Annotated in this window: 48 protein-coding genes and 1 pseudogene (2 of these 49 cut by a window edge); 26 read left to right on the forward strand and 23 right to left on the reverse strand. The window is 50.6% G+C overall.

Translation table 11 applies throughout. The features are described from left to right. The 6 genes from LX98_RS12390 to LX98_RS12415 all read right to left on the reverse strand — a co-directional run. On the reverse strand, positions 1–108 hold the start of the coding sequence (locus tag LX98_RS12390; protein ID WP_496429196.1) for a sigma 54-interacting transcriptional regulator. Its footprint begins 1,311 nt before the window's first position; the window shows 108 of its 1,419 coding nt (coding positions 1–108); the start codon lies at positions 106–108; the stop codon falls past the left edge of the window. Between the two features lie 39 nt (positions 109–147). Beyond that, positions 148–570 (reverse strand): response regulator, encoded by a 423-nt coding sequence (locus LX98_RS12395; protein ID WP_496429197.1) that lies wholly within the window; start codon positions 568–570, stop codon positions 148–150. A gap of 269 nt (positions 571–839) precedes the next feature. Then, complete coding sequence (locus LX98_RS12400; protein WP_496429198.1) at positions 840–1,427, reverse strand: hypothetical protein; 588 nt, start codon at positions 1,425–1,427, stop codon at positions 840–842. 3 nt (positions 1,428–1,430) lie between these two features. Next, positions 1,431–2,018, reverse strand: a complete 588-nt coding sequence (locus LX98_RS12405) for a hypothetical protein (RefSeq protein ID WP_496429199.1) — start codon at positions 2,016–2,018, stop codon at positions 1,431–1,433. Between the two features lie 44 nt (positions 2,019–2,062). Next, positions 2,063–2,533 carry a PH domain-containing protein gene (locus LX98_RS12410; RefSeq protein ID WP_496429200.1) on the reverse strand — a complete coding sequence of 157 codons (471 nt, stop codon included), beginning with the start codon at positions 2,531–2,533 and terminating at the stop codon, positions 2,063–2,065. A 539-nt stretch (positions 2,534–3,072) separates the two neighbouring features. Beyond that, positions 3,073–4,074 (reverse strand): sugar phosphate nucleotidyltransferase, encoded by a 1,002-nt coding sequence (locus tag LX98_RS12415; protein ID WP_496429201.1) that lies wholly within the window; start codon positions 4,072–4,074, stop codon positions 3,073–3,075. A 692-nt stretch (positions 4,075–4,766) separates the two neighbouring features. Here LX98_RS12415 and LX98_RS12420 point away from each other — a divergent pair. Next, a complete protein-coding gene (locus tag LX98_RS12420) occupies positions 4,767–5,735 on the forward strand; it encodes a carboxypeptidase-like regulatory domain-containing protein (RefSeq protein ID WP_496429202.1) in 969 nt (322 codons plus the stop codon). A gap of 344 nt (positions 5,736–6,079) precedes the next feature. Next, positions 6,080–7,246: a DUF3410 domain-containing protein gene (locus tag LX98_RS12425; protein ID WP_496429203.1), complete on the forward strand. Its 1,167-nt coding sequence runs from the start codon at positions 6,080–6,082 to the stop codon at positions 7,244–7,246. 142 nt (positions 7,247–7,388) lie between these two features. On the opposite strand, the gene LX98_RS12430 is transcribed toward LX98_RS12425, so the two are convergent. Then, entirely contained in the window at positions 7,389–8,315 is a 927-nt protein-coding gene (locus LX98_RS12430; protein ID WP_496429204.1) for a hypothetical protein, read from the reverse strand. 753 nt (positions 8,316–9,068) lie between these two features. Between LX98_RS12430 and LX98_RS12435 the strand changes: the two genes are divergently transcribed. Next, a complete protein-coding gene (locus LX98_RS12435; RefSeq protein ID WP_496429205.1) occupies positions 9,069–11,531 on the forward strand; it encodes an ATP-binding protein in 2,463 nt (820 codons plus the stop codon). A gap of 956 nt (positions 11,532–12,487) precedes the next feature. On the opposite strand, the gene LX98_RS12440 is transcribed toward LX98_RS12435, so the two are convergent. The 3 genes from LX98_RS12440 to LX98_RS12450 form a co-directional block, all read right to left on the reverse strand. Next, the gene (locus tag LX98_RS12440; protein WP_496429206.1) at positions 12,488–14,041 is read right to left on the reverse strand and encodes a phospholipase C/P1 nuclease family protein; all 1,554 of its coding nucleotides are present in this window, start codon (positions 14,039–14,041) and stop codon (positions 12,488–12,490) included. A gap of 393 nt (positions 14,042–14,434) precedes the next feature. After that, the gene (locus LX98_RS12445) at positions 14,435–17,701 is read right to left on the reverse strand and encodes a PKD domain-containing protein (protein WP_496429207.1); all 3,267 of its coding nucleotides are present in this window, start codon (positions 17,699–17,701) and stop codon (positions 14,435–14,437) included. Positions 17,702–18,478: 777 nt separating this feature from the next. Continuing rightward, a complete protein-coding gene (locus LX98_RS12450) occupies positions 18,479–19,153 on the reverse strand; it encodes a hypothetical protein (protein ID WP_496429208.1) in 675 nt (224 codons plus the stop codon). 228 nt (positions 19,154–19,381) lie between these two features. On the opposite strand from LX98_RS12450, the gene LX98_RS12455 reads away from it, so the two are divergent. From LX98_RS12455 to LX98_RS12465, 3 genes are all read left to right on the forward strand, one after another. After that, positions 19,382–20,875 (forward strand): glutamate-cysteine ligase family protein, encoded by a 1,494-nt coding sequence (locus tag LX98_RS12455; protein ID WP_496429209.1) that lies wholly within the window; start codon positions 19,382–19,384, stop codon positions 20,873–20,875. Next, entirely contained in the window at positions 20,872–21,888 is a 1,017-nt protein-coding gene (locus LX98_RS12460) for a M14 family metallopeptidase (protein ID WP_496429210.1), read from the forward strand. Before LX98_RS12455 ends, LX98_RS12460 begins: the two co-directional genes overlap by 4 nt. Positions 21,889–22,195: 307 nt before the next feature. Further along, positions 22,196–22,423, forward strand: coding sequence for a hypothetical protein (locus tag LX98_RS12465; protein ID WP_496429211.1), 228 nt, complete (start codon positions 22,196–22,198; stop codon positions 22,421–22,423). Positions 22,424–22,504: 81 nt separating this feature from the next. On the opposite strand, the gene LX98_RS12470 is transcribed toward LX98_RS12465, so the two are convergent. Both LX98_RS12470 and ftsH read right to left on the reverse strand, forming a co-directional pair. Next, positions 22,505–23,884, reverse strand: a complete 1,380-nt coding sequence (locus tag LX98_RS12470; protein ID WP_496429212.1) for a tryptophanase — start codon at positions 23,882–23,884, stop codon at positions 22,505–22,507. 341 nt (positions 23,885–24,225) lie between these two features. Beyond that, positions 24,226–26,052, reverse strand: coding sequence for an ATP-dependent zinc metalloprotease FtsH (gene ftsH / locus LX98_RS12475; RefSeq protein WP_312640099.1), 1,827 nt, complete (start codon positions 26,050–26,052; stop codon positions 24,226–24,228). A 259-nt stretch (positions 26,053–26,311) separates the two neighbouring features. On the opposite strand from ftsH, the gene LX98_RS12480 reads away from it, so the two are divergent. From LX98_RS12480 to LX98_RS12500, 5 genes are all read left to right on the forward strand, one after another. Next, positions 26,312–27,736 carry a DNA recombination protein RmuC gene (locus LX98_RS12480; protein WP_496429213.1) on the forward strand — a complete coding sequence of 475 codons (1,425 nt, stop codon included), beginning with the start codon at positions 26,312–26,314 and terminating at the stop codon, positions 27,734–27,736. A gap of 238 nt (positions 27,737–27,974) precedes the next feature. After that, positions 27,975–28,535 (forward strand): carboxypeptidase-like regulatory domain-containing protein, encoded by a 561-nt coding sequence (locus LX98_RS12485; protein ID WP_496429214.1) that lies wholly within the window; start codon positions 27,975–27,977, stop codon positions 28,533–28,535. A gap of 344 nt (positions 28,536–28,879) precedes the next feature. Then, positions 28,880–29,245: a hypothetical protein gene (locus LX98_RS12490; protein ID WP_496429215.1), complete on the forward strand. Its 366-nt coding sequence runs from the start codon at positions 28,880–28,882 to the stop codon at positions 29,243–29,245. Positions 29,246–29,592: 347 nt separating this feature from the next. Continuing rightward, positions 29,593–30,237 (forward strand): DUF4197 family protein, encoded by a 645-nt coding sequence (locus tag LX98_RS12495; protein WP_496429216.1) that lies wholly within the window; start codon positions 29,593–29,595, stop codon positions 30,235–30,237. A gap of 46 nt (positions 30,238–30,283) precedes the next feature. Next, positions 30,284–30,499 (forward strand): DUF3565 domain-containing protein, encoded by a 216-nt coding sequence (locus LX98_RS12500; protein ID WP_496429217.1) that lies wholly within the window; start codon positions 30,284–30,286, stop codon positions 30,497–30,499. Positions 30,500–30,568: 69 nt separating this feature from the next. On the opposite strand, the gene LX98_RS12505 is transcribed toward LX98_RS12500, so the two are convergent. From LX98_RS12505 to LX98_RS12535, 7 genes are all read right to left on the reverse strand, one after another. Continuing rightward, a complete protein-coding gene (locus LX98_RS12505; RefSeq protein WP_312640085.1) occupies positions 30,569–30,850 on the reverse strand; it encodes a MoaD/ThiS family protein in 282 nt (93 codons plus the stop codon). Positions 30,851–30,935: 85 nt separating this feature from the next. Next, positions 30,936–33,743 carry an FAD-linked oxidase C-terminal domain-containing protein gene (locus LX98_RS12510; protein ID WP_496429218.1) on the reverse strand — a complete coding sequence of 936 codons (2,808 nt, stop codon included), beginning with the start codon at positions 33,741–33,743 and terminating at the stop codon, positions 30,936–30,938. Positions 33,744–33,850: 107 nt separating this feature from the next. Next, entirely contained in the window at positions 33,851–34,615 is a 765-nt protein-coding gene (scpB, locus tag LX98_RS12515) for an SMC-Scp complex subunit ScpB (RefSeq protein ID WP_496429219.1), read from the reverse strand. Between the two features lie 121 nt (positions 34,616–34,736). Continuing rightward, complete coding sequence (locus LX98_RS12520) at positions 34,737–35,555, reverse strand: segregation/condensation protein A (RefSeq protein WP_496429220.1); 819 nt, start codon at positions 35,553–35,555, stop codon at positions 34,737–34,739. A gap of 104 nt (positions 35,556–35,659) precedes the next feature. Next, positions 35,660–36,748, reverse strand: a complete 1,089-nt coding sequence (locus LX98_RS12525) for a pentapeptide repeat-containing protein (protein WP_496429221.1) — start codon at positions 36,746–36,748, stop codon at positions 35,660–35,662. Between the two features lie 227 nt (positions 36,749–36,975). Next, complete coding sequence (locus tag LX98_RS12530) at positions 36,976–37,785, reverse strand: peroxiredoxin (protein WP_496429222.1); 810 nt, start codon at positions 37,783–37,785, stop codon at positions 36,976–36,978. 155 nt (positions 37,786–37,940) lie between these two features. Further along, positions 37,941–38,804 carry a hypothetical protein gene (locus LX98_RS12535; protein ID WP_496429223.1) on the reverse strand — a complete coding sequence of 288 codons (864 nt, stop codon included), beginning with the start codon at positions 38,802–38,804 and terminating at the stop codon, positions 37,941–37,943. Positions 38,805–38,983: 179 nt separating this feature from the next. Here LX98_RS12535 and LX98_RS12540 point away from each other — a divergent pair, with 179 nt between their 5' ends. From LX98_RS12540 to LX98_RS12570, 7 genes are all read left to right on the forward strand, one after another. Further along, on the forward strand, positions 38,984–41,722 hold the full coding sequence (locus tag LX98_RS12540) for a CBS domain-containing protein (RefSeq protein ID WP_496429224.1): 2,739 nt from the start codon (positions 38,984–38,986) through the stop codon (positions 41,720–41,722). Between the two features lie 42 nt (positions 41,723–41,764). Next, entirely contained in the window at positions 41,765–43,279 is a 1,515-nt protein-coding gene (locus tag LX98_RS12545; RefSeq protein WP_496429225.1) for an MFS transporter, read from the forward strand. A 137-nt stretch (positions 43,280–43,416) separates the two neighbouring features. Further along, positions 43,417–44,883 carry an SUMF1/EgtB/PvdO family nonheme iron enzyme gene (locus LX98_RS12550; protein WP_496429226.1) on the forward strand — a complete coding sequence of 489 codons (1,467 nt, stop codon included), beginning with the start codon at positions 43,417–43,419 and terminating at the stop codon, positions 44,881–44,883. A gap of 513 nt (positions 44,884–45,396) precedes the next feature. Beyond that, on the forward strand, positions 45,397–45,855 hold the full coding sequence (locus tag LX98_RS12555; RefSeq protein WP_496429227.1) for a hypothetical protein: 459 nt from the start codon (positions 45,397–45,399) through the stop codon (positions 45,853–45,855). A gap of 83 nt (positions 45,856–45,938) precedes the next feature. Beyond that, positions 45,939–46,793, forward strand: coding sequence for a transglutaminase N-terminal domain-containing protein (locus LX98_RS12560; protein ID WP_496429228.1), 855 nt, complete (start codon positions 45,939–45,941; stop codon positions 46,791–46,793). Between the two features lie 119 nt (positions 46,794–46,912). Next, a complete protein-coding gene (locus LX98_RS12565; protein ID WP_496429229.1) occupies positions 46,913–47,380 on the forward strand; it encodes a YaiI/YqxD family protein in 468 nt (155 codons plus the stop codon). A 239-nt stretch (positions 47,381–47,619) separates the two neighbouring features. After that, positions 47,620–48,918, forward strand: coding sequence for a carbohydrate porin (locus LX98_RS12570; RefSeq protein WP_496429230.1), 1,299 nt, complete (start codon positions 47,620–47,622; stop codon positions 48,916–48,918). A 217-nt stretch (positions 48,919–49,135) separates the two neighbouring features. Here the strand turns inward: LX98_RS12570 and LX98_RS12575 are convergent, their stop codons facing one another. Both LX98_RS12575 and LX98_RS12580 read right to left on the reverse strand, forming a co-directional pair. Next, entirely contained in the window at positions 49,136–49,612 is a 477-nt protein-coding gene (locus LX98_RS12575) for a DUF4112 domain-containing protein (RefSeq protein ID WP_496429231.1), read from the reverse strand. 457 nt (positions 49,613–50,069) lie between these two features. Beyond that, positions 50,070–52,247, reverse strand: a complete 2,178-nt coding sequence (locus tag LX98_RS12580; RefSeq protein ID WP_496429232.1) for an FG-GAP-like repeat-containing protein — start codon at positions 52,245–52,247, stop codon at positions 50,070–50,072. Positions 52,248–52,871: 624 nt separating this feature from the next. Here LX98_RS12580 and LX98_RS12585 point away from each other — a divergent pair. Continuing rightward, positions 52,872–53,114: pseudogene (locus LX98_RS12585) on the forward strand (YchJ family protein); the annotation flags it as partial. A 22-nt stretch (positions 53,115–53,136) separates the two neighbouring features. Here the strand turns inward: LX98_RS12585 and LX98_RS12590 are convergent. Together LX98_RS12590 and LX98_RS12595 are read right to left on the reverse strand one after the other, a co-directional pair. Next, complete coding sequence (locus tag LX98_RS12590; protein WP_496430642.1) at positions 53,137–53,295, reverse strand: hypothetical protein; 159 nt, start codon at positions 53,293–53,295, stop codon at positions 53,137–53,139. Positions 53,296–53,358: 63 nt separating this feature from the next. Then, the gene (locus LX98_RS12595; RefSeq protein WP_496429233.1) at positions 53,359–53,745 is read right to left on the reverse strand and encodes a nuclear transport factor 2 family protein; all 387 of its coding nucleotides are present in this window, start codon (positions 53,743–53,745) and stop codon (positions 53,359–53,361) included. Between the two features lie 262 nt (positions 53,746–54,007). Here LX98_RS12595 and LX98_RS12600 point away from each other — a divergent pair, with 262 nt between their 5' ends. From LX98_RS12600 to LX98_RS12630, 7 genes are all read left to right on the forward strand, one after another. Then, positions 54,008–54,310, forward strand: coding sequence for a hypothetical protein (locus LX98_RS12600; protein ID WP_496429234.1), 303 nt, complete (start codon positions 54,008–54,010; stop codon positions 54,308–54,310). Then, complete coding sequence (locus tag LX98_RS12605; RefSeq protein ID WP_496429235.1) at positions 54,300–54,491, forward strand: hypothetical protein; 192 nt, start codon at positions 54,300–54,302, stop codon at positions 54,489–54,491. Before LX98_RS12600 ends, LX98_RS12605 begins: the two co-directional genes overlap by 11 nt. An 11-nt stretch (positions 54,492–54,502) precedes the next feature. Next, a complete protein-coding gene (locus tag LX98_RS12610) occupies positions 54,503–54,925 on the forward strand; it encodes a VOC family protein (protein ID WP_496429236.1) in 423 nt (140 codons plus the stop codon). 395 nt (positions 54,926–55,320) lie between these two features. After that, positions 55,321–55,809: a YchJ family protein gene (locus tag LX98_RS12615; RefSeq protein WP_496429237.1), complete on the forward strand. Its 489-nt coding sequence runs from the start codon at positions 55,321–55,323 to the stop codon at positions 55,807–55,809. A 296-nt stretch (positions 55,810–56,105) separates the two neighbouring features. Continuing rightward, positions 56,106–56,759: a hypothetical protein gene (locus tag LX98_RS12620; RefSeq protein ID WP_496429238.1), complete on the forward strand. Its 654-nt coding sequence runs from the start codon at positions 56,106–56,108 to the stop codon at positions 56,757–56,759. A gap of 104 nt (positions 56,760–56,863) precedes the next feature. Further along, entirely contained in the window at positions 56,864–57,340 is a 477-nt protein-coding gene (locus LX98_RS12625; RefSeq protein WP_496429239.1) for a metallophosphoesterase, read from the forward strand. A gap of 27 nt (positions 57,341–57,367) precedes the next feature. Beyond that, on the forward strand, positions 57,368–57,671 hold the 5' portion of the coding sequence (locus LX98_RS12630) for a hypothetical protein (RefSeq protein WP_496429240.1). Its footprint extends 26 nt past the window's final position; 304 of the gene's 330 nt are visible here — the first part of the coding sequence; the start codon lies at positions 57,368–57,370; the stop codon falls past the right edge of the window.

A 57,671-nucleotide genomic window follows, 5' to 3' on the forward strand; every position in this document is an offset into this window, starting at 1 on the left:
AATCACAACCGGCTCATCCACATGCTGCGCCAGAAACTTCAATCCTTCAATCCGCGCATTTAAAGACCTGTCGGAATCAGAATCCTGATGCACGAACGATCCGGCCATCGTTTATCCTTTCTTTATCTCGTTATCTCGTTTACTGCCTCAATAAAACGGAAGGTTCCCGCAGGGATTCACCAAACACATTTGACAAATCCACGCCTTTAAATCAGAAATACGAAGAGGTTTCTCAAAATATCCCTTGACACCACAATCTAACGCTTTCGCTTGGGACTGACTGTCTCCATAGGCCGTCATGACGACAATCGGACATTCCGGCGCTTTTTCCTGGAGGCGCCGCAAATAGGGAAATCCACCATCCGGCATTTTCAAGTCCGTCACAATCACATTCGGCACCACAGCCTTTAGAACATTCAAGGCATCTGTTCCGTTCTCGGACTCGATCACGCGACACCCTTGTTCTTGAAGGGCGTCCACAAGCAGTGTCCGCATCGCTTCATCATCATCCACGACCAGGATGGTACATGATTGCCCGCTAGGTTTTACCGGTGTGGTACCTGAGGACATTACCCCACCCTCCTCCAAAACATGACACACCCAATTAGGGAACTGAAAATGCTCCTAATACACAAATACTGAGCAAGTTCTGGGCCCCTGACGTATGGATGATACGTGCATAAGTTGGCCCATTTTGGTCTTAACCACGCATATCAGGGAGGTCATCCTGTGGATTTTTTCTACAATTTGATTGAAGAGTTTTTTTGCAACCTGAGGGAAACCTGATTTTTCATGAATATGAGTGAGAGAATCAATGGAAAGTTGATTCCATCTTCAGACTAATGGTTCTCACCATCCTTGTCCTCATCGTCAACCTCCAACTGTCCCCCACGATGGCACTTCAAACATTTAGCAAAATGCCCGAGTCGATGAGCACCCTCTCCTTTCCGAATCAATCGCTCAACATACGAATTGTGTAGTAATGTGCCATTCTGTTTTTCGGCCTCGGCGTTTATCACGTGGCAATCCGAGCAGGACGTCGCGCCTGTTGCCCGAAAAATTAATTCCCCATGAGGATTTTCGACCCTACCGATGGTAATGGCCGTTAACACACCGCGATGCTCCGTGTGGCAGGCCAGACAACCTTGACGGGTTTGAATCACATCCCGATGCAATTGGCGAACATCGGGTTCGGATCGAGATTGAAAGGCTTCCAACGTATGACAGGCCAGGCACTTTTGCGGTGTGGCCCCTCTAAACGGTTCATGACAGGACAGACATCCCGCAATGTCAGTGTGATACCGGCTGAGATCTCCAGGAGCCCACAAGGCTTCAGTGTATAAGGGAGAAGCCCAGGCCAGAGCCCCGATGATCAGACCCGTCAGAACCCAGATAAGGGGCGCAACCCATGGTCGACGACATCCCATGATTTAGAAGCCGCCAAAAAAGAGGGCTCCTCCGATGTGCAGCAGCGTGAAGGAAACAAATGACCACGTTAGGGGGCCGTGAAGACATTTCCACCATCGGAGTGTCTCCTCTTGTAACGCCAGACCATGCAGATGCGCCTCAATCGCGTCCTCGGTCATCCCATCAAACGACAGCTCATGCCGTCGTTCGTATAATGTTCGAAACGCCAGATAATGCAAGGCCTGCCCGGTGATCCCACTCATCACCACCAGGACCATGGTGATAAGGGCGATGATCGGCACCAGGGCATGAAAATGCACACCGGCATGGACAAAAATAATTAAGGGCCCAACAATGCCAAAGACGATATGTACCTGAAACCAGGCATGTGACCAGACCTGATTAGGATACAACCACCGTTTCATTGGATACACAAAGGTCAGACCAATGAAGACTAGGCCGGTCCACCCAACCAGGTGAGCCATTTGCGTGTGACCGAAGGGCCTGTCTGCTCTGACACTCAAGAGGAATTCAAGAAAAAGGGCAGCGGCAACGGTGAGAAAAGTCAACCCGAGTACCAGAGATGTACGACGGGAAAGAGACGGGATCATAAAGAACTTTTCCCATTTCTCATCGCAACTGGTGTATTCATCGTTCAGGCGGGCTTGTGAGTCAACACAGGAGAAGAAGGAGGGAGGAGCGCCCGTAATTTTGTTTCAATGACCTCAGGGGCCTTGATTCCACGGAACCGAACACTCCGGCCTGAACTCTGGGAGTGAATAACAAGAGTACCGATTCCCAACATTCTGGCTATTGGTCCCTGCATAACTTCGACAGATTGGAACATCCCGAATTCCACGCTGGCCATGTCCTTGCCCGTATACCCATTCCTAAGCACAACTCGCTTGGACGTGAGGAGATATTTGGCCCAATAACGAAGAACCACCACGAGCCACAACAACAGGCCCGCCCCGACAAGCCACATTTCCCAGCCAGGAAAGCCTAACTGCGCAAGGAAGAGACCTCGCATTCCTGTCCACAGACTAAAAAAATACAGCCACGTAAATTGTCCCCACGAGGGATAGCCCTCCCAGATAATCCGTTCGGGATCTCCTGCCTCACTCATATCTTCACATCCTTTGTGTTTAACCCCTGGAATATTGTTTCACCTTCTTAAAAATTCTTAAAAACACAGATCTCATTCCCCGGAACACGACAATGCGCCGTATCATGAACTTTGACACAGACGAGATCTCTCTTGCGACCTTTGTGCCAATAGACCCCATACGGCTGCGAAGCGATTTAAAGGAGAAGAGGGAAATGGATCCCGTCTCAGAATAAGCCATTGACGACAAACGCATCACCCCCAGACAGTCAATCTGTTGATTTTTGCAACACTAGGGAGTGGAGAGCAGAAAGGAAAATAGGTCCCGATGACAGGGTAATAGACCTAAACAGGAGAAAAAAAAGAAGAGGATTTTGGGGCAAAGGATGAATCGGGAAAAGGAGAAGCAACCCAGGGGGAAAAGGGCCATACAAGGATATGGGAGATTAGTTTGAAACAGAGCCCTGGAACATCCTGATGGGATGGACTGCATTGAATGTTTGCTCACTGGGAAGACTGCTCAGAGAAGAAAAATCCTTTAGACAGCCCGGAAAATCTCTTCAGCAGCTCAGATAGGGATAACCCATGTCCCTTGGTATTTGGGTAGTGGATGGCGCACCCGATCCCATAAAAGCCTCCATTGGAAAGGCAGGCTTTTTCCCTATTGATCGCAAAGTCTCCACAATTCGTTCCGGCCGGCCCCAATCGCTCCACGTGACATCATTAAGCTCCATGACACCTAATTGCCCGGCAAGAGGTTGCAAGACATCACGGGAAAAATTTCGTGTAGGCATATCCTGATACATAGCCTGGAGGGTCGATCCTTCGGCCGGAGTCCCGATCTGCCTTCGTAGCCCTTCAAAACGATCCATCATATCAGGAAAGCACAACCATCCGGATTTCCACAGTGTCTCGACTTTGGTCACCAGCACCAGGGTGTTCCACAACGCTCCCTCCGACATCATTCGCTTGCCATCACCGGTCTCGGGTTTTTCTACAAATGAGTGAATGCGCCGGATAGCGGTCCCTCCACTCCATCCGAGTACTCCCCCGACGGATATCCATCCATAATCAAGCTCCAGATGTGACGGACGCACGCCCATGAGAATCATTTGGTCAGATAAAAATTCTACCGCTCGCACAGCCCGACGCACTGCGGCCACAAAGCGATCTTCAGGAAAAATAAAATGATCAGCGGGCAAGAGGACCACGACCGCGTGAGGATCCCAGGCTCTCACGTAAGTAAGAGGAAGAAACACTCCCGGGGCCGTGTCACAATTTCGCGGCTGAAAGATCAACGTGCCTTCATCTTGCCTCGTGCAATGATGTTCCAAACTCTGCTGATGTGTTCGACCCACAACCGTCACTTTTTTCCTGGGCAGCCCGATTTGGTCGGCCCGGTCCCACGTATGTTGCAACATAGAACGGGTACCGACAAATGTGCAATATTGTTTCGGAACCGGATACCCGAGCCACTGTTGTATTGAGGGTCGGATACGTTCACCTTCACCACCTGCTAACACGATGGACCACACGGAGGACGGTAGGGTCTGAGAAGCCATGATGAACCTCCTGGAAATTGTAAAACGTAGCTAATGGAACATGCCCGATAGAGCAACACCCACACTCGTTTTTCCAGACACCGCAAACTGACTTGCTTTCAGATCACAGGGGAGGAGCCAAAGCTTAATATTGCATTTCTGATAATTTATGGAAAGGTAAGCAATTGAAAGGCCAGAGTTAGAATAAACCTTAATACGTTGATTTTTCTAACTTTCCGTCGATGCCATCAGAGCCAGAAATGTGCGGAACCAAACAGGCTGAAGGCGTCGACCTTCATGTTTTGTCAAGAAGAATTTCCCTGGCACTGTTGCTCTGTCGTGATAAGACATGACATGGCTTTAAACTCATGCCTTACAAAGCTGTAATAGAAATGTCGTTGACATCCAAGTTCCCAGCTTCATTGCTCGGTCCGCCCTAACCGCAATTTCCCAAACAAGCTGCAATCGGCCCTGACAACCTGAGGTGGCGACTAACCAGACGCCTTTTTGTTTTCTTTTTCATAAGTGAAAACCGGACAGAATCCATGAACTCCTAAATGCACCAAACTTTGGCATGAAACCAGCATATCTTTATGACCGTGCCTCTTTTTCCAGAAGTCTGGAAATGTTTTTAGGGTACTTCTTAAGATCAATTTATCAATGGGGTTTAACGATTTGCACCCGTATGGACTAATTGACCAAAGGATCGTTCCATGAAATTCATCTCGTATGTTCTCACATTAGGTCTCAACATTGTCCTGATCGCTCCCGCATTTAGTTATGAGGAAATCACGGTCTACAATGGAGGCACCATCACCGGAAAGGTGACCCTGGCGGGGAAAGAACCCCCGGCATTGGCGTACAGTCTGATTACTAATCCCGATACGGACTTTTGCGGGCGTATTTCCACCGGAACAGGATGGCGTCTCGTCGATGAATTTCAAGTGGCGCCGGATGGTGGTCTCCAGAATACCGTCGTCTTTTTGGAAGGAATTTCTCAAGGTAAACCTTTTCCCCGGAGAGGTGCAGCTAAAGTGACGGTGGAGGATTGCCTTTTTACGCCCTGGGTCTCGGTTGTGCAAAACGAACAACAGCTCCACATTGTCAATATGGATCCCATTATTCATGATGTGCAAATTTATGAAACGGCACCATTCGGCTCAAAGGTCATGCTTCATCGCCCACTCCGGCTCAATCCGTTCCATCCCAAAAACAGAATCAAGGATCATCAACATAACCCGGGAGAGGCGATGCTCGACACGGTTGAATTCTCCCAGGGCCGCAGAATCCTCTACTTGGAATGCGGATTTCACACCTACATGCAAAGCTGGGGAGTGGCAGTAGACAATCCGTATTACGCCATTACCAATGCAAAAGGAGATTTCACACTCCCTGATGTCCCCGAAGGCGTTTACTCGCTCTTGGCCTGGCACCCGGGCATGGGAGGATATATCAAAATGGAAGTGGTAATCTTAGCCAATGAAACATTGAAGACCAGAATGGAATTCCAGAATCCGATCGACCGGCGCATGGCCCATAATACGATGTTCTCTAATTATCGGTTTGGCACCGAGGTACTGGAAAAGGAAGGAGCGGTTTATGATGTCCAAGCAACCCATGAGACGCAAGACATCCTCAGCGACCAGCATGGGCAAACCGCCAATACGCATTCAACGCATTAATGCTATCTACATCTAAGGACCTGACCAGCTAATTCTTGAGAAAAGCTATTTGGTGCATGTGCTTGGTTGGAATAAACGGATCAGTTAGCTATGATATGTCTAGCGTGTTCTTAACATATCCACTTGGATCAACCAACCTGGCGGGTAGGATCTGTGAATAAGTCAGACGCCATGCTTTTCAACTCCCCTCTTTAAAAATAGGCCCCCCTCTCCTCTCTCCCTTATAATTCCTGCCTGCCCTAGCATCGGGCGGGTCCATGTAACACCAAAATCAAGGCTAGCGCCTACCGGCAAGTTACGATAGTCTGCGACTTTGGAAAAATTTCGTCTGAAAGGCACAAGATATGAAAAAATTGATCAACATGGTAGCCGGGGAAAATATCCCCTATATCAACGAGGCGTTTGCCAGCCTGGGCAACCTGACTCTTCTGCCCGGGCGATCCATCAAAGCAAGCGATTTGCACAATACGAATGTTCTTCTCATTCGCTCGATCACGAGGGTTGATCACACGTTATTAAAAGGGACTCCTGTCGAATTTGTCGGATCGGCCTCGGCAGGGGTGGACCACATCGATCAAGCCTACCTCAAATCCAGAAATATCGGCTTTACCTCAGCGGCCGGATCGAATGCCAATTCGGTGGCCGAATACGTCCTGGCGTCCTTATTGTTCCTTGGCAAGCAACAGGGGTTTTCACTCAATGGGAAAACCATTGGCATTATCGGCGTCGGGAACATCGGTAGACTGGTCAAGCATAAAGTGGAGGCGTTGGGGATGCTCCCGATTCTCCATGATCCTCCCCTGGCAGAATCGGGCGAGGTCGAGCACCGCTCATTAGCCGAAGCCCTCAGTTGTGACGTGGTGACGCTTCATACGCCCTTGACCACCGACGGCCCCTACCCAACCTATCACATGCTCAATGAGCAGACACTCAAATGGCTGAATCCGTCAGCGATTTTCATCAATGCCGCCCGTGGGGAAGTCGTGGAGACCCATGCGCTGCTGGACGCGATCACACAGAAACGCATCGGCCCGACTATCATCGACGTGTGGGAAGACGAACCCGCCATTAACTGGGACCTCTTTCAAGCCGTCACGATCGGGACACCCCATATTGCCGGTCACTCCCTCGATGGCAAAGCCAATGGCACCTTCATGATCTATACAGCGTTGTGCAAACATCTGGGCATCTCCCCCACATGGAATCCTGTCCAGGTACTGCCCGCACCACTCGTCCCGTCTTTGACAATCGACTACCACGAGCAATCTGATGAAGAGTTGATTCAAGAAATGGTTAGCACAATCTATGATCTGGAGGCCGATTATCATCGCATGAAACAACTGCTGGCCATGCCTCAGAAAGAACGGCCTCGTCGCTTTGATGAACTTCGCAAAAACTATCCCGTCCGCCGGGAATTTCACCGAACTAACGTCACGCTCCCCAAAAACCAGGAAAGGCTTCAACACCTGCTTTCGGAAATAGGGTTTTGGGAATTCAGCGAAGAAGGGTAAACCTGACAACGGTAGGACAACTCCTCTGCACCCGTTCGTCCCGAAGGCAACGGCCTGGCACTCGAAAAGGTTGTCCGGAACCGGGCCGCAGGAGAACGGGCAGTCGAACCGCCAACAGAAGGGTCGAGCTCCAATCTTTTATTTAGGTATCGTTCTGTTGTTGGAAGGGAAAAAGAGAAAGATAGACGGTATCCGCTCGTTTCTTAATCCACTGAAATCGGAATAACGTGCGGATTTGACTGGAGTACTGTCCGATATTCGCCTCTTGCCAGAGGCCTTCTGCAAAATAACGCCGATTCTCTCCCTCACTCAGGAATCCTGCGAATTTTTTATCGGTCACAAAGCTTACCGCCCAACTGTTCGTCCAACTCGGATGACAGCGCTGAACATAGTCATCCACCTCAAGAAGCAACGAGGTCATTCTCTCCAGATCCGTCATGAGCGATTCGGAGGCGAGGAGAAACAGCACATCATGCCCTTCAGGAATATCGATAAGACCAATACGGCTTTCCAGAGCCAGACAGGCTTGGGGATCAATGGCAAACACATCCGGTTGGCCGGGATCGCCTTTTGGAATGTTAAGGGTATTGGGTGAATCGGGTTTGCACACAAACTTGAGGTGGGACGGAGGACAGTCCCACTGCAATTCCACCCCGGCTTGCTCAATATCATCTAACAAGGAAGGAATGCGGGGATTTAATGCCACCCTATTCTGAATCGATTCGCCCGGCACAAGCGGTACCATTTGTGATCCAAACCTCCCAATAGGAAGGTTCTGCTTGATAGGACTCTTGTGGGCATCCAAACGGGTGGCCGAGAGCCAGGTAGAACCATCCGTGGGATTCCAGGGCAAATCCCGAACATTAACGCTGACCGGTTCATCACTGATATTGGTTAAATGAACATGCAATTCATACAGATGTTTGCCGGGCTTCTTTAAAAATACCTCCATCGCCAACGGCAACCGGGGCACTTCCTCAGGATCTTCAGCCGCACTGGCGGTGGGAGGCACGAGAAAGCTCAGGGCCCAAATACCAAAACTTATGACAAAACAAAGAGATCGGTTCAAAAATAATCCTCGCTTAACCCGTCGCCAAATCCGCATCTAATCTATTGAGTAACCTCAAATACACTCTGAGCAAGATAGGGCCTTTTCAGACGAATGGTCAAATCATTTCTTGTCATTCAGGAAATCGTGTGAGTTGTGCGGACAACACAGATCTCCGTGAAGAGTTCCCAACTAATGGATGAATGCGGAAAGCCCTATTGCTTCAGGCCTTAGGAAAATAGGTCATCCTTCCAATTATTATTGCCGTATTTACTCAGACGGGTCCACCTTACAATGCCGAAGAGATCGAAAAGTTCTGGAACCCAACACCAAATTCGCATTAAAGGAAATGAGTTTTCCAAGAATCGAGTCTGATTGATTGGAATAGGGTAGCACACTGAGGAGTTCGTGGAACTGAAAGTGCTCCCCTGGACTATGTTAATACGCGTATTTCCGCATGAGCAGAGTACCCCGCCCACTCTAGATAATGTCCTCCAGCGTCTCATGGCCAAGGTTAACCGGCGGATTTATATCATTATGCTGGAAACTGGATCTAAACACTGGCATGCAATAGATACAACCCGTGGCATCTTCATCAGATCTTGCTAACTGAGCTTGTCCGTTATTTGCGAACGGACACAAAGCAAAATGATTTCCTGGTCGAAGTGCGGCCTTTGAAGTATCTCGAAGAATTGGGTAGGGTATCCCTCGTGGGCATTGTGCCAGTACGGATGAATTTCCACAAAAGTCGAAATGCATAAGGTCTTTTGTGCAATGTTAAAGTCTCTCTTCAAAAAAACCCATCCGCCTGAGATTGCAGGCCAAATTTCTCCCGAATTAATTCAAATAAACAAATATGAAGATTGGCGTCAGGGTTTTGTCAAAGAACGTCTTCGCATCTTTTATCTAATAGCTCTTGTATCCAATCCGATATGGATTGGGCTGGATTATATGCATGGCAGCCAGTTTTACTCCCTCCTCCTGATTCGCGGGTTATTTAATATAGGATGGCTCATTGGTTTCTGGAGATTACATTATGAAAATACCCCTCTTGAGTTGAAATTTTTATTGGCAACAGTGGTGTTGATTCCCAATATTGGTATTGCCGAAATGACGGTTGCGTTGGGAGGTTTTAGTTCTCAGTACTATAACGGGATCAATCTCTTGTTTTTGGCCGGAGCGGTCATTATCCCTGTATTTTGGAAGGTTCATTTGGTAGCGCATCTCGGTTCGCTTGCTTACTATTTTTTTTCAAATTTCCTACAAATCCCCCAAGTAACAAACTGGCAAATTCCTTTTGAGAATTTCATGTTTTTGGTATGGACGAGTTTGGTTCTTCTCACTTCCGTGTTTCTTTACGAGCGTTTACAACGTGCTGAATTTGAAGCGCGTATCCAATTGCTCGAACTCGATCGATTAAAGAGCGATTTTTTTGCCAACGTGAGTCATGAACTTCGTACTCCCTTAACTCTAAGCCTAGGTGCCTTCAAAGCACTAAAAGGTTTATCGCTAAATTCCGAGGTTCAGGATTTGGTTCAACTGGGCTTACGCAATGGATCTCGACTGTTATTTCTTATTAATGAACTCTTAGACCTCGCTAAATTTGATAGTGGAAGAACCAAGCTGGAAAAACTGTCATTTGACCTTTCGGAGTTGGTACGTGGCGTTGGGGCGAGTTTTCAATCATCTAAAGGTCGAAGAATTCATTTTCATGGGCTCTCAAGCCCTGTTCCCATGGAAGGAGATCCTCGACAACTTAAAAAGGTCATCTATAACTTGTTGTCGAACGCGTTTAAATTTAGCGATCCAGAGCAAGGACAAGTTTGGATTAAACTGAGCGAGCACTCGGCAAATTTACATTTATCCTTCGAAGACAATGGCATTGGCATTCCCCATAGCCAGTTGAATAAGGTTTTTAATCGATTTTCTCAAGTCGAGGGGCATGCTACACGGCGGTTTGAGGGAACCGGAATAGGACTGGCTTTGGTAAAAGAGATCGTCCACCTACACGGAGGAACCATTTCAGTTGAAAGCAACCTGGGAGAAGGTTCCATTTTCACGATAATTCTTCCACGTGGCTCAGCCAGCCTTGAGAATATAAGGCCAATCGAGGAGGAAGCATTTCTTGAATTTATTGAGCAAAAGGTCGATCAACAAGGCTCCAGTGTCCCTACTGGACAAACGGGAACACTTCCTAGTGATTCTCCTTTGGTCCTTGTGGCAGATGATAATGCAGACATGCGAGGGTACCTACAAAGAATTTTGGCAATGCACTACCGCCTGTGTTTGACGAAGAATGGCCAAGAGGCGTTGGCACTCGCTAAGGAGACCCGCCCCGATTTAATCCTTACCGATATGATGATGCCGCAGATGAGTGGCGATGAATTGTTGAGGGCCGTCCGAAATGATCCCACTCTGGCTTCAACGCCTGTGATCTTTCTCACGGCTCGAGCAGGAACCGAAGCCAGAGTGGAAAGCCTCGAAGCCGGTGCCGATGATTACATCCAAAAACCATTTGATGAGAAAGAAGTCATTGCTCGAATCAATAACCTCCTTAGGTCTCGCAGTACCGAAAGAAAACTGATTGAACTGCAAAAGGAGAAGCTGTTTCGATTCCTTCCCGCACACGTTGGCGAGTTGGTCCTGTCCGGGAGTGCTGAAGACTTTCTCCAAGGCCACCGGGCAGAGATCACAGTGTTATTCATCGATCTCCGAGGGTTTACGGCCTTTGCAGAATCAACAGAACCCGAGGGGGTCATGGGAATCCTTAGTGAATTTCAAGCCGAAATGGGAAAGATCATTACTGAACATCAAGGCACGTTGGAACGATTCACGGGAGATGGCATGATGGTCTTCTTTAACGACCCGCTGCCGGTTACGAATCATCCCGTGGTAGCGACCCGTTGCGCTCTTGCCATGCACCATCGCGTTAAGGATTTGCGGACAACCTGGAAGAAGCGTGGATTCGAGTTGGGGGCAGGAATCGGTATGGCCACGGGCTTTGCCACCTTGGGTATCATCGGGTTTGAGGAGCGTCGAGACTACACGGCTATTGGAAGTGTGACAAATCTAGCCGCTCGTCTCTGTGCCGAAGCTCAGCATGACCAAATCCTGGTACCTGAAAGATTTAAGAATGAAGTAACGAAGCTCTTTAACAGTGAACCGATTGAAGAAATGAAATTAAAAGGATTTCGCAATTCTATCAAAGTATTTAATATTCTTGGTCTTAAAAATTAACTGACAGGAAAGTGTTTCCCCTTGTGGTCGTGTCCTCCCCCTAGGCCTTAGGATAAGACGCCAACGGTTGTTTCTCAACATCGTGTTGGCCAAAATTTGGAGAATTGGGTCAATCCTTCATCAATGGTCCTCGTTCGCCGCTGTCATGAGGAAGGACGACTGTATCGTGGGTACTAATGACGGACGGGGGCTATGAAGAATTAATCACCACTGATGGAATGTTATAGATTCAACACGCGATCACGAACGTACAGATCAAAACTTAGAAGTTTCTTGCCTATTCCCTGCCAGGTTTCGGTACATGATCATCAATGTCCAGTCGCCCTCTAACGAGATCGCCGAGAGCTTGATTCGTGAGCGATGCCCTTTTCACCTTTGTCTGTGCTGTGGTCGTGGCGGAATGGGGTGAGAAGGAGAGAATGGAAGTTTTGACGGGCGCTGGATAGCCTTGGGTTTTTAAATTACCTAGAAGGGTCGAGGTTTTCGAATACAGAATCTCGGGAATTCATTGTCAGTCAGGATTAGGTATGGAAAAATCTCCGGGTTCTAAAAATTTTTGATATACCATTGATGCTCTGCTTCCCAAACAAACTTTACCCTTACCGGTAGAAAGATACCTCCTTCACCAGTTTCGCGAGATAGGGCCAAGATCCCGACTTCGACGCCGTTGAAGGCCTTCCGAGACGCGGTTCACTGCACTTCGTCCTCTTAACTCTCATCTGATGGAGTTCGAGTTCGAGTTCGCCTTTTCTGGCAACGCTCACGACGACAACTTTAGTCAAGGCCGCTTGCACTGATTGGAGTTTGCGACTGCACGCCATCCCCGAAAGGCCTCCCCTTATCGGTTGGTGGAGCCTCCCATCCATCAGCATCATGAGGAGGGCCTCTATAACCCGCCGACTCCCTTTATTTTCGGATAGGAACGTCCGCTGTGGTTGGGATTGGGCAGCTCCCCTTTAACACACACATATTTCTTTCCATGTAGCCATGCCGGTTTGTCCAATTATGATTCGGGGTTCCTGCTCTCCTGTTCCCCCTTTTCCCTCCCAAACAATCGTCCACCTAAACGACTGTTCCAGCTGGGCCCGAGGAATGGAGGCAGGAAGGGAAAAGTTGATGGCTCCATCTGGATATGTGAACATAAAGGGACGGTAGTACTCATCCCAAAAGGATTCGGCTACCAAAATTCGTTGTCCACCCGGCAAGTCTAAATATAAGTAAGTGCTTCCTTCAAAGGCCACATCTCGAGGAATGTCAAAATTTATATCTAAATATCCTTCCTCATCCAAGGGCCCGCCAACATAATGACGAGCAATAAAATACTCATAGGCATCTTTATCTTTATGGAGAGGAATTTTGCCCCGGAAAAAGTAAGTAAGAACAGCGGCTGAATAGCCCACCGCGCGGGGGATAAGATGCCTGGCATAGGCGTCGTAAACTACATCATCCAGTCGCAGTTTCCCTAAAAGATGGAATTCCAAGTTGAGAAATTGCGTCAAGGTCTCGTTCCCTGTGTATCTAGCTACCCGCGCCCCAGGAAAAGCCGCACTTCCTAGGCGTGCAAGTGTAAGATAGGGAGAAGGGGCAGGGGCAGGAACCAATTCCGCCACATTGGGATTAGGAGGAACGGGACTATTTTGTCCAGCAATCCGATCATCGCTAAAGAAATTAGCACTGGCATATTCGGTGATCCCGACATTGGCTCCGAGAGTAACCTCTGGGTTTGATCCGTAATACATATTCCGGTCAAAGAGATTGCTAAACGGTTCATTTCGTACGGCTCCCGCAACCTCTAGCATTGATGAATCGGGACTGATTATCCCAGCACTGGAATATGAAGCCACACTATGTCTATCCATAAAGTCATGCAACCCATCTCGCAGAACATGAGGATCATCCCGAACATGGGCGGGGTTCGCGGAATCCTGAAGTAAATGCATAACTTGGCCTAAGGTCCGGAAGGTTTTAGCCCAATTTTCATCTCGCTCGGTTTTGGTAGGAGAAGTTAAGGCTTTAAAGTAATACTCGCGGGCATCGTTCCAAGACCATTCCTGATCTCCCACCGAGCTAAGACCCCAATTGATTGTAGAATCAAATACTCTCCCCAACCCGGAATTAGAAATGGGTTCATGGAAATGTCGAAAAAAACGAGGCCAATCGTCTTCGAATTCACTACCTTCAATCATCCAATTTTTGGCCGTCTTGCCGTCAACTGATGCATTCAACCCTCCCTCTAATCCGAGATTATTGACCAGGAATGTATTCAGATCTGACGCAACAATCTCAATGGCTTTCTCTGTGAGTTCCCGATGAGTGCTTATTTCCCATGCTTTGGCTTGACCTGTAAAAAATACCAGACTAACTATCAACCCAATGGCCCACAAAAGTGAAATTTTGAAAAACCTTGGAAGCGCTTCCTCGACATAAAGAAAGAATTTGTAAAAGGGAAATCGAATTGAATTCAAATTTTGATTTCGAGACCAATTTCCTAACAATTTAATCTGATTCATCTTAGATTATCCTCATTTGTTTTGTTTGGGCTGCTCGTTTTGCGAAGCTTTTGACCTTCAAGATCGAATCGTTCTACAAACGGACCAAGCAACCACCCTATTAGACCATATTGCAAGGGACCTATAATGAAAATGATTATGTGAAAAACCCACGCAGGATTACCAATCCATCTCTCTAACGGAGTAGCCAAAAAAACTACGACCGCAGGAAAATTTAAAACCGATACCATAAAACCAAACCTTTCTCCTCGACCTCCACTCAGCACCCACCATGCACCCACAAACAAAAAATACAAGCCAGAACACCCAACTGCACCAAATACCCTATACCTGTTCTTTATTAAAAAAGGATACTTCACATGGCCTCCATTGGAGTCTTTTAATTTTTACTCTTTAAAAATTACGGATTCGCCACTGCCCGTCGGTATCCAGAATGAACTCCACTTCAAGAGGAAATTGGATGGGGCCGAATGCCAACGGTGCCGAAGCCTTGGCCACAACCCGCGTTCCTTGTCCATCTGTGAGATGCAGTGGCACAGCAAAGATAGCTGCCAGCTCATCCAAATGATCCTTGAGTACGGTCCAATCATGCCGCATAACTCCTCGTTTACTCAGCACGACAAAAGACAACGCCTCCTCTATGTCACCCTGAGCTAGCATCTCCATCATGCCTGACCATTCGGCATTGAGCATAATTTGAAATGCCACAGGCTCCAACACCTGGACTACTGCCGTGGCGTCAAATCTGATTCCCATAGCATCCGTCACACTTACTTTGGGCAGATACAACCCTGACTGGGTGAAAGTGACGGTTTGCTCCAAGAGGTCCGTTCCCTGGGCGTCGATGATTCCATCACCCTGAAAATCCCATTGAATGTTCGCCACCGGTTGGTCGATATCAATAGAAGCCCGGAGAGTGACCTGGCTGGGAGCCACATTTCGATCCGGCGATACTCTTAACTGCAACTGGTTGGTCAACACGTCGGTAGTATGCACTTGCATGGTGGAAGAGGCCCGCTGGCCGCAAGCATTAGTAGCTGCCACGACGACAGTGGTAGGTCCGAGAGTTCCCGTGGCCTCACGGACAGGCACTTGATCGACCGCGTAGGTCGAACCGAAGACTTTGGCCCCTTGTTCATTGACGACCACCCCTACCGGGCTTGAACCACTGGTCATAACCGTCCCTTTTACCAACATGGTTGATCGATTAATCGTAGCATTGGCCAGCGGAGCGTCAATGGTCACAGCCAAACAATTAGCAGTACAGGCGATATAGGCCTGCACTTGTGCGCCGAGCGGACCCATTACTCGCACCTCAAAATTATTCCGGGCATGCACCACGATGGGCTGGACAATTTGACTGTGGGCTGCTGTGAAATTTTGAGCACTGATCACTTCAATCCCATTCAGGAAGACAGTCGCCTGAGTCACCCGATTTGCCCCTCCCGAGGTACCATTGATCATGACTAACTGATAGTGGGCCGCCGGTTCGCAATTCGAAAATTTTGCGCTGAAAGTTTCTTCTGCCGTGGCGTGCTTGACCCATGCCACTGGGCCCCAGATGGGTGTGAGATTTGTCGGTGTAGCGGAAAGGGTGACATTAAGATTCACACTATTGGTATGCCCTACTCCATCCACCCCCCTGACAATCAGAGTATTGCCGCCTTCCTGTAAGACAACGCCATCGGCAAGAAACACTCCACCCGTGACCGTTGCGGAACTTCCATTGACCGTGACGGAAGCATTGGGATCATTAACGAATCCAGTGACCGTAATAGGACTCACCCCCACCACACTTCCTTCAGAAGGGCTGGTAATCAACAAGGCCGGTAATCCCGAAGTTGTGGGGGCAGGGACAACGATGGCCACTGTATCGGGATCGCTCGAAGCCTTTCCATCTGAAACCACGACTGTTACCACATAGATTCCAGGAATATCCGGAATAATTGTGGGCTGTGCGAAGGTAGGATTTAAAAGAGTCGCGGTACTCCCTTGAGGCCGACTCTCCAAGGACCATTGGAAGCTTAAGGCATCGCCATCAGCATCATGGGAACCGCTTCCATTTAAAGTGACTAACGAAAAGACTGGGACGTGTTGATCTTGTCCCGCATTGGCCACGGGCGGCCCGTTACCTGCCGTAATGGTCACAGTAACGGGGTCACTATTTTCCATCCCATCGTTGACGATTAGCTGAGCCACATATAATCCAACCAGATCTGCACCAAATGTCGGTTGAATAGAAGTTGAGTTTGAAAGTGTTGCAGTGCTCCCTGTCGGTTTGGCAATAAGTGCCCATTGAAAGATCAACGAATCGCGATCCACATCATGTGAGCCGGTTCCAGTTAAGGTGACGATACTTCCTACCGGAACCGTCTGATCCTGCCCCACATGAGCCACCGGCTTGGAATTTTGGGTATTGATCAGGACTATGTCCGGTGGGCTGTCTTCTTGCCCATCGTTCACAATCAGTTGCACCTGATAGGTCCCTGCCAGATCAACAAGGAAATCGGGCGTAGACGAAGTTGGATTGGATAGGGTAGCCCCGCTTCCACCAGGAATGCTCACAAAGGACCAATGAAAACTCAGCGCGTCCCCATCTACATCATGGGAATCCCTTCCATTTAAGAGGACCGATTGTGTGACAAACACGGTTTGATCCTGTCCGGCTCCGGCCACAGGTGGGGAATTGATGGTTGTTATCGTCACCGTATCGGGATCACTATCAACTGTTCCATCATTCACAATGAGTTGAAGGGTGTAGACTCCTGGAATATCAATCATCAGAGTAGGCATGATGCCCGTAATATCAGTAAGCGAAGCGTTACTCCCTGCGGGTTGTGAAAGTATTGTCCACCTATACGTCAAAAGATTCCCGTCCACATCGGTTGAATCAGCCCCATCAAGCTGCACATTCATGCCAACGTGAACAGTCTGGTCAGGTCCTGCCTGAGCCAGGGGTAGATTATTTCCTCCCTGTCCCAACCCGAAACCTCCTTCCAACGCGATGGTGGAGTGATTTCCCATGCGAACCCATTTACCCACAAACGCACCGGTAGCCCTGCTTTCGGCCCTGAACCGCAAAAGGCCGTTCGGAGCATAGACCTTCGCACGCACCTTGCTGCCTTCCCCAAACTTCACAGCTTCCGGGGTGCCATCGATAGCCCCTGTTGTTCCATTTATCCCGATCCCAATGATAAGAATATCAGCCGCAGTCAGAGTTGCTGCATCCGGAGCTGGTCCTACGACCGTATGTCTGCGAGTATCGATCTGGCCCTTCACGCGAATCTCGACGGCCTTAGTCGCCAGAACCTGGGCATCTTCACGAATATCCCATTCCTGGAAGTGGTAAAGGCCCCCTGAAAGGGTGACAATAGCACCAGGCCGGGCTTTGAGCCGGCCATAGCGTCCAGCCTGGAGTGTAAGGTTTCCTCCCGCCGGAATATCAATGTCCTGAGATCCAGGATGAACCGGTGGGACAGGCGGCATCTCGGAAACAAGTGGAAGCCTGACTGGTGTGGTCATGGCCCCTAGAATCTGCCCCGGTCCTAAGAGCGTATTGACCATAATATTCTGTATCTGAGATCCACTTTTCAATTTGATGGTATCCCCAATTATCTGGCTATTACTGTTTTGGACCACCACGTCATGACCGATGGTCATTTCTTGCTCACCGTTCAAATAGGGACCTATACTCGCCTGATTTGCCCCAACATCTCCGCTGAGAATTGTACTTCCCTGCCGTACCCAAACTCCCTCATTCCCTAGCACCACAAAATCATTTGCCGCCTTTGCCTTTTCAGGCAGACTCAGAAAAATTAGGAACGCGACAACAATCCATATGGAACTAGTATGTATCCGAAAATTTTCTGTCCAACTCCATGTCATCGAAGGTATTCCCCTCTTTGCTAAAGACCCATGATTAATCAAAAGAGATTTTTTTGGGAGTGAAAGCTCGGGCAGTATGAGAGGAAACCGGAAAAGGGCCTATACCCCGTTGTAGGGGAAGCAATAATGGAAAAAGGTCGAACGCAGTTAGGCTTAAGAAGGAAAGTTTGAGCTCAGGAATAAGCCATTTTTTCCGACTGCATATGCGGCAAAACCCATCCCGTTGAATTAGCGGTTCCATTCTGTCGACTCTAATCGGAATGACTCTCACCTTCCCGACAGAGACATGCTAGTGTTTTGGAATTTTTTGGAAAGATCAGAAGCAGATAGCTTGAATGGTTATCTCTCAAACATTCGCTGTAAATCCCACAGCACAATGGAAATCATAAAGTGATTGGATGGAAATCACCGTTACGACCAGAAAACACAGATTGGACCCGTTGCAAAGAATGGATTGGGAAGCACAGCTGCATTAATGACAAATGCTCTCCAACGGAAACCCTCAATAATGGAAGGGTTGACTGGTGCTGGATAGGATTGGTTTTTCAAATTCTAAAAATTTTTGATATACCATTGCTGATCCGCTTCCCACACAAACTCTACCTCCAAGGGAAATTGGATTTTCCCCATGGGCAATGGGTCGATTGATTTGGCCACCACCCGAAATCCTTGCCCATCTGTCAGTTGAAGGGGAACGGAAAAGAGATTTGCGATCTCTCCTAGATGATCGGTCAGCACGGTCCAATCATGTCGCATGGCATCACGCCTTCTGGTCGCCACAAACGCGACAGCCCCATCAATATCCTGCTTCGCCAAGGCCCCCAGCATGCCTTGCCATCGGGCATTGAGGGCAGCCTGGAGATCTTCCGGATTCTCTAATACCACGTCGGTCGTCGCTTCAAAGGTTTGACCCTGTTTATTGGTGACAATCACCCGAGGAGAAAAGTGGCCGGCATGTGAGAACGTGACGGTCCGAGAATGGAGGTGAGGCCCCTCTGCGTCAAATCTTCCATCGCCCTCATAATCCCAGGCTATCAGTTCCACTTCAGGGATCGAATCCGTAGACACTCTCAAGCTCACAGTGCTGGGTGCGACATCCCGCTCCGGGGATGCCCGTATTTTCACTAGAGGCGTCCTGCTGTGATCCATCCCATAGGCAATGCCGATCCCACACATGAGGACGAAAAGGGCACCAGCCGATTTCCTCAACCTTAATACGGACTTCATTTTCCGTCCTCCTTTTCATTGTTCTGCCGGCCCTGTTTTCACGACAGAGGACTGGCAGGCCTCACTGAGCGACTTCACACAATCCTATTCGCCTCTATTTCGGAAGTATTCATTGCTTTCATGAATATAACTTTCATGAAAGCCCGCCACCCTTAAGTGAGCCGAAACACGTGTTCGTCCAGGCGGGATTCTTTACCTTGACCGGGAAATCAGGTATGAAACACTCCTATGGGTTTATGTATTGATCGCGACCAGTTTGACGAAGAGGATTTTACCCGGTTCGGGCAACGGCTGATTCAAAGCTTGAAAGCTCTTAGGCATGTGGTGGAGCAGCCGGGATTTGGTGTCGGTCCTCTTTCCATCGGGGCGGAACTCGAACTCTCGATTATCAATAGCGAAGGCCGGGCCTATCCCATAAACCGAACCCTTTTGAATTGCGCGCATGATGGCCACCTCCAACTCGAGTTAGACCGGTTTAATCTGGAATATAATTTGTCTCCCATCGGCTTGGCGGGCCATCCCTTTTCCCATGTCCGGGCGCAGTTAGCGAACGCCATCCAATCATTGGAATATTGTGCGCAAAGATGGGGAGGGCGCATTGCGCCGATTGGCATCCTGCCGACCCTCAGCGCCGAAGAACTGGATTCGCCGGTGCTGTCGGATCTCCCACGCTATCGTGCGCTCTCGTCTGGCCTTCGACGGTTGCGCGAAGGGCCATTTGCGATACACATTAATGGACCGGAGCCCCTAACGGTGACCTGTCCGGATGTCACACTGGAAGGAGCCACGACCTCTTTTCAAATTCATCTCCGGGTGAACCCTCAGGATTTTGCTCACGTTTTTAACGCAGCACAACTGGTTACGCCTGTTGCCTTGGCTCTCGGCGCGAATAGTCCAATTTTTTTGCAGCATCGTCTGTGGGAAGAAACGCGGGTGGCCTTGTTCAAGCAAGCGATCGACAGTCGAAAAGCCCAGGAAAGTGATTGGCATCAACCGGCCAGAGTGTCGTTTGGCCATGGGTGGGTCCGTCGAGGAGCATATGAGTTATTTGCCGAAGCCGTGGCGCTTCATTCCCCCTTGTTGCCGGTCATGAGTTCGGAAGATCCCATGGAATGCCTCAGTCGAGGGCAACTGCCGCAGCTCGAAGAATTACGCCTGCACCAGGGAACCGTCTGGCGGTGGAATCGGGCGATCTATGATGCCAATGCCGGTGGACATTTCCGCGTCGAATTTCGATCTCTACCCTCAGGACCTACGCCGATTGATATGGCGGCCAATGCGGCGTTTGTGATAGGGCTGACGTTAGGCATGCGACAGCAGATCGACCAGCTCCTCCACCAGTTTCCGTTTGAATATGCGCACCGGAATTTCTATCGGTCGGCCGAATATGGGATGGATGCCATGTTAGTATGGCCGGGTCAACCAGGGCATGGGTTGCGCGAAATTTCCGTGTGTGACCTGGCCGGGGAATTGTTGCCGATAGCCGAGAAAGGCTTGGAGGAATCCGGGGTGGAGAAGGAAGAAATCCAAACCATGCTGAATGTGATCCGGGGTCGCTTGGAGACCCGGATGAATGGCGCGCGTTGGCAGGTCCATCGCTTAGAACAGTATGAGAGCCGGGGGCATGACCGCCCTACGGCTCTAACGCACATGCTCGAAGATTATCTGCGAGCCTCACATACGGGCGCGCCCGTCTCACAATGGAGTCTGAACCTCGAATGAACCTCGCACGACCTATACCCAGGTGGGAAGCACCCACACCACAAGACGTGGGGCCAACGGTTGAGGATTTCCTGATGAAGCTTGGTGAGCCTACCTTTCTTTGGCTTCCCGGCTTGGACACCTCGCGCACGCGGGCCATGTGTACCTTATTGCACGGTAATGAACCCTCAGGGGTGCGCGCCCTTCATCGATGGATACAGGAAGGACGACAACCCCAAGTCAATGTGCTCTGTTTTATCGGGTCCATCGGAGCGGCCTTGACCAGACCAATGTTTTCTCATCGATACGCACCAGAAGGCACAGATCTCAATCGGTGTTTTCGATCTCCGTTTGAGGGGCCGGAAGGGGCCATTGCCCAAGCTATGCTCCAAGAACTGCATCAGACCCAACCTGAAGCCTTGATTGACTTTCATAACACCTCGGGCCGAAGTCCGGCATATGGTGTGACCACCCTGAACCGGGAAACCCATGAAATATTGACGGGAGTCTTTTGTGATCATCTCATTGTGACCGATTTGCGGTTAGGCACATTAATGGAAGCGACGGAATACGACTGGCCGACCGTCACCATTGAAGCAGGATGGGCACAAGATCCACAGGCCGATGAGCTGGCCTTCCGCGGATTTGCACGGTATGCCATGGCCAAGAATTTTTCAGATATCTCGTCACCGGTGACCGTGCTCCATCATCCCATTCGAGTGGAACTGCAGGATGGGGCCTCCGTGGCCTATAACGGTGGACCGGTTTCCGAAGTGGATCTCACCCTTCCTTCAGATGTGGATCGATTGAATTTTGGACTGTGGTCCCGGGAAGAAACGCTGGGGTGGGTGGGGAAGCGGGGCTTGGATGTCCTGTGGGCCAAGAATGCGATGGGACAAAATGTCAGCTCCGCTATCTTTTCCGTGCACAACGGGGAACTTCGGTTAGCTCATCCCAGTCGGCTCATGATGGTCACGACAAACCAAGAAATCGCCCAAAGCGATTGTCTCTTTTACATCCTCCCCGATTCGTGAATATCCTAATTCTCGGCTTGGGCTATTCGTCGAACGATGCACCCGGCTGATGAAAATTTGGCATTCACCTCGTTTGGAGACAGTCCAGATTGAGCCCTTCAGAAATGACTCACTACCCCTTTTCCAGAAAAAGTAGACTGCCCCAAACAAAGTCTGGGGTTCATATAAGTGGGGAACAACCGGTGATACACGCGCGTGGCCGTCACCAACTTTCTTCTCCTGACCCTTTCTTTTTACTTCAGGATTTTACAAGTCCATTGTTAAAAGACCGATTTATTCATAACCATACCTATGACAGATTTCCCATATGAAGACGACTTTGATTATAAATAATCAGCTTTTAGCCCAACTCAAACGAGAAGCGGCAACACAAAGATGGACGATGTCAGAATTAGTCGAGACAGCCCTTCGATTGCTATTTCAAAATCAGAAGGTCCCAAAACCACTTTCTCCGCTGCCCACTTTTAAAAGCGGCGGCTATCTGGTCGATATTGCGGATCGGGAAGCTCTCTATCAGGACATGGAGGGTCCCTAGAGTTTTCAAAACAACATCTTCCATTTTATGATTCTCAACCTCTTGGGCTTCCTTGAATGCCCTCGCAAATCTTTTTATAAATTATTCCACCATCGCATATCGAGCGGTGAAATGTCGGAGAAAGGGCGCTTGTTCCAGAAATCGAAACGCCTTCAAGCCCTCACGCCGCCGGAACGCTTCTTCCACCACTTCGATAATATAATCCACATGACTTTGGGTGTAGACCCGCCTGGGAATGGCCAACCGAACAAGTTCACGAGGGCCCGGCTCTTCTTTCCCGGTTTCGACATTGCGCTTGCCAAACATCGCGGTGCCGATTTCCACCGCCCGAATGCCTCCCAATACGTATAACTCCACACAGAGCGAAATACCCGGTAGATCGAGCGGTTGGAGATGCGGTGCGAAGCGGGCCGCATCCAGGTAGATGGCATGTCCACCGGGGGGCCGGAGGGTCGGCACACCGGCTTCATGCAAATGGTTCCCCAGATACCCCGTGGAGGTAATGCGATACTGGAGGTAATCTTCCTCCACGCCTTCATGTAATCCTACCGCCATCGCTTCCAAATCCCGACCGGCCAAGCCCCCATAGGTGGGGAACCCCTCGGTTAAGATCAACAGGTTTTGCTCTTGTTGGGCCAACTCGGCGTTGCGTGTGGCGAGAAATCCTCCAATGTTCACAATGGCATCCTTTTTTGCGGACATGGTACAGCCATCGGCCAAATCGCACATTTCACGAACAATGTCGCGGACCATTTTGCCCGCATATCCCGGTTCCCGCAGTTTAATGAAATAGGCATTTTCTGCAATCCGGCAGGCATCCAGGTACAACGGGCGGTCAAAGGCGCGGCAGACCTCGGCCACTTCTCTGATGTTGGCCATCGAGACCGGTTGGCCTCCACCGGAATTATTGGTGACGGTGACCATCACCAACGGAATACGGTCGCGCCCTTCTTTTTGGAAAACTGCGCGAAGACTTTCGACATCCATATTGCCTTTGAAGGGAAACTCACTGGAGAGGTCCGCTAGCTCGGGACAAGGCAAGTCCACCGCTTTGGCTCCGGTAAATTCCACGTTGGCCCTGGTCGTATCGAAGTGCGTATTATTGGGAATCACATCACCGGCCTTGCAGATGGTGGAAAACAAGATGCGTTCAGCCGCCCTTCCCTGATGGGTTGGTATGACAAGCGGGAATCCCATGAGTTCCTGCACCGCAGCTTCAAACCGGTAAAAGGATGGACTTCCTGCATAACTTTCATCCCCCCGCATTATGGCCGCCCACTGTTTGGCACTCATGGCCCCGGTGCCACTATCGGTCAGGAGATCGATCAGGACATCATCGGAGTGCAGCCGAAATACGTTATACCCGACATTGGCAATTAATTCCCGGCGTTGGATTTCTGTCGTCATCCGGATATGTTCGACCATTTTGATACGAAAGGGTTCGATGATCGTATTAAACATATTCGGTCCTCCGGTTATGCTGGTCGCTCTATTTCACGATCCGGGAAAAGACCATGACTCCCGGTCACCAAAATCATATCATCTTCTGGAAAAACATCGAAGGATTCATGACTCGACGATTCCCTCTCTATTTCATGAAACCCTGAGGCTAACCGGCTTTCTTCTGGAATTGGGTGAGATGTATGCCTGATCTGCTCCCGAACAAGACGAGGAGACCGACACTGCGGGATGTTGGAATGGTGTTTGTCCAGCCGGGTCTGAATGTCAGACCTGGCAGGAATTGATTGGAGATGTCAGGATCGAGGTATTCGGTACCGAAAATCTCATGTTGGCGGTTGGAACTAGCCTGGAATAGGTTCTTCTTCCTTTGCGTGGAGAAGCGCCATTAACTCTTCCCCGGTCATGACTTCGGCCTTCAACAAGGCCTCAGCCCCGTTCAACAGCACCGGCCGGAGCCTTGTCAGCAATTCCCGGACGCGATTCCCTTGCTCTTCAATGAGGCGACGCACCTCTTGATCGACCTGCTGAGCGGTGTGCTCGGAATAGGTCGGGGTCGCATGCGACTCCATATTTTTTAAAAACGTCGGCTGCACGGATTCATCTAACGCCACCGTTCCCAATTTATCGCTCATCCCATAATCTTTGACCATCCGTTTGGCGATGGTGGTGGCTTTCTGCAAATCATCAGCCGCTCCTGTGGAGGCCTCTCCAAAGACCAACTCTTCCGCCATACGCCCCCCTAATAAGACGGCGATACGATTTTCTAATTCGGAACGGGTGAGTAAATAACGGTCTTCAACAGGGAGCTGTAGCGTATAGCCCAAGGCGGCAATGCCACGGGGAATGATCGAGATTTTTTGGACAGGATCACACCCGGGCAAGGACATCGCCACTAACGCGTGACCGACCTCATGATGGGCCACTCGCTTCCGTTCTTCCACACTGAGGACGCGGTTTCTCTTTTCCAGTCCGGCAATCACCCGTTCCACGGCCTCCTCAAAATCCTGGTGTTCGGCCGTCTCCCGACTTCTTCGAATGGCCAATAGGGCAGCTTCATTCACCACATTGGCTAAGTCAGCCCCTACCATTCCCGGAGTCATGGCGGCAATTTTGTCTAAATCGACGTCAGGAGCCAGTTTGATGGACTTAGCATGTATGGCAAGGATAGCGGCTCTTCCAGGTCGATCGGGGCGATCAACCAGCACCTGCCGATCAAAACGGCCTGCACGGAGCAAGGCCTGATCCAGAATTTCAGGACGATTGGTTGCGGCCAGCATGATGACCCCCACACGAGGATCAAACCCATCCATTTCCACCAGCAATTGATTCAGGGTTTGCTCCCGTTCTTCGTGCATCATGGGCCCTGTTCCCCGGGCTTTTCCCAAGGCATCCAACTCATCAATGAAAATGATACAGGGCGCTTTAGCCATGGCCTGTTCAAACAAATCTCGCACCCTGGCCGCTCCCACCCCCACAAACATTTCGACAAATTCCGAACCGCTGATGGAAAAAAATGGCACGCCGGCTTCTCCCGCAATGGCTTTCGCCAACATGGTTTTTCCTGTGCCCGGCGGACCCACTAAGAGCACCCCCTTGGGAATCCGGCCTCCAATCCTGGTGAATTTTTCCGGGGTCTTTAAGAACTCGACGACTTCCATGAGTTCCACTTTGGCTTCATCGACTCCGGCCACATCACTCATACGAGTCTTGATATCGCTTTCAATATAGACTTTCGCTTTGGATTTCCCAATTCGCATAAAACCGCCCCCCGCCCCTTGCCCCATTTTCCGCAAAATCCAAAACCAGATCCCGGCAAAGACCAGAATAGGGACAACCCAGGAGGCCACGTCTTTCCAGAGCGTACTGACGATCACTCCGGCATATTCCACATGCCTTTCTTCCAACAGTTTCACTAATTCCGGGTCATCTACGCGCACTGTCTGAAACCACTGGGGGCTTTCCCCGCCTTTTTCAGATTTTAATTTTCCGTGAATGACTTTGTCGGTAATGGAGATCTCCGCCACCTTATCTTCTTGAACCCAGGTTTTAAATTGACTATAAGGCACCTCATCCATATGTTGGGCCGCAAAATACATTTCCTGGAGAATAATGAGTCCCCAGAACGCAATAATGAAATACCAAATAGAGACACGATATTTTTTTTCCATATTTGCTATCCTAACCCCTGTTCCTGCCTGATCCTGAATCGCACGACGTTAACATAATCTTACTGTACCCAAGAATCAGAAATACGTCTATCGAAATGGAACAAAATTCTTCCCTGACTCATCATTCCTGCCTGACGGCAGACCTGGCCCTCTCCTTCGTTCGAGCATGGGCCAGAAGTTGAAAAAATCCCATGATCTCTTGCAAGTCAACATGATGTAAGGAACTTTTATCGTCCGTGTAGGTCCTCTCTTCTCAAGCATGATCGCCTCTTACGACCCTCAGCTATTATGGATTCTCGTGGCCGGCTTGCTGGTCGGAGGGACAATCGCGTGGGGCATCTGTTCCATTCTCTATCGAGGAAGGAAGATCCAAGCCTTACAAGAGACCGCTACCCAATTTGCTTCTGCCCAAGCCCAAACTGGAGAACTTCGGTCCCAACTCGCCACCCTTCAGCAGGAACGTGACCGGATTCAACAAGAATTTCGTTTGATGGAAGTGGCCAAAGTATCAGCCGAAACAAACCTTGAAAATACACAACGACACTTAGCCGAACAGCGAGCCTTGCTGGAGGATGCGAAAATGACCTTATCGGATACATTTCGATCTTTAGCCTCGGAAGCCCTGGCAGGAAACAATAGGGGATTTCTGACCCTGGCCGAGGAAAAGTTTAAAGCCCTGAAGGATGAAGCGACGGCTTCCTTCGACCAACGCCAGACCTCCATTGAATCCTTGTTGCAGCCGCTGACTGAATCCCTACGCACCTATCAAAAAGAATCTCAAGCCTTAGAAGATAAGCGGCTTCGTGAACTCAGTGTCGTGGGAGAACAGTTACGCCAATTGGCTTCCGCCCAGACCACCCTCCAAGCCGAAACAGCCAAATTGGTGAATGCCTTACGATCACCACAAGTTCGAGGACGCTGGGGAGAAATCGCGCTTAGAAGGACGGCTGAATTGGCCGGCATGTCAGAAAACTGCGATTTTTTTGAACAGGAAAGTGTCTCCACCGAAACCGGCCGCTTGCGTCCCGATATGATCGTCAAACTCCCGGCAGGAAGAGATGTGGTGGTCGATTCCAAAGTGCCGCTCAGTGCGTTTTTAGATAGCCTGGAAACGCACACGGACGAAGATCGGGAAGCCGCCCTCAATCGACATCTCGGCCAGGTAAAACGCCATATCAGCCAATTAGCTTCAAAAGAATATTGGGATCAATTTCCAGCCGCTCCTGAATTTGTGGTCTTATTTATCCCCAATGATTCGTTCTTAGCTGCCGCCGCCGAACGCGACCCTTCCCTCGTCGAGTCGGCCTTAACGAAAAAAGTCGTCATCGCCACACCCACCACCTTCATTGCCCTGTTGCGGGCCATTGCCTACGGCTGGCGGCAGGAACAGGTGGCGGAAGGGGCCCAACGCATCAGTATCCTCGGACAAGAACTCGCCGATCGACTGGGCACTTTGGCAGAACATTTTGGAAGAATTGGACAAGCTTTAGGTCGGACCGTCGAATCCTATAATGCGACGGTCACCTCATTGGAGAATCGGATCTGGCCCACGGCCAGGAAATTCAAAACACTTGGAATCAGCGCAAAAAAAGACCTCAGGGACCTCAAATCCGTCGAGCACATGCCAAGACCGCCTGGGGAAATGGAACCACCTCCCGAAGACCTTCCACCCGCATCTTCATAAATTGAAAGCACATTTTCTCTCCCGCTTTTTTCGAATGACATCCGTAATCCCTTGCATAAGGATAGTGCTTGATTCGGGGCTGCTCCGTTCTTTCTGCCTGCCTGTATTCCCTGGGGACAAAGTTTGATCAATTCCTATTAGCGCTATTTTTAAGTACCCAAAAATTGTTATTATATATAGTCATTTGAGGGTTTGTTTAAAGAATTAACCTTTATTTGGAAAGGATGAGGTGTGGCCCGTGGGACCAGGAATTACCAGCAGATCGACAACAGATTGGGGAAAAGGCTTAAAAGCAGGAAACAAAGAGTTGTCTGTGACGTTGGGATTGGGTGCATGTATATTGATGATCTTAAGTTTGGCAGCCCTTTCAACCTCATCCTGGGCCGCCGCAGGTGAAGGCTCGAAACCTCTCGCCAAGTTTTTAGAAATTCCACTGAAAGATGGAAGCATCCCGGATAAACTCAGGTTTCCTCTCCATGAGCAGAATTCTGTTCAATATTTCAGCGCCGGATTAGGTAAGGAGGAACGGAGCCTGTCCTACCCACCCTATTCCCTTAAGTTGATCTTTGTGAAAGGCGACCGCTCTTTTTTAGCTGGTGTGGCGGTTGAGGTGATCAACTCAGATCAGACGACTTTGGTATCTATTCCAGGCGAAGAGGTACAAGGTCCTTGGTTATTCCTCAACCTTTCTCCAGGCAAATATGTTGTCAAAGCAACCGATTCAGGAGGGACCACTATTGAAAAAAGCATCACACTATCTGGAGAAAAGACCACTCCTGTTCACTTTCGTTGGCGGTAAGATGGTTTTTCTCTTCCGGAAATTGTCCTGATTTTCGGGTTTTTTGCCCCCAAACCATCAGGCTTTCAATCTGCAACTCTCCCTGTGCCCATTATTCATTAATTTTTTAATTTATTGTAATTATACTTAAATTTAAAAACTTAGTCATAAGAACTATATTAAAATTAAATCTATATGATTATTAAATGTTTTTTTCCATTTATGGAAGTTATTGATGTTTCTTATTATACAATTATGAGGATTTTTTAATATTGGATTAATCTTGACTTAAGATCAAAGAGCTATATCTACCAACAAGACGTTTTAATACGTATGTTACGATAAACAGTAAAAAGGAGATACATATGGGACATTTCGGAATACAGAAAAAGACCCCAACAATCGGGAAAAGTCCCATTAAGCGAGAAGAAGCTCACTCCGCTCCAAGCACTAAAACGGTGGATCCAAGGCATTCGGACACCTGTACACGATGTGGAGGATTTATGGTCTCCCATTGGTGCATGAATGTGAATTATGATGCCGGTGGAATGGAAATCCTGACCAAACGGTGCCTGCAATGCGGGGAAGTCATTGATCCCGTCATTCTGGAAAATCGCCTCAACCCCCAACGCGAGGCGATGAAAAAGAAAACCCGTCCGCTCCTCTCTAGGCCCCTAGCATCATCAAATAAGGGCAGGGGATCTGGGATGAGTTGTACTCCTATAGCCTAAGTTTGAGGCATCTCACACTCCAGGGTGCTTTTGAACCACCCACGAGGATGAGCTGGATTTTGCCTCCTGAGATTTGAAGACTGCTTATATTTTTAGTCTATCCTCCCCAGGATAATCCCAGGGCGCAAGCGTCCCCCTCTTCCTTGTGGGTCCCATCTCACAGGAAGAGTATGAAATGCATCGCATCTGATGTCCTTTACTCTCTTACTCCCGTTTTTCTCCATTTACCTTCCTAATCCATTCTTCCTTTTTCAAAAGAGGAGTGATCAATGATCAAATCTCCCGTCATCATGAGTGTTCTCCTCTTGCTCCTTCCGCAAATCGCCTTCGCACAATTTGGTGACTTTATGAAAGAGATCGACAAATTTTCTCTGCCTGGGGCAAAAACCCTCGGAGATGACAAGATAATCTCTGGACTTAAAGAAGCACTGATCGTCGGAACGGAAAATACCGTGAAACTCACCGGCAACGCAGACGGTTTTTTAAAAAATGACGCTATTAAAATCTTACTACCTGAAAAACTTCAATCTATGGACAAAGCTCTTCGACTGGCCGGATTCGGGCCCCAGGTTGATGAATTGGTAGTTAGTATGAACCGGGCCGCCGAGCAGGCCGCTCCCTTGGCCAAACCCATATTCAAAGATGCGGTCACCAACATGAGTTTTGATGATGCCAAGAAAATTCTCGATGGAGGAAATACCGCCGCAACTGATTATTTCCAGGGTAAAACACGCGATCAACTTGCCACGGCGTTTAAACCTGAAGTGGAGAAGACGATGAGCCATGTCGGGGTTACCACGCAATACAAGGAATTGGTGGGACAATATACGATGCTACCGTTTGTCACAGTCCCGGCATTTGATCTGAACGATTATGTGGTCGGAAAAAGTTTGGACGGGCTATTTCACACATTAGCCCAGGAAGAGCAAAAAATCAGGACTAACCCTGCAGCGCGCGTTACAGATTTACTCAAGGATGTCTTTGGCAAATAATTCACAAATCCATCATAGTCCCCCATCATAAAAACTTGGGAGAAAAATGAACCAACCCATTATCGGGTTTCATCAAGATGACCTGGATGATTGGGTGGCAGATCTGGCTTGCGGCCATGGGCAGCATGTTCGACATCAGCCTCCCCTTAGTTTTCGCCCATGGGTTCTCACACCAGAGGGACGTCGAGCCCACCTCAAAACCATCGTCAATTGCAAAAAATGTGACGAGGAGGCACCTCTTCCTTCACAAATGACAACCTAATCGCACTTTTCCCTCGTCCATAAACTTTCCTCCTGCCAAACATAAGGTTGCATCGCATACCGTGCCTTACTAAGGATTCTGCCACATCGCACCGTCCGCAAGGTTGTCACCTCCCTGGTGAGTGATTTTCAGGATATCCCCATTTTTCACTTTGGCTTCCAAGGTGGAGATTTTCTGATTAATGGTCAACATGAGTTCATTGGCCTGGAGAAAAGGCATTAACCCTTGAAAATGATCGGGGAAATCCTCTAGCAATTGCCGAATGGTGGTGGCGTTTTCTAAGCTAATTTCAACTTCCGGGTCTTCAACCGCTTCACGAAGCGAAAGGCCAAATATCAATACTTTTACCATCCGATGTTCCTCATGCAAAAATGAAAATCCATCCCGATTCCAACTATCACAATGATATCCCGCCAGAGCACCGCATCTTATACCTTTACTTCCTCCCTGGATGCTCCCGCATGACCTGCGCAATATGCTTGACCTCTGCTATCCCACGAAGTCCATTTTTTAACTGAATCATACATGCAGGGCAACTCGTTGCCACCACCTGTGCCCCGCTTTCTTGAATAGCCCGCTTCTTACGTTGGAAAATCTTCTGAGAGGTTTCATAATTTTTGACGATATACGTACCCGCTCCGCCCGCGCATCGATCGGCATCCTGCATTTCGACAAATTCAAGGTCAGCCACAGAGGCTAATAAGTCTCTGGGAGCCTGGGACACACCCGCGGCACGAAGATGGCACGAAGAATGGTACGTCACTTTCTCCAACTTCCCCTCGGCCGATATCCGGGTTGAGTGCGTATTGGCCGACGACATCCCCTGTTCAACAAGAAATTCAGAGATATGCTTCACGCGTTTGCGTAAATCAATGGCTGCCGCTTCCTCAGGCTCTCCATGAAACAGCGTGGCATAATCTTTCAGACTTAAGGTGCACGAAGCACAACTGGTGATCACGGTGGCATACGATGCCAGGTGAGCTAGATTTTCTCGCGCGCCTTCTTTTACCAAATCCCGTAACCCGTAGGTTTCAATCGGCGTCCCCGAGCATCGTTGAGGAGGAAGAGCGACCTTCACACCGTAATCCGCTAAAAGCCCGATCACAGCATCCCCCACTCCATCCTCAAAATAGTTGGCCGCACACCCGTGAAAATACGCGATTGAGGCCTGCCGGAGATGTTCAGAATGACAAAGTTCAGGATACCGATCACGCAAATGCCGTTTAGCAAAAGTCGGCAGAACCATATCTCGGGGAATCTTTGCGGTGGGAGCCAACTTTCGCAATACCGGGCGAGTCAGTTTTTCCAACATGCCTCGAAGAACCGGTCGATCCCAAAAAGATTGGGTCCATGCCACGAGCTTCAGCAGGGGATGAAAAATCCATTGACGGGCATGGAGGGCAAAAACCCAGCCGGCCAGTTCATTGGGTTGCTCCGCCCGTCGTTGAAGAATCAGTTCGGACACATCGACCCCGGCCGGACAAATAGTCCGGCAGGATTTGCAATTCAAACAGGCTTCGACCACTCGTTCCGATTGAAGATACGAATAATCCGAAGCCGTTACAATCTCGAACCACCCGCGCGCACTCATATCTTCAGACTGAAACACATCATACACCGGACACACGGAATTACATTTTGCGCAAGTTGCACAGGGTTTGCCCATGCGCTCCACATCAATATGTTCCGTAAAAGAGGTATCACTGATTTTGACCCCAGGATTCATCATCCCCTGTGGATCGAACGCCTGCTTCACTCGAACAAAAATTTGATACACCTCTTCCCCATACATCAAGCGAACGGTCTCGGCGCGAATACGCCCGTCTCCATGCTCTCCACAAATTGATCCGTCAAACCGGTCTAAGACCGTCTGGTGAATCTCCCGGTGAGCTTCAACCATGGCATCAACATCATGTTGATTGTGCAAATCAAGCAGCGGCACAATATGAGCATTGCCATTTCCCACATGTCCAAAGATGGCGACCGGCACCGATCGTCCTCCAAAGTACTCTTCCAAATACCGGATCAATTCTCCGGTGCGTGAGGCCGGCACGACCACATCATCGACAAAATTGATGGGTTTTTTTTGAGGATCAAATCGATAAAGCATCGGAAACAACGCCTTGCGGGCTTTCCACAATTCACCTTGCTGGGCTGGATCCGACGCCAGCCTCACCTCTCCGGTGAGCGGAAACCTTTCGCACATCTCCATCAAACGATGAGGACGATCTGCGCCTCCGCCTTCATCAAATTCAATGAGCAGCGTCGCCGCTGCATCGGATGGAATGCCATAGCGATTTCGCCCGATCAAATCCAACGAATTTCCATCCATCACCTCCAAGGCATTGGGGTCCAACTCCAATAAGTGGGGAACCGATTCGCCCATACCCTCTAGATGTTGAAAATGGATGAGACCCGTCACGGTGGCATCAGGGCGTTTAACCAACTTGACTGTTGCTTCACTCATAATGCCAAGCGTTCCCTCGCTCCCGATAAATAACTTTTGAACTTCAAATACGCCCCGTTCCAGTCCATCGACCACATCAAAGACGTTATAGCCGGAACTGTTCTTACTCACCTTCGGACGCCTGGCGCGGATCAACGCTTGGTCCTCTTGAATCATGGTCCACACCGCCTTTAGGGATGGAAACCCTTTCAACAAGGAGGTATGAGCCGGGCCTCCAATATGAACGGACTGCGCGTCAAGCCAACCCTCCGTAAGCAGCCGAATCCGGAGAGTATGAACGTTGTCCTTGACCGATCCATAGCGAAGCGTATGCGGACCGGCCGAATTGTTGCCGAACATACCTCCTAATTTGCACATATCCCCGCTTGAAGGATCCGGCCCATACATCAACCCCATAGGGGCCAACTGCTTATTGAATTCGGATAACACCAGGCCTGGTTGCACTCGCGCCCACTGCTCGTCTCGATTCACTTCCAGCAAGCGATTCATTCGGGAGATATCCACGATAATGCCGGCTCCGATGGCTGACCCGGTCAGATTCGTTCCGGCGGCCCGTGGAGTCAGAGGCACTCCAACCTTGACGGCATACTCCATCACGGCATCAATGTCTTCTTCTGTTTCAGGAAGCACAACAACCTGGGGTGGAATTTTGTAGATACTGGCATCGACGGAATAGGCTTTCAACGTGGCCCAATCCCAACGAACTTTATCCTGGCCCAATTTTTTGGCTAAATCGGGCCCCAAAGAAGATTTCTTTTCAGGTAGCAATAACGGCATACGAATTTATTCTGCTCCCTTATGAGGATGGCGCACAACCCTTGTCAGTGAGAAAAAAGGAAGGAAAACAAACAGACCACAGCAGGACGCGTGGCCTCACGGTCGATTTAAGCCGAAAGATCGGAAACCCGGGCCTCTCCCTCCTGTTCCTCAGGGGTAAAAGGGAGCTCCATAGGGAATTGTTCCGGGCTACCCAACTCTTTGAGTTCTTTCAGCGGAGGCAAATCCCGTAAGTCCCGCAGACCAAAACGTTGCAGAAACTGTTTGCCGGTTCCATACAAAATCGGTCGGCCCGGGATATCCTGCCGTCCAACGATTCGAATTAACTTTTGATCCAGGAGGGTACGCAACACCCCGGAGGTTTCTACACCTCGAATTTTTTCAATATCTGCTCTGGTAATGGGTTGTTTATAACTCACAATAGCCAGGGCTTCCAGTGCGGACCGGGAAACCTTGGCTGCCGGTTTGGCCTTACTGATCAATCGTTTGATATACAGACTCTGCTCAGGTCGCGTGACCATGACATATCCGCCGGCCACTTCCAAAATTTGCAAGCCACGCCCTGCCGCCTCGTACTCGGCTTGAAGATCCTGCATTGCGCTTTTAACGGAAGATTTAGGGACCCCTTCGAAAACCAGCGCCAGCTTCTCAAGACTCAGAGGATCATGCGAAACAAAGAGCAGGGCCTCAAACGCGGCTTTGAGTTCACCAAGATCCAACGCCGGCTCCTGGTCTACAATCCCGGAATCCTTCACTTCCTCTGCGTCCTGGCCCTCATCTGAGACTTCCGAGGCCTCGCTTACAGTAAGGTCTTCCGTCACCTCGGCATCGGAAGTGTCCGAAGTTTGGTGTCCATTGGAGAGTGCGTCCATGATTATTGAGTCCTCCTCTGGGGACTGAACCCGATCATCCCACGTTGCCCCATGCCTAAATCCCTCAGGCCATTCTTCCATCCCCCCATGCGTCCTCCGATCAATACCCGGCTCATACGTGTCACAATGAATCCACAGGAAAACTGCCAGTAGAACCAGCCCCACCGGCTGGAACAAAACGCCTGGTCACCTGGATGGGACCCAACCATTCTCCTTGAAACAATCGAACCAGGTTCATCCTGACCAGTTCCAACAAAGCCAGAAATGTAGCAATGACCAATGGCTTGGACCAATGGTGTTCAAATAACCCCTCAAAAGGAACGGTCGACTCCGCTTCCAACCGCTCCAGGATGACCTGAATACGGTCTTGAACCGTCCAGGTTTCCCTGGACAATTCCACGATTTCATTCGTTGGGGCTCGATCCAGAACGTCCTGGAATGCACTCAGAAGATCAAATAATTGAAGATCCTCCGTAGCCATATCCTCCTCGACCGCTGACTCAGTTGGCAAGGGGAGAGGATCACGAGTAAAGGACTCCCGCCACAGACGTTCGCGAATAACCAGGCTCCCTGCTGCCTCCTTGAACCGCTCATATTCGACCAATTGCCGGACCAATTCCGCACGAGGATCCAAACCTTCCTCATCTTCCGTCTCCGGTTTTTCCTCTTTGGGAAGGAGCATCCGGGATTTAATGTAAAGCAGCGTGGCTGCCATGACCAGAAATTCCCCGGCCAGAGACAGGTTCAACGTCTTCATCATGGACAAATATTCCAAATATTGCTGAGCAATCAGCGCCACCGGAATATCATAAATGTTGATTTGGTGTTTCCGAATTAAGTGGAGAAGCAAATCCATGGGGCCGGTAAAGGCCTCAAGTTTGACCTGATACGCATCGTCATCTTCAAGGTCAGAAACAATCAGGGAGGGGACGGATTCCAATCAAGTGCCTTTCGACTGGGTTCCACAGTGCAGATATTTAAATTGGTATACCATCTTTTGTGTAAAGCCGCAATATCCTAACCAAATATAGTGGTTAAGGCCTTCTAAGCCGTCTTCTTCCCTTTGGAAAGCCAGAGGTAACAGAGCACCAGAATAACCAGCCCCAAAAAGATCCCGACCTGGCCATATAGCCTCCGACCATTCTGGACCGAAACCACATCAAGCGGGAGGTTACTCCCGGTTAATTCCGGCATCGTGCGGAACTCGGTTCCGGAGAAATCTTTGGCTCCATCAAACCTGGCGTTCGAAAAATCGACCACCGTATGAAATTGTGCTTGGGCAAACGTCACCGCCTCTCGAAATTCGGTAAACCGAAAATAGATTTCATGAACGGCCGAGATGGCTGAAAAATCGGCAGGGCCTTTAAACAGCGACCCGGAAAAGCCTGTCCCACTCGCAAAAGCCGTTCGGGAGAAATCTGCCGCCTGCTGGAACTCGACTTCCAAAAACTCAGCAACTCCGGTGAAATGCGCGTCAGAAAAGGTGACCCGATCACGAAATTGAGCCTGGTGAAACCGGGAATGCGTTCCAAACGTGACATGAGAAAAATCCACGCCTTGTGCAAATCGAGAACCAATAAAAAATCCCTCAAAATCAACCCGCGCATCTGAAAACCGTACCGGGCCCACAAACACCGTCTTAGAAAAATCAATTGATTGTTGAAAGACGGTTCCCGTGAAATCTACCGTCCCCAATATCAGGAGAGCTCCTTCAACCAGATTGGTGGCAAGCACTTTTTCAAATCGAGAATGACGGATGGAAATTGACTCTGGAATGACGCGAACCGCAGTGATGCCTTTCTCGTTCAGGGGTTTTCGCACTGACGGGGGAATGGCGGGATATGCCGAAAGGGCCTGTTGGGGCAGAAGATCAAGCATCACCTGATCAACCACCACCACGTGGTCAAGATCAATCCGCTTGCCCTGCACAAGCGCTTCCAGCAGATCAGCCCCCTTCACGGCCAAGGCTGCCTCTTCTCCAGGCAGACAGGGTCCCTCAACATGCACCCAGAAAACGTTTTCGCTTCCGAGAGGAGTCGGCAGGAGACGGCAAGCCTCGGCATTAAGAGAAGACAGTCCCAGCAGGACAAACACGCCGAGATGCAGAATATATTTTGCTCCCAAGAGTTTCATTTATGCCCACATCACATGAGCATGATATGGCAAACAGGTAAACCCACTGCCTCCACTCGGGCGCAAACGCAAAAAGACTGTTGAAGACAGGTGATCGTCACGAGGTTGTGTTGGACTGAGTCAAATTATTCGATCGTTTTAGGCGAGCGGAGTTATTGAACAAAAGGATCAGAGAATCTGGCCAAATCCTGCACAATCGTATACGTCCGTCTTATCTCGGACTGGCCCTAGGTGGAGGAGGTATTCTCAGCGGGTTGAGCTGGCTCGGGTTGAGCTGGCTTGGCTTGAGCTGGCTCGGGTTGAGCTGGCTTGGCCTGAGCTGGCTTGGGGGCCTCGGCTTCCGCAGGTTGAGGCTCCTTCACTTCCGCAGGCTTTGTGGTCACAACCGGGGACACATTTTTGAGTGCTAAATAAAAATCCCGATGTTCATACTCGGATTTAGCCAGGGCTTGATCAACTTCCTGAACAGTCTTAGGGGGTGGCACCACCACCTTGTCGCCTTCCCGCCAATTGGCAGGCGTCGCACAAGCAAAGCGGTCAGTCGTTTGCAGGGCAGTGACCAACCGAAGGATTTCATCCACATTGCGTCCGGCATTGAGAGGGTAATACAGCAAGGCCCGAATCACCCGCTTCGGGTCAATAACAAACACCGCACGTACCGTCGCGGTGGAACTCGCATTGGCATGGATCATGCCATACAGTTTCGCGACACGCATATCAACATCGGCAATCATAGGAAACGGAATCGTGGCACCCATTTTCTCGTGAATACTGCGAAGCCAGGCTAAATGAGCATGAATACTATCCACACTCAAACCAATGAGCTTCACCCCCCGCTGACGAAATTGCTCACTAGATTGGGCAAAGGCCATCAATTCCGTCGTACACACCGGAGTAAAATCCGCCGGGTGAGAAAACAATACCACCCAATGCTGCTCCTGCCACACGCTAAAATTAAAATCGGTCTGTTGCGTCGTCACCGCGGAAAAGTCCGGTGCATGATCCCCTATGCGAGGCAACCCTCGTTCTTCCGACATGTAACCTCCTTCAGTTGGCAAGACTACCCCCCTCCGCCGCAGGCGAAGGGAGCAATCCCGGCTTGTTTATTAAATATAACCGGGAATACGAATTAAACTATCGAGATGGTGAAATGAATAACCCTGGCACAGCCTTGGCCCATAAACGGCCAAAATCACCAGGAGCGAGGAATTTCCTCTTCATCATCCTCATGATTAGATTCGGTATCCCGAAAAAACTTATCCGTGCCCAATTCTTCTGATAAGTCTTCCGTCAAATCCAAATCCTCATCGGCATCATCGGTGGAGTCCTCCGAAAACTCATCATCGTCAAAATCATCCGCAAGATCATCCACATCCAGGGGATCAGTGACATCATCGAGTTCAGTGGTCAATGAATCCAGAGTAATATCGGTATCGGTTTCCACTTCAATATCCAATTCGGCATCAATGTCGTCGGGCAGAGACGTATCCTCAATATCCGTACCGGATTTCTGGCTAAGAATCTCCTCCGCGTCCCCATCGACGGGGAAGGCGTTCTTTCTCTTTTTGGCATTAAGATCTTTTACCACAGGCGATTCTTTTTTAGGCCTTCCCGGTTTCTTTTTGGCCTCAGACGGCGCCGCCTTCTTCACCGATTTTGTGGTGGGAGCAGACTTGGTACGATTTGCCCCGGTTTTCGCCGCAGTTGTCGTCTTCGAAACGTTGTCAGATGTAGTCAACTTCTTCTCTTTCCCTTTCACCGCCTTTTTCGGCGTCGCTTTGGATCGTGGTTGCGCTTGAGCCACGGTTTTGGATGTCCCCTTCACTCGAGCCTTCTTATTCCCTTTGGCTTGAGACTTAACGGGTCCCTTGGTCCGAGCCTTGGAGCCGACCTTCGTATTCTTGGACTTCGCTTTGGTAGACGGTGATCGTTGAGGCTTCACAGACTTCTTGGGTTTGGCTTTCGTCTTCGGTTGAGCTTTCGCATGAGTTGTTCGCTTCCCCGCAGGCTTCTGTTTGGGCTTGGCCTTTGACTTGGGCTTAGCCATGGCAGCCATGTGTCACCCTCCTGATTATGTGATCGACAAATGATCCATCTGCGATGGATCGTCTCCTGAGTTGCCCCCATCTAACATGGAGAGACCCTCTCAAGCAACAGAATATTTTCAAGAAGGAAATTCTTTGCCGTTTCAAGAAACTTCCGGTCATTCAACATCCCTGTTAGAATCGGGTCTCCATGGAAATTATTACCACGCATCTCGAGGCGGATTTCGATGGCCTCGCCTCAATGGTGGCCGCTCAAAAGCTCTACCCGCAGGCACACCTCGTTCTCCCGGCGGGAGCCCAATCCAGCGAGCGGGCCTTTCTCGCGGAACATCCCCTTTCCTTCACGGCACTCACGAGTCTGAATTTTCCGGATATCACCCGCCTGATCTTAGTGGATGCCCAGCATCAGGACCGGTTAGGTCCGCTCGAAAAAGTTCTTGAGAATCAACACCTTTCGATTCACATTTATGATCATCACCCCATGGAGACAACGAATCCCCTGCTCCCGCGGGCAGACTACTGCAAAGTGGAGTCGGTGGGGGCTACCATCACACTCCTCTGCGAGGAACTTCAGGCCAGAGCACTCACATGGACACCCGAAGAAGCCACCCACTTTGCCATAGCCCTGTATGAGGAGACCGGTCAATTTAGCTACCGCAATACCACGCCCCGTGATTTTCAGATCGGCGCGGCCCTTGTGCAAACAGGAGCCGATTTAAACCAGGTCACGAAGTACATCGCGCGACACTGGACGCCCCCACAGCTGGAATTATTCCATGCACTGTTGGGATCGGCGCAAACACTGACCCTCGGACACAGACGGATTTTGCTCACCACCCTCACCTGGCCGGACTATGTGCAGGACATGGCGCCGGTGGTACAACAACTGGCGCAACTACATGGAGCCGATGCCATCATCGCCGCTGTCGCCATGGAGGGCAAGGTACAAATCATCGGGCGCAGCCGCCATCCCGACATGGATATGAATCAAATCACTAAGGCATTTGGCGGAGGAGGGCACACGATGGCCGCCGCCGCCAGCATTAAGAATCTCACCATCGTCGAAGTGGAACGGAAGATCCACGCCCTCCTACAGGAACAAGCCAAAACCTGGCTTCCCATCAAGCGTCTCATGACCACACCTGTCAGAACGGTGGAACCCAACACCACGATCAAACAGACCGAACGCCTCATGACACAATACGAAGTCAATGCCCTCCCGGTTGTGAGTGCCAAAGGCGGCTTCATGGGATTAGCCACACGGGAAGCGGTACAAAAAGCCCTCTATCACAAACTGGCCACCCACCCCATTGAGCACATCATGCTCAGGGATATCTTTCTGGCCACACCCGGCACACCGTTTGATGAGGTCCAACAGCATATGGTCGAACGGAACCAGCGGATCGTTCCGGTGCTGGATCACGACCAAATCGTTGGCATTTTCAGCCGGACCGATTTGCTTCGGGCTATGCACCAGGCACTCCCGTCCCAGGAAGGAGAGATCGAGCCCTCCGCTGGAGCGACCCCTCCAACTACAGTAGTTCCCACGCCAACCTTGCGTACTTCAAATCTTCACAAACAATTGGCCAGCCGTTTACCTCCGCCACTTCTCACCCTTCTCCAAAACATTCGGACACTCGCCGACACACAGGAGGTCGCCGCCTTCCTCGTTGGCGGATTCGTCCGGGATTTCCTGATGAACATTCCCAATTTCGATTTGGACGTGGTGATCGAAGGAGACGGCATTTGCTTTGGCAAAGCGTTAGCGGAGAAACTCAAGGCCGAATGGACCATTCATGAGCGATTTGGAACCGTCTCGATCGCCATCCCCAAGACTCTCAACATTCCACAGATGCATCACCTGGACATTGCTACGGCTCGAACGGAATATTATGAATATCCCACCGCGCTACCGACCGTGGAACGCAGTTCAATAAAAAAAGACCTCTACCGGCGGGATTTCACCATCAATGCCCTGGCCATTCGCTTAAACAGGACGCCCGGTGAACTCCTGGACTTTTTCGGTGGCCGGCGGGACATTAAGGACAGAATCGTGCGGGTCCTTCACAGCCTCAGCTTCGTGGAAGATCCCACCCGGGTCTTTCGAGCCATACGCTTCGAACAACGGTTTGGTTTCCAGATCAGTAAGGAAACCCAGCATTTCATTCAACAGGCCCAAACCATGGAACTGTTTCACCGGCTTTCCGGCGTACGATTAGGGAATGAACTGATCCACATACTAGAGGAACCCGAGCCGGCCAAAGGCATTCTGCGATTGAGTCAATTTAAACTCTTCCCCTTTATTCATCCCAAGCTGCAATGGAAGGAACCGGCTCCGACGCTCTTTGCATCCGGAGAAAAAATCCTGGCCTGGCATGAGGTGGAAAACGCCCGATCAGGAACCGAGCGATGGCTGGTCTATGCCTTGGCCTGGTTTGAATCGTTAGGAAAAGCCGAACTGGTCAAAACCTGGAAACGGTTAGGATTTCCTCAACGAACCATCACAACTGCCGGAGAGTTCTTACAAGCCCAGTCGGCTCTGATCCGCACCCTCAACAAAAAACACCTGGCTCCTTCGGAAATCTACGACCTCCTGACACCATGGCCGAAGGAACTCCTCCTGTTCCTCATGGCCAAGGCGCAAAGCAAGCCGACGATTCATGCGGCCATGGAACGGATCCGGGACTATCTCACCACGTTTCAACATGTCGCCATCGCCTTAACCGGCCACGACCTGGAAGACATGGGCCTTCCCAAAGGTCCGGCGTATCGCCGGGTGCTCGATCGCATCTTCAAAGCCAAACTGGATAGCCTGGTGGCCACACAGGAAGATGAATATCGCCTTGCCAAAACCTTCATTGCGCAAGAAACCGCTTCAGGAAAACACTCCAAATCCCCTTCATTGGCAAGGAAAGGCAGCGGGAGGTAGCCTTCCCGTTGGCTCCCCCGGCAAGTAGTCTATTCATTCCCCATGCACCAGACTTCATCGCCCTCCCCACCGTCTCGAATCCGCTGGCGAATTCTTCTTCTGCTCCTCCTCATCAGCATCATCACTTATGTCGACCGGGTGAATATTTCCGTCACCGCCCGCCAAATGATGCCGGCACTCGGTCTCACCGATCTGCAAATGGGTCAGATCTTTTCGGCCTTTGTCTTTGGCTACGCCCTCTTTCAAATTCCCGGTGGCTGGTTGGGCGATCGCTGGGGACCACGTCGCGTATTGACCTTCGCCCTCATCTGGTGGTCGATCTTGACAGCTCTGACGGCCGTCGCTCCCACGCTCCCACTGGCCAACCTGATCGGGATTATGGGTTCACTCATGGTTGTGCGTTTCCTCATCGGCATCGGCGAAGCCGCCGCGCTGCCCAATTTCAATCGAGCCGTCGCAAACTGGCATCCCCCGAATGAACGGGGCTTAGGCATTGGCATCACCATCGGAGGGATCGGCTTGGGTTCAGCCCTCACGCCACCTATCACCGCCTGGATCATGGTCAATTATGGCTGGCAAACGGCGTTTTATGCCGCAGGCGGATTAGGTATTGGCATCGCCCTCTTGTGGTACTGGTACGCAACCGATCATCCCCGGCAACATGCACACGTCAACAACGCCGAGGCCGAACTGATCGAAGATTCGGAGTCTCTGCCCGACCTTCCTGCTCCCTTGGAAGGACGATCCGGTAAGGCCTGGGTAACGGTCCATGATGTGTTCACCGAATTTGAAACACGTGAAGGACGACCTCCAGCCTCACAGACAAAAGGTAACGGGACGGGTGGGAAAAAGGATAACCCCAACTCCACCACCCCAACACGAACAGAAAGGAAAAGCGAACCAGCACCCGTTCAGAAGTCAAAGACGACCACCGTTCCCTGGAAAGCCATCCTCACCACACCCACCGTCTGGTGGCTCACGCTCAGTTACACCTGTCTCGGCTACGTGGCCTATGTCTATATGTCCTGGTTCTATCTCTACCTTGTCAATGTGAGGGGTTTTGCCATCCTTCAAGGTGCTTTCTTCGCCTCGGCCCCCTTTATCGCGATGGCCATCTTCTGCCCATTGGGAGGATGGGTGACCGATCGTCTCACCGAACAATACGGGATCAATCGTGGCCGCGCGAGCGTGGGAGGAGCAGGAATGATTCTGGCCGCGCTTTCTATCATTATCGGCGCCAACATCGAAGCGCCCTATGTCGCAATCGGCTTTCTCTCGCTCGGCGCAGGGTGGCTCTACTTCACGGTCGGCCCGTTCTGGTCCTCGACCACGGACTTATCCAAACCCTACGCCGGCACCCTCTCAGGCCTCATGAACACGGGCGCCAACCTGGGTGGGACCCTCTCGCCCACACTGACGCCCTGGCTGGCTGACACCTTCGGCTGGTCGGTCTCTCTCGGCATCGCCGCGGGGATTGCCCTACTCGGAGGACTCTGTTGGATCTTCATTCGACCAGAACATGGTCTCAACATCTCCAGGTCAGGAGATCGAGCGTGAGCGAGTCTGAACGGTTCACAATACAGACGGGCACCGAAATGATTCTATTATTTTTGGATCATGGTAAACTGAGTTGCGGCCAAAGAAAAAAAGAGCACAAGTAGCCTAGGCACTCCCCGTTAAAGAGAAAATTTTTGGTGAACCCAGCGATTGTCCCAACCATCAGAACAAACAAGAACCACCGAACATTGACATCCTCCAATAGGGTGCGGGGCCATTCATGGATACGGGTACCTTTTATCGGCCGCATCATATCCCTTGTCCTCTGTACATTCTTCCTCTTTCCCGGTCTTGTTTCTGCCGCGGAGATTGAAGAGTTTAAGAAGGGCGTCGTCAAAATTACTGCGATCGTAAACGGGCAACCCAATGTCGGGACGGGATTTATCGTGAAGCTCGACAAGGACGCCGCCTACATCGTGACTGCCGCACATGTGATTTCGGGAGATAGCAAGCCACAGGTGTGGTTCTTTCCTCTTCCTCATCAATCGTTTGCCTCACAGGTATTAGGTATCGATGGCACCAATGAGAACGGGTTGGCCGCTTTGCGTGTTTCCGATACCTTTCCCAATGGACTCGTGGCGCTTCCGCTCGAGCAGACCATCCAAGCATCCGGGGGAGAAACCATTACCTTTATCGGATTTCCACCTAATCTCGCTCCCTGGACCGTCTCAACCGGAAGTATCAGCGGGAGGAAAGGGCCACACCTGATGTTTCAGGCGTTAGTGGAGGAAGGCCATTCGGGTGGCCCCCTTCTGCTTGATGGCAAAGTGATCGGAGTCGTGACAGATGCTCAGGGACGTCTGGGGTATGCAGTCCCCACACTGGTTTTGTCGATCGCGCTGAAAGGATGGCAGGTGGAACCATCGAGGAGCGACTCGTTATCACGAGAAAGTTCAGGCGCAGACGGTGCGCCGATGGTTCGGATCCCTGCAGGGCAGTTTGAAACGAATGTAGAATCACGCTCAGGAACCGGGGACATTACCGAAGGGAATCGATATACCGTCTATGTCGAAGAATTCTTCATCGACAAAAATGAAGTCACCATTGAACGATATGAGAAATTTCTACAGGTCACCGGTCGAACAGCCCCGGAATATTGGGATCACATCAATATTTCCCGGGATGCCAATCGCCCCGTCGTCGGCGTGACATGGCCGGAGGCCAAAGCCTACTGCCATTGGGCCAAGAAGCGATTACCGACCGAAGATGAATGGGAGAAAAGCGCACGAGGAACCGACGGACGCATTTATCCATGGGGCAATGAGCCACCGACGAGCCAATACACAAATTTCGCAACATTTGGAGAATTTGAACTGTCAAAACTTTCTCCGGTCGGGGCATTCGAAAAGGATAGAAGTCCTTATGGAGTGTATGACTTGGCCGGAAATGTGAGTGAGTGGACGGCAGATACCTGGGATGAATCGCGGAATCCAGACCGGGATGCGAATGAGACCGTCGCGGGTTCCCAAAAAGTGATACGAGGTGGAGCATGGAACGCCAAGGACGAATATCTGAGAGCCGCATTGCGCTCTTCTGCTTCACCAACCTACACGGATGGAGGTCTTGGTTTCCGCTGTGCTCAAAATCCGGATACCCCCCCATGAAAAAAGATGAGAGGCATGACGGAAGAAAGGATGGTCTAAAAATCGGCAATCCAGTCGATGGATTGAAAGAGCGTCTAAACGGTTCTCTTATCCCTGAATCATGGTAAGCTAAATCGCTGCCCCTGAGGATAACGAAAATAGGCAGCCACAAAATCGGAACAGTTCGCCCCTTCTTCACGGAAAGACGGTCAATCTAAAAGAGAAAGGAGGTACACCATGGGAGACAAAGGCGGAAAAAAGGATAAAGACAAAGCTCAAAAACAGAAAGCCGACCAACAGAAGAAAAAAGATAAGAAGAAATAGGCGAGGCGCTTTCTTTGATGAAAGCGGTGGGCTTCGCCTAAGCGAAGCCCACAATTTCTGAGGCACTTCAACTCTGAATGGCGGAAAATCTTGAGAAGAAGGCCTAGGCAAGAGCCCCATGACTTGTCATACGGACAAAAAATCTGCACTCCATATCTTATTCGTTATTCAGACCGGTCTATTTATGGATTACTAGTAAGTGAACCGCGAATGAATCGTGAAGCTATCGACAATAATCTGGTCAACAAGGCTATCGACCAGCTCGTAGAGAACGAGCCCCAACATCTAGACTTGAATGTCACTGAGCGCGCGCATTCTCATCATCTCGCCCGATACCTCAGTGAATTGTTGCCTGAAGGCTTCAATGTCGACTGTGAATACAATCGGCACTTTGATGATCCCAAACGACTAATCCTAAAACGCCGTCAAGTTAAAGATCGTGAGATCCGTGCGACGACGGTGTTTCCAGGAATCATTGTTCATAAACGAGACTCGGACACGGAAAATTTACTTGTACTTGAGATGAAGAAGCCCGGGGAGAGTCTCATTTATGACCAGGTCAAACTTCTGCCTTTTCGAAATCAGGTAAAATATGTTCACACAGCTCATGTCATCCTCGGTCGACGAAACGGCGAACTCGTCAAAGAGGTTCTCTGGGTTGAAGGCTAATTTATTACTCAAAAAGACCTGCCTACCGGGGATCACTTAAACCAGGGCCTAGTTGCCGTTGAAAGTAGAGTTTAGGACAAAAGATGCAGCGTTATAAAATTCTTCATCGGACCTATTATAATTTCTCGGGTGCTGTGACACTTGGTCCCCATCGCCTACGTCTGCGTCCGAGGGAAGACTATGACCTGCACATTGAGTCGTTAAACCTGAAGCTCACACCACCGGCCACCCTGCTGTGGCATCGGGATGTGGAAGGCAATTCGGTGGCCACGGCCACCTTCGAGGTGCCAGCTAGCCAGCTTGTGATTGAAAGCGAAGTCATCATCCAGCAATACAATGAGGCTCCACTGGACTTTCTGGTCGCCGACTACGCAGTCGCGTACCCGTTTACCTATCAACCCGATGAACGGATCATGCTGTTACCCTATATGGCATACCCTGAGCCAAAGACCAAAACTCAATTGACCGAATGGATCGCCGGGTTCTGGCAATCCCATGAAGCGATTCAGACGTACACACTCCTGCAGCGACTTGGCTCCCACATCAACCAAACTCTGTCATATCGCGTGCGGGAAGAACCTGGCGTTCAAACGGTGGGACAAACACTGGAATACGGCACCGGCTCATGCCGTGATTTTGCCTTGCTGTTTATGGAAGCCGCACGGTGCTTGGGTCTCGCCGCGCGCTTTGTCAGCGGGTATCTCCATGCACCACCATCAGCCACCGATTATGGCGCCACCCATGCCTGGGCCGAAGTCTACCTTCCAGGGGCCGGGTGGAAGGGGTTTGATCCCACTGGTGGAACCATGGCCGGAACCGATCATATTGCCGTGGCCGTCGCAAGATTGCCCGAATCTGTACCGCCCATCGAGGGATCGTTCGTGGGGCCCCCAGGATCAACGCTTCATGTCGGGGTCTGGGTCACAAAGTGTGAGTGATGGAGCGACTCAGATACTGAAGCAACAAGATCGCTCCTCCTTGTCTCCCAATCCAGATGAACGTTTACAACATCCAAAGAACGCGGTCCCTTTTCATTCCTCAACCATAAAGGTCGACCATGCCAATCTGGGTTGATGCCGATGCCTGCCCCAAGGTGATTAAGGAAATATTATTTCGCGCCGCAGACCGGACCGCGGTGCAGGTGACGCTTGTGGCCAATCGCCTCTTGTATACTCCGCCCTCGCCCTATATTTCGGCCATCCAAGTCGCCGATGGATTTGATGTCGCGGATTCCGAAATCGTCAAAAGACTCAAGGCCGGCGACCTGGTGATCACCGCCGACATTCCCCTCGCCGCTGAGGTGATTGCGAAGGGTGGCCATGCGCTTGATCCCCGTGGGGAGATGCATTCTTCCGATACGATTCAAGCCCGCCTCATGATGCGGGACTTCATGGAGACGCTCCGGGCCAGCGGTGTCGAAACCGGTGGGCCGTCGGCCCTGAGTCAACGGGACCGGCAATTATTCGCCAAACACCTCGACTACTATTTAACGACCCTAGTCAAACAGAAGGATGAAAAAGCCTAGGGACCGGGAACCACACATGGGGAATGGTAGCAGGCTACAAACCAGTGCTGACCCTGCTTGCTCTCACGGGCTTGATTTTCGGAACCAATGAAATATTCGATTTCGCACGCATTAGCCTCATCCACCAAACCTGAAGGTCCAAGCCGGTACGATCCAGATTCACCAGCATGAGACTCTCCCCAACAAGAATGATTCTTACATTCCTGTATGGACTATTCCTTTTGGTATTGTGGATTCCGGTGCCAGCCTATTCTGAAGAAAATCAGGCGGTTGAGCAATTGGAAAAGATCATCGAAAAACCGAAGGCTGCCCGAAAAAGTTTGAAGGATGAGGGGATCCTTTTCGAGGCTACCAATACGATGGATATCCTTTCGAATGTCTCCGGAGGCATCCAACGAAAAACTACTCTCACGGGGGATCTGGATCTTTTGCTCACCCTCGATATAAAAAAATTAGTTCCCAATTGGAGGGGCACGGTTTTTCTGTATGGCTTGGGCTTGTATGGGGACGATCCAAGCAACAATGTCGGGGATATCCAAGGCGTAAGCAACCTTACAGCACCAAATACATGGAAACTGTTCGAAGCCTGGTACCAGCACAATCTTTTTGAACGCTTTTCTCTGCTTGCCGGCCTGTATGATATCACCTCCGAGTTTGATGTCATCGTATCCGCGTCGACACTTTTTCTGAATAGCTCCTTCGGGACTGGAGCGGAACTTGGAACTGGTGGCCAAAACAACCTGTCCACCTTTCCTGCGACCTCTCTGGGAATCAGGGCGCAAGCCATCCTCACCGATTCTCTCATGGTTCGCGCCGTGGTCGCCGATGGCATTCCGGGGAATCCCAATGATGCTCGCGGTACTCACGTTCGTTTGAGAAAAGATGATGGCCTGTTCGGGTCCATGGAATTGGCTTATTACCAATACAGCAAGGCTGATTTAACACAGACAAAGAAAAAAACACTCGAAGAGCTCCCTCGCCGCCTGACCTTCCGCCGGATTGGAAGATCCGCCCCTCTTGTGTATGAAGCAAAAGTCGCCCTCGGATTCTGGGGGTACACCACTTCTGTGGATCAACTCAACAAGGTCAATAGTTCGGGAAAACCTGTGACGCAACATGGCACTTACGGCATATATGGGTTAGCGGAATATGATCTGTATCATGAAAAGGACGACAAAGATCAAGGACTGATTCTCTTTGGTCGAGCCGGAATGGCTGACCCCAATGTGAACCGAATTTCCCAGTATTATGGCGGCGGGCTCATTTATAAGGGATTAATTCCGGAGCGAGGAATTGATCGAACCGCGATTGGATTGGCCGCTGCAGTGAATAGCCATGAATATAAACAGTCTCAACGGCGGGAAGGACAATCAGTTGAGAATATGGAGATCACGCTGGAATTGACTCATTCCATCTTTGTGAACCAAAACCTGGTCATTCAACCGGATTTTCAATACGTCATTAACCCCGGCACGGTTCCCGGCAGAAATAATGCCATTGTCTTGGGCGTGCGGCTTGAGGTCAATCTCAACAATTAATGTGTCCCTTCCAAGCATCTCGGGAGGGAGTCAACATGAGTGGTTTTCACAAACACATTAAGATTTTTGCATGGATGGAAGGCGGAATATCGTGAAGGGTAGACCCCTTCTCTGTAGCCGTTCGCTTAAAACTTCCGATCAGATTCCACAAAATCCACCATGAACCGTCGCTCCCCCATCATCAGCATTCTCTCCGGCGGGGTCATAAATTTAAGATTTATTGCATGCCTTGCAGGGTTTCCCAGATACGCATAAGAAGCCAGAGGATTCCTACCACCGTTCCGGCGATCACCAAAGCCACGCATAACAATAACCCTATGACGAAAACCCAATCCCCTGTAGTGGAGCTTGGACGATCCCCAACAGCATATCGCTCCAACAACTCAACATTTTTCACATTACTTTTAAACCAGACAGAGAACAGATCACCGAGAATGGGAATGGCGCCAACCACGCTATTGATCGCGATATTGAGACTCATACGGATGAGGACGATTCTAGGAAGTTGGGATTGAGCCGCCACGACAAGAATAACTGATCCAGCCAGACCTGCGAGGGCATCGCCCACACCTGGAATCAGCCCAAGGATCGGATCTAGCCCGATACGAATTGAGGTTCCGGGAATCGTAAAACGCCGGTCTAATATTTCCGCCAGGTGTTTGGCAAGTTCAAATTTTCGGGAGTGTCTCACCATAGGGGTTTCGTTCCTTTTACTCCTGCAAGATATTAATTCCGATAATCCTACCAGTAAAATTCAAATTAGCTTTCACTTCAACAGATCTGACGCAGAAATGTTATAGACGTTTGAGTTGCCAGAATGAAATAAATATCTAGTCATTGAGCGGTTTCTCCAGAAAACAGGTGGTGTTGCCGCCTCTAAAAAAATGAGTCATTTTGTATTTCCCCATACTCATTCCCACCATTTTGCAATGAACAGCCTGTTTTCTCGGATAGGAGGGTCTTTTATTGTTCGACGAAGGAAGGGGGTTGGTCTTTGACAAAACCAGCCCCCTGTGATCTTGAACAGCTTTCTACCATTACTGGTAAAGATTCCTCTCCCCCGTCCCAGTCAGTTAAGAAAACTCTTCTCCCCAGTCCTTGGCCAGTCCTGTAACTCTGTTTGAATTTTGGGAAAGAGGCCAAAGGCATTGCTATTGAATCTCCCAGCTCGGAGAGGTGGTCCCTGGTGAACCTGTTGAGCCAACAGTGACCCCATTCATCAGCCACACCTCGACCTCACCGGTATCGGTGTTAAACCAGGTCAAATCTACTTTCCCGCTACCGTCCCGATCACTGACCTGGGCAATCTCCCACTCCAAGGCCTTGCCCGCCAAGGCACCCGTGCTGCCAAGAGTGAGTCCATTCATCAGCCAGAACGCCACCCCACCGCTTCCGGTATTGCGCCAGATCACATCAGCGGTCCCATTCCCATCAATATCCCCCACCCCAGCCACCTCAAACACCAAGCTGGCACTCCCTGGGACTCCGATCGACAGGACCGAGAGGCCGTTCATTAACCATACGGCTACGGCCCCACTGTTGCTATTCCGCCAGATGATATCGGCTTTGCGATCGGCATTGACATCGCCCATTCCGACAATCTTCCACTCACCCGGGACACCACCAAGCGATTTGGATGAGGCAATAGTCGCTCCATTCATCAGCCACACGACAACCACTTTGCTATTGGTGTTTCGCCAAACGAGGTCTGCCGTGCCATTTCCATCCACATCTCCAAGTTGCTCAAGCACCCAACCGGTAGGAACGGTGCCCGGGAATCCTACCGATACGATGATCGGCCCGTTCATTAACCACACGGCCACCGTACCACTGGTGCTATTGCGCCAAATCACATCAGCCTTACCATCCGCATTCACATCGCCGATACCGGCAATTTCCCAAGCCGGAGGAACGCCGCCCGGAAAACTTGGGAAAGCAATTGCCGTCCCATTCATAAACCAGATCGCCGTGCTGCCATTATTGATATTGCGCCACACGATGTCAGCCTTGCCATCTCCATCCAAATCAAATTTGGTCGTACGGTTATGAATAAAAATATCCCGGATTCCATTCGTATCACCCGGAACAAGGTTGGTTGAATCGGAGAAAAATCCGACAATCCGACCATCCTGACTGATTGCAGGATTACAACTAAAATCATTGCCCTGCACTCCACCAGTCGTCACACTCATCCTGGTGGTCGTGTTGGTCTGACGATCATGCACAAACACATCACCCTCTCCATTCGTATCGCCCGGAACGAGATTGGTGGCAAAAGAAAGAAATGCCACAAATCGTCCATCCCCGCTGATGGTCCCCTCTGAGCTCTCTCCTCCTCCTTGGAGACCACCACTTGCCACACTCACGCGCGTGGTGGTGTTCGTTTGACGGTCATGGACAAACACATCACCCACTCCATTGGTATCGCCAGCGACGAGATTCGTCGCATCCGATTGAAAGGTGACATAGCGACCATCCGCACTCAATTCGGCATCCACACTCTCACCATTGACCTGCCCTCCGCCTGTGGCCACACTCACACGCGTCGTCACTCCTGTTTGCCGATCATGAATGAACACATCTCGCACACCATTGGTATCCCCCGGGACCAGGTTAGTCGCATCGGATTCAAACGCAACCAAACCCCCATTCGCACTGAGAAACCCCGCTCGACTGGTATTATTGCCCTGGATTGCGCCTGTGGCCACACTCATGCGCGTCGTCGCCCCTGTTTGCCGATCATGAACGAACACATCTAACACTCCATTGGTGTCGCCCGGCACCAGGTTGTTCGCAAAGGAGTGGAACGCTACAAATCTGCCGTCAGCACTCAGGGCTGGAGTAAAACTATTGTTATTGGACTGGCCCCCACCCGTCGCGACACTCACCCGGCTCGTGATGCCTGTCTGCCGATCATGGACGAACACATCAATGGTGCCATTTGTATCCCCCGGAACCAGGTTCGTGGCAGCCGACCGAAATGCCACATAACGCCCATTGGCGCTTATGCTGGGCTCAAGGCTCTCGCCATTGGCCTGCCCTCCGCCCGTCGCCACGCTCACACGCGTAGTTTGTTGGGTTTGCCGATCGTACACGAATATATCTCGTACCCCATTGGTATCACCGGGGACCAGATTGGTCGACAAGGAATAGTAGGTAACAAACCTGCCATTTTCATTAAGGTCCGGAAGAAAACTATTATTATTGCCCTGCAGATTTCCAGTGCTGACACTGACTCGGGCCGTCTCCGCCCCATAGGTAAGGGGTGCAAGAAATATGAGCATGAGTACGATTGTGCCCGCAGTAACCATTTGGTTGAAATGTCTCATGTGTGTTCCTCCAGAACCCTGAATGAGTTTTAGGAATAAAGCCATGTATGAAATTATTGCTGCTGCGCCTTACCAAGTGGAGAACACGTCATGTGTAGAATATTTCTTCCCGTGATCCGGACCCGATTCCGATTAACAAGGAAGTCTACGGCCTGCTCAAATTCCTGCGGCATTTCATCGTTTTTACTCAAAGCTTCTTTCTTTCAGAGCGAAGTCCATTAAAAATTGGTAAAAAAAGCCTACTCCAACCGACGAATAACTTCCACAACTTCTTTGATTCCGCCATGAGGCAACGCCCCACAATAATCCTAAAATTTATTAAAAAGTAGAAATGCCTTACGTGCCCCAGCCAAAGGCTATTAAAGCCTTTTCCCAATGCAATCATGCCTTGCAGGCCAAGTAGGTGCGCAGTATTCAAAAAAGTCCATTGAGCATGGCTTAGCCATATAGATGGACCAGCTAATCAGGGAAAGGACGAGAAGAGACAAAAAGCAGGAATACGGTTGACCGAACCCTCCGATTCTTTTCGAGAAAAATTAGATAACGGGCCTTTTGACTTTTCCGGCACTGGCGACGTTCAAGAGTCAATCATCATTATGGAAACGCTTAGAAAAGGAGTCGTATATGCAGTGTCCGTGTCAGAGTGGAAAGACCTTTAAGCAATGCTGTGAGCCCGTCATCACCGGAGTGAAACAGGCAGAGACGGCCGAGCAACTCATGCGGGCCAGATATTCGGCCTATACGCAAGTCCAGATGGATTTTATTTAAAAGACCCATGATCCCAAAACCCAACACGACATCGACCTTGAGGCCAATCGCAAGTGGGCGGGTTTGGAGATTCTTACGACGAAACAGGGCGGAATGGACGATGAAGCGGGCCTCGTCGAATTCAAGGCCAGCTTTGAAATGGAAGAATCCCGGCACCGCCGGCACCGGCCGAGAAAACCATGGTATCGGCATCGCCGATCATCTCCGCCAGTGTCGCGACGTCGAGCGTGGTGAGATCACCCTGCACCGGAGTGGCGCCGATGATGAAAACCCTGGCCATGACGGCAACTGTGTCGATAAAGGAAGGAGGAGCGGGGCATCGGGCGAGGCCCGCCCGTCACGCTCAGCTTTCGTACTGGTGGTAGGTCTTGGCGACGATCTTCCATGCGCCTTCCTGCTTCAGCAGGGTATGAAAGTCGGTATAGTCCGCGCCGATCGCGTCCTTTTCCATGTCAACGCGCACGACTGCAGTGGTCGGCGTGATTGCGAGTACATCGATGCGCGTTCTGATGTCCGGCGCGGCGCCATTTTCGGCGACAAAGCCGTGCAGGTTGCGCGCAGTGCCGCCCAGCAGTTGCCCATTGGTGAAGCCGAACATGACCGCATCGGGGTGAAAAGCGCTCATCGTGGCATCGGCGTCTCCGACATGCAGGCCATCGACATAGGCCTGGGCGGTCGCAACGACCGCGTCATAATCGCTGGTGGGGACAGTCTTAATATTCTGCGACATGAAATTGCTCCGAGGTTGATCTGGTCAGCACACAATCGATATTGTATCACACGCTACAGAGCATATGTGTAGTGCGTGATACAGAACGTCAACCCCGGGAATCAAAAAAATTGCACACTCCCGTCATTGAGAAAGCGATCGAGCCGCATCGCGCCAAAGAGCCCCCGCGGACGTTCGATCGCGCCGCGGCCCTTGAGAAGGCGCTAAGCGTGTTCTGGTCCAGGGCTTCGCGCCGGCGACGATCAGGGAACTGTGCGCGGCGATGGGGATCCATCTGCCCAGATTGTACGCGGCGTTCGGCAACAAGGCGAAACTCTTCATGGAAGCTGTCGAGTATCATGAAGGGGTGTTCTGGGATTGGACATGGGAGCGCATGGGCAGAGAGCCAAACGTACGGGCGGCGGGCGGCGACTTTTTCGATGCGGCAGCGGCCATTCTGACGACGCCTGATGCACCCTGCGACTGCGTCGTCCTGCTGGGGGCCATCAATGTTCCGGCCGAACATCAGGGGGTCGCCGATTCGTTGCGTACGCTGCGTCAGGATGGTCGTCGCTTTGTTCCTTGAACGGCTGACACAGGCTTTGGCGGACGGCCAGCTTGCGGCAGGCACCGACGTTGACGGGATTGCAACGACGCTCAACACCTTGCTCCAGGGCATGTCGATCGAAGCCAGTGACGGCGCATCGCGCGCGCGTCTCGATCAGGTCGCGGCCGGCGCCAGAGCACTCCTTCCTCAAACCGCCTAACGGAGACCAGCATGACGCTTCGCCCCTTCCATCTCGCTTTCCCCGTCCATGACATCGACGCCGCCCGCGCATTCTGGGGCGGCACGTTGGGGTGCCCGGAAGGGCGCAGCGCGGATACGTGGATCGATTTCAACTTCTACGGTCATCAGATAGTGACTCATCTCGTGCCCGGAATGGAGGCGCCGGACGCGGGCGGCAATGCAGTAGACGGCCAACATGTACCCGTACCGCATTTCGGCATCGTGCTGGAGATGAAGGAGTGGCAGGCGCTCGCCGACCGCCTCGTCGCCGCGGGCACTAAGTTCGATATCGAACCCTATGTCCGGTTCAAGGGCGAGCCGGGCGAGCAGGCGACGATGTTCTTCCGCGACCCCAGCGGCAATGCCGTCGAGATGAAGGCGTTCGAGGATCTGAGGCAGCTGTTCGCCAAATAGGGATCGCTACAGAGAACGCGCGCGGATTACGACAACGGCTCGCCGGACCCCATGAGGCCAATCAGGCGTCACGTCCAACAACAATCCTAAAATCTATTAAAATGAAGAAATGAAGTACTTGCAGCAACCAAGGACTATTGAGGTTCCCGGCAAATCATCCATGTGCGCCATGTGGGTGCGTGGTATTCAAAAATGTCCACCAAGCATGGCTTTAGCAACAGAGATGGACCTGCTATTCAGGGCGGGTACGATTAGAGACAGGAAGCGGGAAGACTGCTGACCGGACCCTCAATACTTTAAGAGAAAAATTAAATGCCGGGCCTTTTGACTTTTCGGCTACTCTCGACGTACAAGAGTCATTCATCATTGGGATGTCCTTAGATAAGGAGTCGTACATGCAGTGTCCGTGTCAGAGTGGAAAGACCTTTAAGCAATGCTGTGAGCCCGTCATCACCGGAGTGAAACAGGCAGAGACGGCCGAGCAACTCATGCGGGCCAGATATTCGGCCTACACGCAAGTCCAGATGGATTTTATCGAAAAGACCCATGACCCCAAAACCCAACACGACATCGACCTTGAGGCCAATCGCAAGTGGGCGGAAACCACCAAGTGGACGGGGTTAGAAATTCTTACGACGAAACAGGGCGGAATGGACGATGAAGCGGGCCTCGTCGAATTCAAGGCCACATTTGAAACAGATGAAGGCCCTCAAATACATCATGAACTAGCCGAGTTTCGGAAACATGAGGGGACCTGGTATTTCTCCGACGGCAAAAGTCCTGGAGTTCGAACCGTCGTTCGTACCGAGGCCAAGATTGGACGTAACGATCCGTGCCCCTGCGGCAGCGGAAAAAAGTATAAAAAATGCTGTGGCAATGCCTGAGCATTCCCTTCATCTCTATCGTGTTTATATCCTATTTCCTCCCCCATGGGGGAGGGCCTCCGATCTAAGCCTCTTTCCATCCTGGATACCTAACGCCAGCAAGCTCAGCCGAATTTCCCTCTAATACTATTATCTGATTCTGCCTGTCATTTCTCTAGAACTCCCCTAACCTGCCGATAAAGCCATGGTAATGCCATGCGGGGCCCGTGCGGACAATTTTAGGTGCATCTTCTTAGCATTCCTGGAAGGAACATGTGCGTGACGTAGACCCCTTTCCCAATACTTGAGTTCTCCCCATGTCCACCCTTGAACTGATCTATTGGTTGTTTCAAATCATCCTATTTGTGATCACCACTTGGGTTGGAGAAGTCTCAAACCTCTATTGTCTCATTAAACCAGCTCCTGAATCTGCACGCTTCGAGGAACTCCGCGGGTCGGGAGAGGTTGTCTTTATTCCTGTGGGTCGTTTTCCAATCCCGCCGCTGGAAATGTATGCTCAATTCTTTCAAGAAACATACGGACTTCCCGTCACCGTTACTCCTCCCCTCCCTTTGCCGCTCTCGGCTTTTGACCCCGATCGGGGGCAATATATAGCAGAAGAAATCCTGAAAGAAATCCAAAGACAGGTCGCCGATGCCAAAACAAACATGCCGTTGATCCCGATCATCTTTACCGATCAAGACATGTATATTCAAAAGTATAATTGGCAATACGCCTTTAGTCTCCGAGAGAATGGCATGGCCGTAGTGTCCAGTGCGCGGATGGGTTTTAGCCTCAATCCCTTTACAGAGGCGGATCAGGAAACTCAAGAAGCCCGCTTACGGAAAATGGTGACGAAGAACATCGGGATATTGTATTACCACCTCCCCTTTAGCGATCACTGCCGAAGTGCCATGTATGGCCATGTTGGTGGCCCTCAAGAACTTGATTTAATGAGTGACCATTTATAATGAGGAACCATGGCGCAGGTTGGGGAGAAGAATACAAGAATGGAGCCTGACCACCTGAACATGTTCTTTGCCGAGTGGCTACACCGCTTTAAAGAAAACCTCACATGACCATGAAACGTCTATTCGCAGTTCTCTCAGTGCCATTTTTGGGTGTAATCTTGTGGGCGCTTTGGTGGGAGCCGGCCAGCCTCCATAATGAAACCCACAAATTGGCTATTCCATCCTGGCCTCAGAAGTGTGAGGCTCTTACAGTGGCCGTACTTGCGGATCTGCATGTGGGCTCCCCGTTCAATGATCTCAACCACTTGGAAACAACCATTGACCTGACACTCAAAGCCAAGCCGGATCTCATCCTGTTGGCTGGAGACTATGTCATTCATGGTGTCCCTGGTGGACAGTTCGTCTCCCCTCAAGAGTCGGCCGCGCATCTTGCGAGGTTGTCAGCTCCACTGGGGGTGTTCGCAGTCCTAGGTAACCATGACTGGTGGCATGACGGACCGGGTACGATTTCCGCATTTCAACAAGTCGGCATTCAGGTACTGGAGGATTCCGCAGTTCCAATCCAGTCAGGAATCTGTTAATTCTGGCTAGCAGGAATTAGCGATTACATGGAAGGCGCGCATGATGTCCCGTTAGCCCTATCTCAGATTCCAGAGGATGCCACCATCCTAGCCTTTACACATAACCCCGATATCTTTCCTGAAATTCCCTCTCGTGTTGCTTTGACCGTGGCTGGGCACACACATGGTGGACAGGTCTATCTGCCCTTGATCGGCCGGCCAATCGTACCGTCCCAATACGGAGAACGATTTGCCATCGGACATATCATTGAAAATGGCCGCCATTTGTTTGTCACTTCGGGACTCGGCACGAGTATCTTCCCCGTCCGTTTTCTTGTTCCACCCGAAATCT

The organism is Nitrospira marina (assembly GCF_059568365.1).

Excerpts from the sequence above, each read along its gene's own strand:
- LX98_RS12610 (WP_496429236.1), top strand. The coding sequence starts at position 54,503 with ATGACGCTTCGCCCCTTCCATCTCGCTTTCCCCGTCCATGACATCGAC.
- LX98_RS12440 (WP_496429206.1), bottom strand. The coding sequence starts at position 14,041 with ATGAATCAGATTAAATTGTTAGGAAATTGGTCTCGAAATCAAAATTTG.
- LX98_RS12480 (WP_496429213.1), top strand. The coding sequence starts at position 26,312 with ATGATCGCCTCTTACGACCCTCAGCTATTATGGATTCTCGTGGCCGGC.
- LX98_RS12505 (WP_312640085.1), bottom strand. The coding sequence starts at position 30,850 with ATGGTAAAAGTATTGATATTTGGCCTTTCGCTTCGTGAAGCGGTTGAA.
- LX98_RS12500 (WP_496429217.1), top strand. The coding sequence starts at position 30,284 with ATGAACCAACCCATTATCGGGTTTCATCAAGATGACCTGGATGATTGG.
- LX98_RS12565 (WP_496429229.1), top strand. The coding sequence starts at position 46,913 with ATGCCAATCTGGGTTGATGCCGATGCCTGCCCCAAGGTGATTAAGGAA.
- scpB (WP_496429219.1), bottom strand. The coding sequence starts at position 34,615 with ATGGACGCACTCTCCAATGGACACCAAACTTCGGACACTTCCGATGCC.
- LX98_RS12405 (WP_496429199.1), bottom strand. The coding sequence starts at position 2,018 with ATGATCCCGTCTCTTTCCCGTCGTACATCTCTGGTACTCGGGTTGACT.
- LX98_RS12620 (WP_496429238.1), top strand. The coding sequence starts at position 56,106 with ATGTCCACCCTTGAACTGATCTATTGGTTGTTTCAAATCATCCTATTT.
- LX98_RS12580 (WP_496429232.1), bottom strand. The coding sequence starts at position 52,247 with ATGAGACATTTCAACCAAATGGTTACTGCGGGCACAATCGTACTCATG.
- LX98_RS12435 (WP_496429205.1), top strand. The coding sequence starts at position 9,069 with ATGTTAAAGTCTCTCTTCAAAAAAACCCATCCGCCTGAGATTGCAGGC.
- LX98_RS12545 (WP_496429225.1), top strand. The coding sequence starts at position 41,765 with ATGCACCAGACTTCATCGCCCTCCCCACCGTCTCGAATCCGCTGGCGA.
- LX98_RS12490 (WP_496429215.1), top strand. The coding sequence starts at position 28,880 with ATGGGACATTTCGGAATACAGAAAAAGACCCCAACAATCGGGAAAAGT.
- LX98_RS12445 (WP_496429207.1), bottom strand. The coding sequence starts at position 17,701 with ATGACCATCGGTCATGACGTGGTGGTCCAAAACAGTAATAGCCAGATA.
- LX98_RS12530 (WP_496429222.1), bottom strand. The coding sequence starts at position 37,785 with ATGTCGGAAGAACGAGGGTTGCCTCGCATAGGGGATCATGCACCGGAC.
- LX98_RS12560 (WP_496429228.1), top strand. The coding sequence starts at position 45,939 with ATGCAGCGTTATAAAATTCTTCATCGGACCTATTATAATTTCTCGGGT.
- LX98_RS12600 (WP_496429234.1), top strand. The coding sequence starts at position 54,008 with ATGGGGATCCATCTGCCCAGATTGTACGCGGCGTTCGGCAACAAGGCG.
- LX98_RS12555 (WP_496429227.1), top strand. The coding sequence starts at position 45,397 with ATGAATCGTGAAGCTATCGACAATAATCTGGTCAACAAGGCTATCGAC.
- LX98_RS12415 (WP_496429201.1), bottom strand. The coding sequence starts at position 4,074 with ATGGCTTCTCAGACCCTACCGTCCTCCGTGTGGTCCATCGTGTTAGCA.
- LX98_RS12540 (WP_496429224.1), top strand. The coding sequence starts at position 38,984 with ATGGAAATTATTACCACGCATCTCGAGGCGGATTTCGATGGCCTCGCC.
- LX98_RS12420 (WP_496429202.1), top strand. The coding sequence starts at position 4,767 with ATGAAATTCATCTCGTATGTTCTCACATTAGGTCTCAACATTGTCCTG.
- LX98_RS12495 (WP_496429216.1), top strand. The coding sequence starts at position 29,593 with ATGAAAGAGATCGACAAATTTTCTCTGCCTGGGGCAAAAACCCTCGGA.
- LX98_RS12595 (WP_496429233.1), bottom strand. The coding sequence starts at position 53,745 with ATGTCGCAGAATATTAAGACTGTCCCCACCAGCGATTATGACGCGGTC.
- LX98_RS12625 (WP_496429239.1), top strand. The coding sequence starts at position 56,864 with ATGACCATGAAACGTCTATTCGCAGTTCTCTCAGTGCCATTTTTGGGT.
- LX98_RS12460 (WP_496429210.1), top strand. The coding sequence starts at position 20,872 with ATGAACCTCGCACGACCTATACCCAGGTGGGAAGCACCCACACCACAA.
- ftsH (WP_312640099.1), bottom strand. The coding sequence starts at position 26,052 with ATGGAAAAAAAATATCGTGTCTCTATTTGGTATTTCATTATTGCGTTC.
- LX98_RS12450 (WP_496429208.1), bottom strand. The coding sequence starts at position 19,153 with ATGAAGTCCGTATTAAGGTTGAGGAAATCGGCTGGTGCCCTTTTCGTC.
- LX98_RS12510 (WP_496429218.1), bottom strand. The coding sequence starts at position 33,743 with ATGCCGTTATTGCTACCTGAAAAGAAATCTTCTTTGGGGCCCGATTTA.
- LX98_RS12400 (WP_496429198.1), bottom strand. The coding sequence starts at position 1,427 with ATGGGATGTCGTCGACCATGGGTTGCGCCCCTTATCTGGGTTCTGACG.
- LX98_RS12615 (WP_496429237.1), top strand. The coding sequence starts at position 55,321 with ATGCAGTGTCCGTGTCAGAGTGGAAAGACCTTTAAGCAATGCTGTGAG.
- LX98_RS12535 (WP_496429223.1), bottom strand. The coding sequence starts at position 38,804 with ATGGCTGCCATGGCTAAGCCCAAGTCAAAGGCCAAGCCCAAACAGAAG.
- LX98_RS12395 (WP_496429197.1), bottom strand. The coding sequence starts at position 570 with ATGTCCTCAGGTACCACACCGGTAAAACCTAGCGGGCAATCATGTACC.
- LX98_RS12590 (WP_496430642.1), bottom strand. The coding sequence starts at position 53,295 with ATGGCCAGGGTTTTCATCATCGGCGCCACTCCGGTGCAGGGTGATCTC.
- LX98_RS12575 (WP_496429231.1), bottom strand. The coding sequence starts at position 49,612 with ATGGTGAGACACTCCCGAAAATTTGAACTTGCCAAACACCTGGCGGAA.
- LX98_RS12525 (WP_496429221.1), bottom strand. The coding sequence starts at position 36,748 with ATGAAACTCTTGGGAGCAAAATATATTCTGCATCTCGGCGTGTTTGTC.
- LX98_RS12455 (WP_496429209.1), top strand. The coding sequence starts at position 19,382 with ATGGGTTTATGTATTGATCGCGACCAGTTTGACGAAGAGGATTTTACC.
- LX98_RS12410 (WP_496429200.1), bottom strand. The coding sequence starts at position 2,533 with ATGAGTGAGGCAGGAGATCCCGAACGGATTATCTGGGAGGGCTATCCC.
- LX98_RS12425 (WP_496429203.1), top strand. The coding sequence starts at position 6,080 with ATGAAAAAATTGATCAACATGGTAGCCGGGGAAAATATCCCCTATATC.
- LX98_RS12465 (WP_496429211.1), top strand. The coding sequence starts at position 22,196 with ATGAAGACGACTTTGATTATAAATAATCAGCTTTTAGCCCAACTCAAA.
- LX98_RS12470 (WP_496429212.1), bottom strand. The coding sequence starts at position 23,884 with ATGTTTAATACGATCATCGAACCCTTTCGTATCAAAATGGTCGAACAT.